Annotated in this window: 54 protein-coding genes, 1 tRNA gene and 2 pseudogenes (1 of these 57 only partly in view); 18 read left to right on the top strand and 39 right to left on the bottom strand. The window is 72.3% G+C overall.

The window, feature by feature from the left end; all coding sequences use genetic code 11:
* Positions 1-241 precede the first annotated feature (241 nt).
* Positions 242-2,569, top strand: coding sequence for a transglycosylase domain-containing protein (locus ACWC9T_RS08840; RefSeq protein WP_449820334.1), 2,328 nt, complete (start codon positions 242-244; stop codon positions 2,567-2,569).
* A 21-nt stretch (positions 2,570-2,590) separates the two neighbouring features.
* Here ACWC9T_RS08840 and ACWC9T_RS08835 read toward each other — a convergent pair whose 3' ends face one another.
* The 3 genes from ACWC9T_RS08835 to ACWC9T_RS08825 form a co-directional block, all read right to left on the bottom strand.
* On the bottom strand, positions 2,591-3,772 hold the full coding sequence (locus ACWC9T_RS08835) for a winged helix DNA-binding domain-containing protein (RefSeq protein WP_449820333.1): 1,182 nt from the start codon (positions 3,770-3,772) through the stop codon (positions 2,591-2,593).
* Positions 3,773-4,006: 234 nt separating this feature from the next.
* Positions 4,007-4,309 carry a GroES family chaperonin gene (locus ACWC9T_RS08830; protein WP_396242063.1) on the bottom strand — a complete coding sequence of 101 codons (303 nt, stop codon included), beginning with the start codon at positions 4,307-4,309 and terminating at the stop codon, positions 4,007-4,009.
* 185 nt (positions 4,310-4,494) lie between these two features.
* Positions 4,495-4,836 (bottom strand): DUF3618 domain-containing protein, encoded by a 342-nt coding sequence (locus ACWC9T_RS08825; RefSeq protein ID WP_449820332.1) that lies wholly within the window; start codon positions 4,834-4,836, stop codon positions 4,495-4,497.
* A gap of 165 nt (positions 4,837-5,001) precedes the next feature.
* On the opposite strand from ACWC9T_RS08825, the gene bcp reads away from it, so the two are divergent.
* Entirely contained in the window at positions 5,002-5,475 is a 474-nt protein-coding gene (gene bcp, locus ACWC9T_RS08820) for a thioredoxin-dependent thiol peroxidase (RefSeq protein WP_449820331.1), read from the top strand.
* Between the two features lie 362 nt (positions 5,476-5,837).
* Here bcp and ACWC9T_RS08815 read toward each other — a convergent pair.
* Positions 5,838-5,999, bottom strand: a pseudogene (locus tag ACWC9T_RS08815) (chitinase C-terminal domain-containing protein); the annotation flags it as partial.
* Between the two features lie 573 nt (positions 6,000-6,572).
* On the opposite strand from ACWC9T_RS08815, the gene ACWC9T_RS08810 reads away from it, so the two are divergent.
* On the top strand, positions 6,573-8,084 hold the full coding sequence (locus ACWC9T_RS08810) for an FAD-binding oxidoreductase (protein ID WP_449820330.1): 1,512 nt from the start codon (positions 6,573-6,575) through the stop codon (positions 8,082-8,084).
* Positions 8,085-8,191: 107 nt separating this feature from the next.
* On the opposite strand, the pseudogene ACWC9T_RS08805 reads toward ACWC9T_RS08810, so the two are convergent.
* Positions 8,192-8,509 (bottom strand): annotated as a pseudogene (locus ACWC9T_RS08805) (transcriptional regulator); the annotation flags it as partial.
* Between the two features lie 226 nt (positions 8,510-8,735).
* On the opposite strand from ACWC9T_RS08805, the gene ACWC9T_RS08800 reads away from it, so the two are divergent.
* Positions 8,736-8,818 (top strand) — tRNA-Leu (locus ACWC9T_RS08800).
* A 78-nt stretch (positions 8,819-8,896) separates the two neighbouring features.
* On the opposite strand, the gene rdgB is transcribed toward ACWC9T_RS08800, so the two are convergent.
* From rdgB to ACWC9T_RS08780, 4 genes are all read right to left on the bottom strand, one after another.
* Positions 8,897-9,502, bottom strand: a complete 606-nt coding sequence (rdgB, locus tag ACWC9T_RS08795; RefSeq protein ID WP_449820329.1) for an RdgB/HAM1 family non-canonical purine NTP pyrophosphatase — start codon at positions 9,500-9,502, stop codon at positions 8,897-8,899.
* A 30-nt stretch (positions 9,503-9,532) separates the two neighbouring features.
* Positions 9,533-9,922, bottom strand: a complete 390-nt coding sequence (locus tag ACWC9T_RS08790; RefSeq protein ID WP_449820328.1) for a hypothetical protein — start codon at positions 9,920-9,922, stop codon at positions 9,533-9,535.
* Between the two features lie 181 nt (positions 9,923-10,103).
* Positions 10,104-10,829, bottom strand: coding sequence for a ribonuclease PH (gene rph / locus ACWC9T_RS08785; RefSeq protein WP_449820327.1), 726 nt, complete (start codon positions 10,827-10,829; stop codon positions 10,104-10,106).
* Between the two features lie 105 nt (positions 10,830-10,934).
* The gene (locus ACWC9T_RS08780) at positions 10,935-11,225 is read right to left on the bottom strand and encodes a PTS glucose/sucrose transporter subunit IIB (protein ID WP_355671875.1); all 291 of its coding nucleotides are present in this window, start codon (positions 11,223-11,225) and stop codon (positions 10,935-10,937) included.
* A 340-nt stretch (positions 11,226-11,565) separates the two neighbouring features.
* Between ACWC9T_RS08780 and ACWC9T_RS08775 the strand changes: the two genes are divergently transcribed.
* Both ACWC9T_RS08775 and ACWC9T_RS08770 read left to right on the top strand, forming a co-directional pair.
* Positions 11,566-12,858 carry a PTS transporter subunit EIIC gene (locus tag ACWC9T_RS08775; protein WP_449820326.1) on the top strand — a complete coding sequence of 431 codons (1,293 nt, stop codon included), beginning with the start codon at positions 11,566-11,568 and terminating at the stop codon, positions 12,856-12,858.
* 533 nt (positions 12,859-13,391) lie between these two features.
* Positions 13,392-14,669: a PTS transporter subunit EIIC gene (locus tag ACWC9T_RS08770; protein ID WP_449820325.1), complete on the top strand. Its 1,278-nt coding sequence runs from the start codon at positions 13,392-13,394 to the stop codon at positions 14,667-14,669.
* A 147-nt stretch (positions 14,670-14,816) separates the two neighbouring features.
* Here the strand turns inward: ACWC9T_RS08770 and ACWC9T_RS08765 are convergent, their stop codons facing one another.
* The 3 genes from ACWC9T_RS08765 to ACWC9T_RS08755 form a co-directional block, all read right to left on the bottom strand.
* Positions 14,817-16,163, bottom strand: a complete 1,347-nt coding sequence (locus ACWC9T_RS08765; protein ID WP_449820324.1) for a hypothetical protein — start codon at positions 16,161-16,163, stop codon at positions 14,817-14,819.
* Between the two features lie 217 nt (positions 16,164-16,380).
* Positions 16,381-17,127 carry an MBL fold metallo-hydrolase gene (locus ACWC9T_RS08760; protein ID WP_449820323.1) on the bottom strand — a complete coding sequence of 249 codons (747 nt, stop codon included), beginning with the start codon at positions 17,125-17,127 and terminating at the stop codon, positions 16,381-16,383.
* 209 nt (positions 17,128-17,336) lie between these two features.
* On the bottom strand, positions 17,337-17,528 hold the full coding sequence (locus ACWC9T_RS08755) for a MarR family transcriptional regulator (protein ID WP_449820322.1): 192 nt from the start codon (positions 17,526-17,528) through the stop codon (positions 17,337-17,339).
* Between the two features lie 188 nt (positions 17,529-17,716).
* Between ACWC9T_RS08755 and ACWC9T_RS08750 the strand changes: the two genes are divergently transcribed.
* Positions 17,717-18,178 (top strand): type II toxin-antitoxin system PemK/MazF family toxin, encoded by a 462-nt coding sequence (locus ACWC9T_RS08750; RefSeq protein WP_449820321.1) that lies wholly within the window; start codon positions 17,717-17,719, stop codon positions 18,176-18,178.
* Here ACWC9T_RS08750 and ACWC9T_RS08745 read toward each other — a convergent pair.
* The 7 genes from ACWC9T_RS08745 to clpS all read right to left on the bottom strand — a co-directional run bounded on the left by ACWC9T_RS08745 (position 18,175) and on the right by clpS (position 23,079).
* Positions 18,175-19,143: a PLP-dependent cysteine synthase family protein gene (locus tag ACWC9T_RS08745; protein WP_449820320.1), complete on the bottom strand. Its 969-nt coding sequence runs from the start codon at positions 19,141-19,143 to the stop codon at positions 18,175-18,177. The genes ACWC9T_RS08750 and ACWC9T_RS08745 overlap by 4 nt on opposite strands.
* 72 nt (positions 19,144-19,215) lie before the next feature.
* Complete coding sequence (locus tag ACWC9T_RS08740; protein ID WP_355671868.1) at positions 19,216-19,494, bottom strand: MoaD/ThiS family protein; 279 nt, start codon at positions 19,492-19,494, stop codon at positions 19,216-19,218.
* 122 nt (positions 19,495-19,616) lie between these two features.
* Complete coding sequence (locus ACWC9T_RS08735; protein WP_317621128.1) at positions 19,617-19,736, bottom strand: putative leader peptide; 120 nt, start codon at positions 19,734-19,736, stop codon at positions 19,617-19,619.
* Positions 19,737-19,886: 150 nt separating this feature from the next.
* On the bottom strand, positions 19,887-20,318 hold the full coding sequence (locus ACWC9T_RS08730) for a M67 family metallopeptidase (protein WP_355671867.1): 432 nt from the start codon (positions 20,316-20,318) through the stop codon (positions 19,887-19,889).
* A 117-nt stretch (positions 20,319-20,435) separates the two neighbouring features.
* Positions 20,436-21,878, bottom strand: coding sequence for an amino acid permease (locus ACWC9T_RS08725; protein WP_449820319.1), 1,443 nt, complete (start codon positions 21,876-21,878; stop codon positions 20,436-20,438).
* A 220-nt stretch (positions 21,879-22,098) separates the two neighbouring features.
* Positions 22,099-22,671: a DUF2017 domain-containing protein gene (locus tag ACWC9T_RS08720; protein ID WP_449820318.1), complete on the bottom strand. Its 573-nt coding sequence runs from the start codon at positions 22,669-22,671 to the stop codon at positions 22,099-22,101.
* Between the two features lie 114 nt (positions 22,672-22,785).
* Positions 22,786-23,079 carry an ATP-dependent Clp protease adapter ClpS gene (gene clpS, locus ACWC9T_RS08715; protein ID WP_449820317.1) on the bottom strand — a complete coding sequence of 98 codons (294 nt, stop codon included), beginning with the start codon at positions 23,077-23,079 and terminating at the stop codon, positions 22,786-22,788.
* Positions 23,080-23,219: 140 nt separating this feature from the next.
* Between clpS and ACWC9T_RS08710 the strand changes: the two genes are divergently transcribed.
* Together ACWC9T_RS08710 and ACWC9T_RS08705 are read left to right on the top strand one after the other, a co-directional pair.
* Positions 23,220-24,536, top strand: coding sequence for a nicotinate phosphoribosyltransferase (locus ACWC9T_RS08710; RefSeq protein ID WP_449820316.1), 1,317 nt, complete (start codon positions 23,220-23,222; stop codon positions 24,534-24,536).
* Positions 24,537-24,718: 182 nt separating this feature from the next.
* Complete coding sequence (locus ACWC9T_RS08705; RefSeq protein WP_449820315.1) at positions 24,719-25,309, top strand: isochorismatase family protein; 591 nt, start codon at positions 24,719-24,721, stop codon at positions 25,307-25,309.
* 82 nt (positions 25,310-25,391) lie between these two features.
* On the opposite strand, the gene ACWC9T_RS08700 is transcribed toward ACWC9T_RS08705, so the two are convergent.
* The gene (locus ACWC9T_RS08700; RefSeq protein WP_449820314.1) at positions 25,392-26,396 is read right to left on the bottom strand and encodes a hypothetical protein; all 1,005 of its coding nucleotides are present in this window, start codon (positions 26,394-26,396) and stop codon (positions 25,392-25,394) included.
* 256 nt (positions 26,397-26,652) lie between these two features.
* Between ACWC9T_RS08700 and ACWC9T_RS08695 the strand changes: the two genes are divergently transcribed.
* Together ACWC9T_RS08695 and ACWC9T_RS08690 are read left to right on the top strand one after the other, a co-directional pair.
* Entirely contained in the window at positions 26,653-27,291 is a 639-nt protein-coding gene (locus ACWC9T_RS08695) for a hypothetical protein (RefSeq protein ID WP_449820313.1), read from the top strand.
* 486 nt (positions 27,292-27,777) lie between these two features.
* Positions 27,778-28,221, top strand: a complete 444-nt coding sequence (locus tag ACWC9T_RS08690; RefSeq protein ID WP_449820312.1) for a hypothetical protein — start codon at positions 27,778-27,780, stop codon at positions 28,219-28,221.
* A 21-nt stretch (positions 28,222-28,242) separates the two neighbouring features.
* On the opposite strand, the gene ACWC9T_RS08685 is transcribed toward ACWC9T_RS08690, so the two are convergent.
* Both ACWC9T_RS08685 and ACWC9T_RS08680 read right to left on the bottom strand, forming a co-directional pair.
* Positions 28,243-28,809 (bottom strand): DinB family protein, encoded by a 567-nt coding sequence (locus ACWC9T_RS08685; RefSeq protein ID WP_449820311.1) that lies wholly within the window; start codon positions 28,807-28,809, stop codon positions 28,243-28,245.
* An 83-nt stretch (positions 28,810-28,892) separates the two neighbouring features.
* Positions 28,893-29,288, bottom strand: a complete 396-nt coding sequence (locus tag ACWC9T_RS08680; RefSeq protein ID WP_449820310.1) for a winged helix-turn-helix transcriptional regulator — start codon at positions 29,286-29,288, stop codon at positions 28,893-28,895.
* A gap of 89 nt (positions 29,289-29,377) precedes the next feature.
* Between ACWC9T_RS08680 and ACWC9T_RS08675 the strand changes: the two genes are divergently transcribed.
* The gene (locus ACWC9T_RS08675; RefSeq protein ID WP_449820309.1) at positions 29,378-29,941 is read left to right on the top strand and encodes a GNAT family N-acetyltransferase; all 564 of its coding nucleotides are present in this window, start codon (positions 29,378-29,380) and stop codon (positions 29,939-29,941) included.
* Here the strand turns inward: ACWC9T_RS08675 and mycP are convergent.
* From mycP to ACWC9T_RS08655, 4 genes are all read right to left on the bottom strand, one after another.
* Entirely contained in the window at positions 29,935-31,167 is a 1,233-nt protein-coding gene (gene mycP / locus ACWC9T_RS08670) for a type VII secretion-associated serine protease mycosin (RefSeq protein ID WP_449820308.1), read from the bottom strand. The genes ACWC9T_RS08675 and mycP overlap by 7 nt on opposite strands.
* A 142-nt stretch (positions 31,168-31,309) precedes the next feature.
* Positions 31,310-32,746 (bottom strand): PPE domain-containing protein, encoded by a 1,437-nt coding sequence (locus tag ACWC9T_RS08665; protein WP_449820307.1) that lies wholly within the window; start codon positions 32,744-32,746, stop codon positions 31,310-31,312.
* Positions 32,747-32,778: 32 nt separating this feature from the next.
* Complete coding sequence (locus tag ACWC9T_RS08660; protein WP_449820306.1) at positions 32,779-33,225, bottom strand: hypothetical protein; 447 nt, start codon at positions 33,223-33,225, stop codon at positions 32,779-32,781.
* Between the two features lie 97 nt (positions 33,226-33,322).
* A complete protein-coding gene (locus ACWC9T_RS08655; RefSeq protein WP_449820305.1) occupies positions 33,323-34,027 on the bottom strand; it encodes an endonuclease V in 705 nt (234 codons plus the stop codon).
* Positions 34,028-34,227: 200 nt separating this feature from the next.
* Here ACWC9T_RS08655 and ACWC9T_RS08650 point away from each other — a divergent pair, with 200 nt between their 5' ends.
* Positions 34,228-34,470 (top strand): hypothetical protein, encoded by a 243-nt coding sequence (locus tag ACWC9T_RS08650; protein WP_449820304.1) that lies wholly within the window; start codon positions 34,228-34,230, stop codon positions 34,468-34,470.
* Positions 34,471-34,501: 31 nt separating this feature from the next.
* Here ACWC9T_RS08650 and ACWC9T_RS08645 read toward each other — a convergent pair whose 3' ends face one another.
* Positions 34,502-35,182 (bottom strand): RDD family protein, encoded by a 681-nt coding sequence (locus ACWC9T_RS08645; RefSeq protein WP_449820303.1) that lies wholly within the window; start codon positions 35,180-35,182, stop codon positions 34,502-34,504.
* Between the two features lie 114 nt (positions 35,183-35,296).
* The gene (locus ACWC9T_RS08640) at positions 35,297-36,631 is read right to left on the bottom strand and encodes an RDD family protein (protein ID WP_449820302.1); all 1,335 of its coding nucleotides are present in this window, start codon (positions 36,629-36,631) and stop codon (positions 35,297-35,299) included.
* A gap of 417 nt (positions 36,632-37,048) precedes the next feature.
* Between ACWC9T_RS08640 and ACWC9T_RS08635 the strand changes: the two genes are divergently transcribed.
* Complete coding sequence (locus ACWC9T_RS08635; RefSeq protein WP_449820301.1) at positions 37,049-37,465, top strand: SsgA family sporulation/cell division regulator; 417 nt, start codon at positions 37,049-37,051, stop codon at positions 37,463-37,465.
* 152 nt (positions 37,466-37,617) lie between these two features.
* Here ACWC9T_RS08635 and ACWC9T_RS08630 read toward each other — a convergent pair whose 3' ends face one another.
* The 4 genes from ACWC9T_RS08630 to ACWC9T_RS08615 all read right to left on the bottom strand — a co-directional run bounded on the left by ACWC9T_RS08630 (position 37,618) and on the right by ACWC9T_RS08615 (position 43,177).
* On the bottom strand, positions 37,618-39,021 hold the full coding sequence (locus tag ACWC9T_RS08630; RefSeq protein WP_449820300.1) for a glycosyltransferase 87 family protein: 1,404 nt from the start codon (positions 39,019-39,021) through the stop codon (positions 37,618-37,620).
* A 226-nt stretch (positions 39,022-39,247) separates the two neighbouring features.
* The gene (locus ACWC9T_RS08625; protein WP_449820299.1) at positions 39,248-40,849 is read right to left on the bottom strand and encodes a glycoside hydrolase family 18 protein; all 1,602 of its coding nucleotides are present in this window, start codon (positions 40,847-40,849) and stop codon (positions 39,248-39,250) included.
* A gap of 196 nt (positions 40,850-41,045) precedes the next feature.
* Positions 41,046-42,455, bottom strand: a complete 1,410-nt coding sequence (locus ACWC9T_RS08620; protein ID WP_449820354.1) for a sensor histidine kinase — start codon at positions 42,453-42,455, stop codon at positions 41,046-41,048.
* A gap of 17 nt (positions 42,456-42,472) precedes the next feature.
* Positions 42,473-43,177 carry a response regulator transcription factor gene (locus ACWC9T_RS08615; protein WP_449820298.1) on the bottom strand — a complete coding sequence of 235 codons (705 nt, stop codon included), beginning with the start codon at positions 43,175-43,177 and terminating at the stop codon, positions 42,473-42,475.
* 144 nt (positions 43,178-43,321) lie between these two features.
* Here ACWC9T_RS08615 and ACWC9T_RS08610 point away from each other — a divergent pair, with 144 nt between their 5' ends.
* The gene (locus ACWC9T_RS08610; protein ID WP_449820297.1) at positions 43,322-43,855 is read left to right on the top strand and encodes a hypothetical protein; all 534 of its coding nucleotides are present in this window, start codon (positions 43,322-43,324) and stop codon (positions 43,853-43,855) included.
* Positions 43,856-43,882: 27 nt separating this feature from the next.
* Here ACWC9T_RS08610 and ACWC9T_RS08605 read toward each other — a convergent pair whose 3' ends face one another.
* Positions 43,883-44,425 carry a VOC family protein gene (locus ACWC9T_RS08605; RefSeq protein ID WP_449820296.1) on the bottom strand — a complete coding sequence of 181 codons (543 nt, stop codon included), beginning with the start codon at positions 44,423-44,425 and terminating at the stop codon, positions 43,883-43,885.
* A 192-nt stretch (positions 44,426-44,617) separates the two neighbouring features.
* Between ACWC9T_RS08605 and ACWC9T_RS08600 the strand changes: the two genes are divergently transcribed.
* Positions 44,618-45,175, top strand: coding sequence for an Lrp/AsnC family transcriptional regulator (locus ACWC9T_RS08600; RefSeq protein WP_449820295.1), 558 nt, complete (start codon positions 44,618-44,620; stop codon positions 45,173-45,175).
* A gap of 37 nt (positions 45,176-45,212) precedes the next feature.
* Here ACWC9T_RS08600 and ACWC9T_RS08595 read toward each other — a convergent pair whose 3' ends face one another.
* The 3 genes from ACWC9T_RS08595 to ACWC9T_RS08585 all read right to left on the bottom strand — a co-directional run bounded on the left by ACWC9T_RS08595 (position 45,213) and on the right by ACWC9T_RS08585 (position 48,945).
* The gene (locus ACWC9T_RS08595; protein ID WP_449820294.1) at positions 45,213-46,019 is read right to left on the bottom strand and encodes a S16 family serine protease; all 807 of its coding nucleotides are present in this window, start codon (positions 46,017-46,019) and stop codon (positions 45,213-45,215) included.
* A gap of 70 nt (positions 46,020-46,089) precedes the next feature.
* Positions 46,090-46,740 carry an IclR family transcriptional regulator gene (locus tag ACWC9T_RS08590; protein ID WP_350739323.1) on the bottom strand — a complete coding sequence of 217 codons (651 nt, stop codon included), beginning with the start codon at positions 46,738-46,740 and terminating at the stop codon, positions 46,090-46,092.
* Between the two features lie 372 nt (positions 46,741-47,112).
* On the bottom strand, positions 47,113-48,945 hold the full coding sequence (locus ACWC9T_RS08585; RefSeq protein ID WP_449820353.1) for a DEAD/DEAH box helicase: 1,833 nt from the start codon (positions 48,943-48,945) through the stop codon (positions 47,113-47,115).
* Positions 48,946-49,233: 288 nt separating this feature from the next.
* Between ACWC9T_RS08585 and ACWC9T_RS08580 the strand changes: the two genes are divergently transcribed.
* Positions 49,234-49,665, top strand: a complete 432-nt coding sequence (locus ACWC9T_RS08580) for an SsgA family sporulation/cell division regulator (protein ID WP_449820293.1) — start codon at positions 49,234-49,236, stop codon at positions 49,663-49,665.
* A 102-nt stretch (positions 49,666-49,767) separates the two neighbouring features.
* Here ACWC9T_RS08580 and ACWC9T_RS08575 read toward each other — a convergent pair whose 3' ends face one another.
* Genes ACWC9T_RS08575 through ACWC9T_RS08565 form a run of 3 tightly spaced genes read right to left on the bottom strand, consistent with a single transcriptional unit; the run spans position 49,768 to position 54,298 of the window.
* On the bottom strand, positions 49,768-52,335 hold the full coding sequence (locus tag ACWC9T_RS08575) for a rhomboid family intramembrane serine protease (protein ID WP_449820292.1): 2,568 nt from the start codon (positions 52,333-52,335) through the stop codon (positions 49,768-49,770).
* On the bottom strand, positions 52,332-53,657 hold the full coding sequence (locus ACWC9T_RS08570; protein ID WP_449820291.1) for an alpha/beta hydrolase: 1,326 nt from the start codon (positions 53,655-53,657) through the stop codon (positions 52,332-52,334). Before ACWC9T_RS08570 ends, ACWC9T_RS08575 begins: the two co-directional genes overlap by 4 nt.
* Entirely contained in the window at positions 53,654-54,298 is a 645-nt protein-coding gene (locus ACWC9T_RS08565; RefSeq protein WP_449820290.1) for a class F sortase, read from the bottom strand. Before ACWC9T_RS08565 ends, ACWC9T_RS08570 begins: the two co-directional genes overlap by 4 nt.
* Before the next feature lie 416 nt (positions 54,299-54,714).
* On the opposite strand from ACWC9T_RS08565, the gene ACWC9T_RS08560 reads away from it, so the two are divergent.
* Positions 54,715-54,797 carry the 5' end (the start) of a hypothetical protein gene (locus tag ACWC9T_RS08560; RefSeq protein WP_449820289.1) on the top strand. The gene runs 1,216 nt beyond the window's last position, so 83 of the gene's 1,299 nt are visible here — the first part of the coding sequence; its start codon is at positions 54,715-54,717; the stop codon falls past the right edge of the window.

Raw genomic sequence — 54,797 nt, 5'->3', positions numbered from 1 at the left:
CGCGCGTCGGCGCACGCCCCAACGGCTCCGACCGGCCGTACCCGGGGGTGCCGGGCCAGGCGGGCGGAGCTGCCAGAAGTAGGTGCGCTATGTGGTTTGCACCTTTCACCGTACCGCCGGGCCCCCCGCCCCGCACCCGGATTTCCGACGTACCCCGGGGCGCACGACCCGACCAACGCAACCGCGCAGTTCAGAACCCCTGCCACCACTGATCGCACGTCAAATAGCAGATAATCTCGGCATGACCTTGAGCACCCGACGCCAGGCCAAACGGGCCGCCCGCCGCGAGGCCCGCCGCGCCCTCCCCCTCTGGCGCCGGCTCCTGCCCACCTGGCGGGTCACCCTCGGCACCCTCACCGCACTGCTCCTGCTCGCCGTCGGTGCCTTCGCCGTGCTCTACGTCATCGTCCCGGTGCCCGACCCCAACGCCCACGCCGTCGCCCAGAACAACATCTACCTCTACTCCGACGGCACCACCGAGATCGCCCGCACCGGCGCGGTCAACCGCACCGACGTCACCATCGACCAGATCCCGCTGCAGACCCAGCAGGCCGTCGTCTCCGCCGAGGACCGCACCTTCTACCAGAACCGCGGCATCGACCTGAAGGGCATGCTCCGGGCCGGCTGGAACACCTTGCTCGGCAAGGGCATGCAGGGCGGCTCCACCATCACCCAGCAGTACGTCAAGAACTACTACCTGACCCAGGACCAGACCTTCGAACGCAAGGGCCGCGAACTCTTCATCGCCCTCAAGGTCGACCAGCAGCGCGACAAGAAGGACATCCTCGCCGGATACCTCAACAGCAGCTACTTCGGCCGCGGCGCCTACGGCATCCAGAGCGCCGCCCACGCCTACTACGGCGTCGACGTCTCCGGGCTCACCCTCGGCCAGGGCGCCTACCTCGCCTCCCTGCTCCAGGCCCCCAGCCTCTACGACGTCAAGACCGCCACCCCCGCCAACCGCGAGAAGGCCATAGCCCGCTGGAACTACGCCCTCGACGGCATGGTCCAACTCGGCTTCCTCACCCAGGCCGACCGCGCCGCCACCACCTTCCCCGACCCGATCGACCCCCAGCCCGCCACCGGCCTCTCCGGCCAGGCCGGCTACCTGGTCGGCGTCGCCGACGACTACCTGATCTCCTCCGGCATCATCGACGCCCCCACCCTCAAGGCCGGCGGCTGGCGGATCACCACCACCTTCGAGAAGCCCAGGCAGGACGCCTTCGTCAAAGCCGTCCAGGACGAACTCACCGACGAACTCGACCCCAAGGCCCGCCCCATCACCGACACCGACGTCCGGGTCGCCGGCGCCTCCGTCGACCCCGCCACCGGCCGCGTCGTCGCCGTCTACGGCGGCCCCGACTACGCCAAACAGCCCTACAACGACGCACTGCGCCAGGACAACCAGATCGGCTCCACCTTCAAACCGGTCGACCTCGCCGCCGGCCTGATCGCCCAGCACACCCTGGACGGCCGCCCGATCACCACCGAGAGCCGCTACGACGGCAGCAGCGAACGCCCCGTCACCGGCGGCCCCACCCCCTACGCGCCGCCCAACGAGGACGGCGTCGACTACGGCAACATCACCCTGCGCTACGCCATGGTCAAGTCCGTCAACTCCGTGTACGCCCAGGAGGGCGTGGACGCCGGACTCGCCCGCGTCCGGGAGACCGCCGTCAAACTCGGCATCCCCGACAGCGTCCGCGGCATGGACCCGGCCAACACCTCGATGACCCTCGGCACCGCCACTCCCAGCGCCCTCGACCTGGCCGGCGCCTACGCCACCTTCGCCAACCACGGCGAGGCCCACACCCCGTGGTCCGTCCTCAAACTCGAACGCGTCAACCCCGGCGGCGCCGTCGACGTCCCCAAGATGCCCGACCACAAGGCCACCACCGCCATGGACCGCAGCATCGCCGACTCCGTCACCGACGTACTGCGCGACGTCGTCAGCCCCCGCGGAACCGGCGCCGCCGCCCTCGACCTGAACCGCCCCGCCGCCGGCAAGACCGGCACCACCGACTCCAACCTCTCCGCCTGGTTCGCCGGCTTCACCCCCGAACTCACCACCACCGTCGGGCTGTTCCGGGAGAACCCGAAGAGCCACGCCAAGGAGCCGCTGGCCGGCACCGCCGGCCTCACCCGGATCAACGGCGGCGCCTTCCCCACCAAGATCTGGACCAACTACATGACCGCCGCCCTGAACGGCACCACCACCCAGCAGTTCGACCTGCAGACCGGCCGCGCCAACCCCGACCCCGGCAACTGGACCCCCACCGGCGCCCCCAGCAGCACTCCCCCGAGCACCAGCCCCACCCCCGGCAACACCACCACCCCCACCGGCGCCCCCGCGCCGACCACCCACACCCACGCCCCCAGCGCGCCCGCCACCAGCGACGCCCCCGCACCCGGCCCGGCCGCCCCCAGCCCGCAGAACCCGCAGCCCACCCCCAGCCAGGAACAGCCCAGCCCCACCGCCCGGCCCACCCAGGCCCGGCCGACCAAGCCCACCAACCAGCCCACCGGCACCACCGGTCCCACCAACTCGGCCACGGCACCGGCGCAGTGAGCTACCAGCCGGCCCGGTGAGCTAGCTCTTCGCGAGCAACTCCCGTTCCAGCGGCGTACGGAACCGCGGCGTCACCCGCACCTCCCCCAGCCAGCCCGCCAACCGCTCCGCCTCCGCCGCCACCGCCCGCTCGGCCTCCACCCCGACGTCCCGGAACAACCGCCACACCAGCCCGCCGTCCGCCCGCTGCGCCCAGCCGCCGACCACCTCGCCGCACCACCACACCGTCGGCCCGGCGTTGCCGGCCCGGTCGAACAGCGCCGGCACGTCCTCCGGCCGCAGGTACCAGTCCCGTCCGCGCCAGCCCATCACCGCCGGGTCCAACGCGGGCAGCAGCGCCGCCCAGGGTTCCGGCGCCGCCACCGGCGCGTCATCCCCCGGCAGCACCAGCGCCGCCGAGCCGTCCGCCAGCGCCACGCCCCGCGCCCCGACGTCCGCCAGCGCCTTACGGACGTCCCCCAGCGTCCAGCCCGTCCACCACTTCACGTCCTCGACCGTCGCCGGACCGTACGCCGCCAGCCAGCGCCGCACCACCTCCGCCTTCGCCTCCCGCACCGGCACGTCCGGCCACTGCGGCACCAGCGCCCACGGATAGCTACTGCTCAGCCAGGAGCCGCGCGGCCGGCAGCGGCGCACATGCCCGTCCGAGGCCAACAGCCGCAGCAGCCGGCTGCCCACGCTCTGCCGGTTCTCGTACGGCTTCCCCGCCGACATCAGCATGCTCTCGCGCAACTGCGGCACATCATCGCCGAGTTGCCTGGTCGTCGCCTCGCCGCGCCGCGCCAGCGCGGCCAGCACCTCGCGCTCCGTCTCCGCCAGGCGCGCCTCGTCCCAGCCCTCGGCGTGGTCCCGCAGGTGCTTGAGCAGCGTCGCCCGCTCCTTCACCGCGATCGCCCGCGCCGCCGCCGAACTCACGTAGGGGGCGAAGCCCTCCGTCACCGCGAAGATCGTCCGCCGCATCGACAGCAGCTTCACCAGCGAGACGTCCCCGTACAGCGCCCGGTCCACCTCCGCCGCCGAGGGCGCGGCCAGCCGCGCACAGGCCGACAGGTACACCGTGGCCGCGTCCGTCGCATGCAGCCCGACCACCGCGTCGGCCACATCCTCCACCCGCGCCGCCCGCCCCGAGGGCGCCAACAGCTGCCGCTGCCCCAACCGGGTCCGCCGCTCCACATCACCGATCGCCGGCACCGCCTTGCTCATGCCTGGACCCTAGCGCCCACCACTGACACTGACAGTGCTGACCGGGTCCCCGGTGGTCGTGGCTCTGCCACTGACTGACGCCCTGCCGGGCTGTCCTCCGCTCGTCCTGTCCGGCTGCCGGGGCCCATCAGCGGCCCGGGGGCCGGAAGCGCCGGGCGACGACGGCGGGCGGCCCCGGAGCCCCCGGGCCGCCCGCCGTCGCACGACATCGCCCTCCGCCGCAGTCCTGCGGTCTCAGAGGTACAGCCCGGTCGAGCCCTCGGTGTCACCGAAGCGGGCCGCGGCCACCGCGTGCAGGTCGCGCTCGCGCAGCAGCACGTAGGTGGCGCCGCGGACCTCGACCTCCAGCTTGTCCTCCGGGTCGTACAGGACGCGGTCACCGGGCTCCACCGAGCGCACGCTCTGGCCGACAGCCACAGCTTCCGCCCATGTGCACCTTTTACTTAGCTCGGCGGTCGCCGGGATCAGGATGCCGCCGGTCGAGCGGCGCTCGCCCTCGCTGCCCTCGATGCGCACCAGCACGCGGTCGTGCAGCATCCGGATCGGCAGCTTCTCGCCCAGCCGGTCGTGCCGCGCGGGCTCGTACTCCTGGTCGGAGCGGGTCGGTTCGTCGTTCGTGCTCACGGTCCCGAAGGTACCGCTCCCCGGCGCGGAGCGTGACGTCAGCCCGGCATACGGAAAGCCGGGTGCCCGCGGGCGCCCGGCCGTTCCACCGCTGCCGCTCAGCCCTTGCGGCGCCGGCGGGCGGAGGCGATCAGCAGCACCAGGCCCACGCCGACCAGCGCGGCCGGGACGACCCGCTCCTTGCGCGGCTGGCCCTTCTCGTCCACGAACTGCGCCCGGACCTTCTCCACCAGGCCGTTCGCGGCCACGTACGCCCGGCCCGCCTTCTCCTCGACGGAGGCCATCGCCTTGGCCTTGACCTGGGCGGAGATGGTGCTCGGGTGGATCCGCACGGCCAGCTCGTCCAGGGTCTCCGCCAGCCGGCCGCGGGTACGCTCGATGTCCGCCTCGATCTGGACGGCCGTCCGCTGCGGCTTGTCCTGCGTGCTCGCCTCGCCCACTCGGGCCACCCCATTCACTTTCCGATGTAGTCCTGGTCGTCCAGTGCGACCGACCCAGTTTGTCAGCTGGCGAGCACGGCCGCGCGGCCCCACCCACCAACGGAGGTAAGTTTGCCCGTGGTACGACCGCACGTCCCAGCCGCACGCACCAGGAGAGTCCACCCCATGACTGAGCGTCTCCAGCCCGGCGACACCGCGCCCGCCTTCAGCCTGTCCGACGCCGACGGCAACCAGGTCTCCCTCGCCGACCACCTGGGCCGCAAGGTCATCGTCTACTTCTACCCCAAGGCCCTCACCCCCGGGTGCACCAAGCAGGCCTGCGACTTCACCGACAACCTGGACGTCCTCGCGGGCGCCGGCTACGACGTCATCGGCATCTCCCCGGACCAGCCGGAGAAGCTCGGCACGTTCCGCGAGGCCGAGAACCTCAAGGTCACCCTGCTCTCCGACCCGGACCACGCGGTCCTGGAGGCGTACGGCGCCTACGGCGAGAAGCAGAACTACGGCCGCACCTACCTGGGCGTCATCCGCTCCACGGTGATCGTCGACGAGCAGGGCAAGGTCGAGCGCGCGCTGTACAACGTCAAGGCCACCGGGCACGTCGCCAAGCTGCTGCGCGACCTCAAGGTCGAGGCCTAGAAGCCGAGCAGCGGTGGCGGCACACCCCCCGACCGGGTGCGCTGCCACCGCCGTCCCTCACCTCAACGGGGCCGCTTCGGATCAGCAGGCCCCGAGGTCGCTCCAGACGCCCCAGGCACCGCTGGCGGTGTGGTCGTCGCCCTTGCTCCACCACTTGTTCCGGTAGTGGCGGCCCTTCCAGGGCACCTTGGTCGACGTCGCGTAGGTGGTGCATGCGTCCCAGCCCGGGGCGGCCGTGCAGGCGCCCGAGGTCGGGTCGCGGTCGGCGTGGCCGTCTGGGGCGGGGTCGGCGTACCGCCGTCCACCGCACCCCGGGTCAGGTCACCCTTGATCCCGTGCAGCGTGCCGCCCATGCTGACCGTCCAGTTCGACGGCGTGGAGACCGTCAGGTAGTAGACGAAGTCCATGTCGACCGAGGCGCCCGGCGCCAGCGAGTGCCAGCCCGGCGGCTTGACCGATACCCAGCTGTAAGTGCCCTTCAGGCCGCCCGCGTTGCCCGGGCCCGGGTTGTCCCGCCGGATCACCTGCGGCCCGAAGCCGGAGTGGTCCTTGGCGCTACGCGGGGCCGAGCTGCTGTAGTCGCAACACAATCATGGATGTAACCCCTGCGGCATCGACGTACTCTCCTAAGGACTCCCAGCAAACGAGGTCTTCAGGCGGCGCCAGTAGATGATGCTGCAGCCGAGGCTGAGGAAGGCTCGTGGAGGTCGTCGCGGATCTCCCAGCGGGGTGCGGCGCTCGACCACCGGCAGCAGCGGAACGATCCGCTCTCACAGTCCGTCATCGACCTCCCACGGCCTCGGCTGCCCCATGCCCACCCCGATCCGTCGGATGCGGGCACAACGCTGACTGGCGGGCTGCCATTCCAATGAAACAATTGTCGGCGCGGCGGTCATTCTGTCGCGACTTCGGCGACCGCGGCGCGCGCATTGGCCGCATATATCACTTATCGTCGCCGCCTTTCCCAATGAGCGTGTCGAGCAAACCGTCACGGGCATCCTCGTTACTCTGCGGACCCTAGGAGTCGTCCACGAAGGACTGAACTGCCAGCTGGTGGAAGAGATTTGCCTCGCATCCCGGTCGGGAGGACACGGACCATGCACGATTTTTCTCGTCGCGGCTTGCTCAAGGCGACAGCAGCCGCTGGTGTCGGCGCGGTCGTTGTTCCGGGTATTACGGCCGTAGGCGCCCCGGGCGCGAGCGCCGCGACCAAAGGGCCGGAGGGCGGGAAGTGCCCGCCGGCGGAGCTGACCGGCCGCATCGTCCGCCCCGGCGACCCCGGTTTCACGGATGCGAGGCTCGGCTGGGACCAGCTCTTCGCTCACTATCCGCTGGTCATCGTCTTCGCCCAAAACACCCAGGACGTGGTCAACGCCCTCACGTGGGCGCGGCAGAATGACGTCGCGGTGCGGGTGCGGAGTGGCCGCCACGCCCTTGAGGGCTGGTCGAACGTGGACAACGGCATCGTGATCGACATCAGCGAGTTGAAGTCAGTCCAGATCGACACCGCCTCTCGTATCGCGACGGTCGGCGCCGGGCTCAACCAGTTGGAAGCGGTGACCGCACTCGCGAAGCAGGACCTCGCGGTGACGACGGGAACGGAGGGCAGCGTAGGCCTGTCCGGTGCGACGCTCGGCGGCGGCTTCGGATTCCTCACCCGCTGGCTTGGCATGGCCTGCGACAGCCTTGTGGGAGCTGAGATTGTCGTCGCGTCGGGTGCCGAGTGCGCCCGGGTGATCAAGGCATCCTTGAGCGACAACTCAGACCTGCTCTGGGCGCTCCGCGGGGCGGGAAACGGCAACTTCGGGATCGTCACGTCGCTTACCTACCAAACGGCTCCGCTGAAGTTCGTCACTTATGTGCAGGCAACGTGGGACGGCCTCGGCGATCTGCAGGGAGTCTTCGACGCATGGCAGAGTACGGCACCGTGCGCCGACGACCGCCTCGGAACCCAGCTTGAGGTCCACAGAAACCAGATCCTGCTGTTCGCGGTTCTCGCTGAAGGAACGCCGGAAGAGGCGAAGAAGTTGCTGGCCCCGATCCTGTCGGTCGGCAACCCGAAGGTCTCGGCGCAGGTGGGCAACTGGGGCGACGTATATGCGGGATTCCAGATCCCCACCGCGGCCGAGCCCGCGAACTGGAAGTTCTTCTCACAGTTCACCAGAAAGCCGTTCCCGAAGGAAGCGATCAGCGTGATCGGTTCGTTCATGCAGAACGCCCCGACGGATGACAGCAACTACTTCACCCAGGCCTTCGGCGGAGTGGTCAGGAGGCCCCCCCGCGGCGGCACTGCGTTCCCGCATCGCGACGCGCTTTTCTACGGCGAGATCGGTGCCGGCTGGGGGACTCGTGGAACACAGCCAGGGGTCTGCGACCCGCTCACCCCGCAGGCCCAGGCATGGACTGCCGAGTTCAGCCAGGCGATGCGGCCCTACGTGAACGGCGCCTACGTCAACGTGCCGAATGTCGGAATGCAGAATTGGGAAACCGCCTACTGGGGACCCAACTTCGACCAGTTGCGCGAGATCAAGGCGGAGTACGACCCCCACAACGTCTTCCAGTACGAGCAGAGCATCCCGCCCGCGTCACGCGGGCACGAGCACTCGTGACCTACGCCAGCGTGAGGTCGTCGCGGATCTCCGAGTCCTGAGACGCTTGGAAGCAGTCGGCCCTCTCCCGGGTGTGGGAGAGGGCCTGGAGCGTCTTCCGGCGTCGATCAGGCTGCGAGCAGTTCCCGCGCTCGGTCGTCGAAGTCGGCCCCGAGAGCGTGGCGACCGAACGGCACCATCTGCTGCTTGAGGTTCTGTACGGCCTCGACGGCGCGGGACGACTTGACCTGACTGGTCAGGGTGAGGGTCCGAAGGCCGGCCGCATGTGCGGCTTCGAGGTCCCGACGCTGGAGGTGGGACACGGCGAGGGCCGCTTGCGACATCGCTCCGCGACGGGCCCGCATCTGGACCCTGGCGTGCTCGATCGACAGGCGGGCATACCGCTCGGACTCGGCGGCGTCGATGTCCTGGAACGTCTGGGCGTACGAAGGCTGCGGTACCGGCCCCGAGCGGCACGGACGGCCAATGACCCTTGAGGTCGACCACACCAACCGCGACCGGTCGGACAATCGGCCGCACAACGTCCGGCTGCTCCGTCCGTACTGCCACTCCGTCACCGACCCCTACTGCGGTCGCAACAGGACGAGGCGCAAAGCGTCACACGGAATCGCGGTGTTTTCACCGGGAGCAAAGCCCTAAACTAGAGGGCATGCGGCCTTGGCGTAACGGCAGCCGCGCCGGACTTAGGATCCGGTGGGGGAAACCCCGTGAGGGTTCGAATCCCTCAGGCCGCACGAGCATTACATCTAAGATTCGAAGGCCCGCCCCCGGATGATCCCGGGGCGGGCCTTCGGTCTTCAGCGAACAGCCCGTCAGCCCAGCAGCTCCTTCACCACCGGCGCCAGGGCCCGGAAGGCCTGGCCGCGGTGGCTGATGGCGTTCTTCTCGTCCGCCGTCAGCTCCGCGCAGGTGCGGGTGTCGCCGAGGGGCTGGAGGATCGGGTCGTAGCCGAAGCCGTTGGTGCCGGACGGGGCGGTGCGCAGGGTACCGAGGAGGCGGCCCTCGACGACGCGCTCGGTGCCGTCGGGCAGGGCGAGGGCGGCGGCGCAGAAGAAGTGGGCGCCGCGGTGAGCGGCGTCGATGTCGGAGAGCTGGGCGAGCAGCAGGTCGAGGTTGGCGCGGTCGTCGCCGTGCTCGCCGGACCAGCGGGCGGAGAAGATGCCGGGTGCGCCGTTGAGCACGTCCACGCAGAGGCCGGAGTCGTCGGCGACCGCGGGCAGGCCGGTGGCGCGGGCCAGGGCGTGGGCCTTGAGCAGGGCGTTCTCGGCGAAGGTGACGCCGGTTTCGGGGACGTCCGGGATCTCGGGGTAGGCGTCGGCGCCGACGAGTTCGACGTCCAGGCCGGCGTCGGTGAGGATGGCGCGCAGCTCGGCGACCTTGTGCTGGTTGCGGGTGGCGAGGATCAGGCGGGTGGACATATCGCCACCTTATCCAGAGGGCGAAACGGATCAGCCGGTGCAGACCGAGGTGAGGTTGCCCGCCGCGTCGCCGAGCGGCCTGAGGTCGGGGGCCTCCTTCTTGTCGACGGCCTGCTGGACCTTGTCGGCCTGCTTCTGCAGGTCGGTCACGGCCTTGACGACGTCGGTGTTCTTGGAGTTCTTCCCGATCTGGTCGAGGTCGCCCTTGAGCTTCTGCACAGCCTTCCCGGCGGCGGCCGAGTCGTTGCTGGCGTTGTCGTAGGCCTTGGTGAGGTCGGCGATGTCGCCGGTGACCTTCACGGCGGTGTTGCCGCAGTCGATCGCCTTCTGGGCGGCGGAGCAGCTCACCATGCTGAGCGGGAGGATCGCGATCAGTCCGGCCACGGCGAGGGCGGCGGGGCGGGCGATGCTGGACGGCATCCGGTCCTCCTGGGGGCGCGGGTTCCGTAGGGAAGGACGCGCGCCACGGGGTGCGCGGTTCCCGCAGCGGGGGTGCTGCGGGAACCGTACGGTCTGCGGGCCCGGCCTGTACAGCAGGCCGTCCGACGGAGCGTCGGACGGCACGTCCGAAAACGTCGACGGCCGCGCACCCCGCGGGGGTTCAGCCCTCCAGGGCCTTGCGCTGGATCCCGTCCAGTTCGGAGCAGCCGAGGGTGCCGAGGTCGAGCAGCCGGTTGAGCAGGTCGCGGTCGAAGGGGGCGCCCTCGGCGGTGCCCTGGACCTCGACGAAGCGTCCGTCGGAGGTGCAGACGATGTTCATGTCGGTCTCGGCGCGCACGTCCTCCTCGTACTGGAGGTCGAGCATCGGGACGCCGTCGATGATGCCGACGCTGACGGCGCTGACGCCGCCGGTGATCGGCTGGCCCTTGGCGCGCAGCAGCTTGCGCTCGCGGGCCCAGGAGACGGCGTCGACCAGGGCGACGTAGGCGCCGGTGATGGCGGCGGTGCGGGTGCCGCCGTCGGCCTGGAGGACGTCGCAGTCGAGCACGATGGTGTTCTCGGCGAGGGCGCGGTGGTCGACCACGGCGCGCAGCGAGCGGCCGATGAGCCGGCTGATCTCGTGGGTGCGGCCGCCGATGCGGCCCTTGACGGCCTCGCGGTCGCCGCGGGTGTTGGTGGCGCGCGGGAGCATGGAGTATTCGGCGGTGACCCAGCCCTCGCCACTGCCCTTGCGCCAGCGCGGGACGCCCTCGGTGACGCTGGCGGTGCACAGCACCTTGGTGTCGCCGTAGGAGATGAGGACGGAGCCTTCGGCGTGCTTGCTCCAGCCCCGCTCGATGGTGATGGGGCGGAGCTGTTCGGGGGTGCGGCCGTCGATGCGTGACATAGGCACTGAGCGTAGTCGCTCCGGACGCCGGTTCCGGATGCGCCTCGGCCCGCCGTCCCCTGAGCGGGTCGGCGGGCCGGGACTGGTGAGCCCGGGTGGCTCAGCTCACATCATGTCCTCGATGTCGGCGGCGATCGGGTCGGCGTCGGTGCCGATGACGACCTGGATCGCGGTGCCCATCTTCACGACGCCGTGGGCGCCGGCGGCCTTGAGTGCGGCCTCGTCGACCAGGGCGGCGTCCTTGACCTCGGTGCGCAGGCGGGTGATGCAGCCCTCGACCTCTTCGATGTTCTCGATGCCGCCCAGACCGGCGACGATCTTCTCAGCCTTGCTGGCCATCTGGTTCTCTCCCTCTGTCTCGGCCCGTCGGCGGCTCTGCCGGGTGCCGTCCTGCACTGTGCTGGGGTGGCCCTCGACCGTCGGGTGGTGAGGTCCGTGCCGGAGGCTGACGCGGGTTCAGCTGCGGTCGTGCTGCCGGGCAGCGCGACAAGCATGACCCGAGCCGGTCCGGTATGCCACGTTAGACCACTTTTGGCCTATTCCAGCGCGCAGGCTTCCGCCCGCCGCCCGAGGATGACGGTCAGCGGGGCCCGCGTCCGGCGTTCGGCCCGCGTCCCAAAGTGGTCTACACCAATATATGTGCACTCCGGTGAACGCAGGAAGGACCCCGGGTGTTCCGGGCCTCGCCCGAGGGTCCGCAGCGGGCCTTGGGACGGCAACTGCTCCCGGAGGGCGGATGACGAGTTCGACAGGAGCCACGGCCCCGCAGACCACGCGGTGGCACACCTTCTACGGCGGACTCCAGAAGATGGGCCGCTCGCTGCAGTTGCCGGTCGCGGTGCTCCCCGCGGCGGGCGTCCTCAACCGGCTCGGCCAGCCGGACGTCTTCGGCAAGGACGGCCTGGGCTGGAACAACGTCGCCAAGGTCTTCGCGGCGGCCGGCGGCGCCCTGCTCGACTCCTCGCTCGGCCTGCCGATGCTGTTCTGCATCGGTGTGGCGATCGGCATGGCCAAGAAGGCGGACGGTTCGACAGCCCTGGCCGCCGTGGTCGGCTTCCTCGTCTACTACCGGGTCCTGCACGCCTTTCCGGAGAACTGCAAGCCGCCGACGGTACTGGTCAGCGACCAGTGCGTGGACTACTCCTCGGCGAAGGCCGCCGCCGCGACCTACCAGAACCCGGGGGTGCTCGGCGGCATCCTGATCGGCCTGATGTCGGCCTGGCTGTGGGTGCGCTTCCACCGCACCAGGCTGGTCGACTGGCTGGGCTTCTTCAACGGCCGCCGGCTGGTGCCGATGATCACCGCCCTGGTCGGCACGCTGACCGCCGTGCTCGCGCTGTGGGTCTGGCCACCGATCGGCCGCGGCCTGAACGACTTCTCACAGTACCTCGCCGATCTCGGCGCGGGCGGCGCCGGCATCTTCGGCCTGTTCAACCGCGCACTGCTGCTGATCGGTATGCACCAGTTGCTGAACACCTTCGTCTGGTTCCAGTTCGGGGAGTTCACCAAGGCCGACGGCACCATCGTGCACGGCGACATCCCGCGATTCCTGGCGGGCGACCCGACGGCCGGACAGTTCCAGTCCGGTTTCTTCCCCATCATGATGTTCGCGCTGCCCGCCGCCGCACTCGCGATCGCGCACTCGGCCAAGCCGCACCGCCGCAAGGAGATCTACGGCCTGATGCTCTCGGTCGGCCTGACCTCCTTCGTCACCGGTGTCACCGAGCCGATCGAGTACTCCTTCGCCTACCTCGCCCCGGCCCTGTACGGCGTGCACGCGCTGCTGACCGGCGCCTCGATGGCGATCACCTGGGGGCTCGGAGTGCACGACGGCTTCAGCTTCTCGGCCGGCCTGATCGACTACGTGATCAACTGGGGGCTCGCCACCAAACCGTGGATGATCACCATCATCGGGCTCTGCTTCGCCGCGGTGTACTACGCGCTCTTCCGGTTCATCATCGTCAAATTCGACCTGAAAACACCGGGCCGCGAGGAGGAGAGCGAAGTCGAGGACGTCACCAAGGCCTGATTCCCACCGCCCGGAACATCGCCCGCAAAGGCCCTCGGACCCACCGGTCCGAGGGCCTTCGACATTTCGGGAAAGGATCTAATTCCGTGCCCGACAGCCGGCAAGGAGATGATTCGGTCGCGATCCGGCCGTACCGGCGACGCCCCGGACCGCGACCGAGCATGAATGGGGGGCGCCACATCGGGCACGCCCGCGAGGCCCCGTCACTCTCAGCAGCCACCGCGCACGCCCCGGAGCGGCGGGATCGTCCCGCACCACCCCAGGCACCCGCCCCGGCCCAGCGGCCGCAGGGCGACGCCGCTTTTTGTTGCGCAAATAGCCAAAATCCCAATCGCGACTGAAATCATGATCGTCGTTCCGCGGCCAGGTTTCGATTTCATAGCGCTTCCCGGCGGCGGTGCTTTCCGGGGTTCCCCCGCCTTCTCCACCCGTGCTACAAAACTGGTCTACACCACACGTGGTGTAGACCAGTTCGCGGTTCGGCCCCTGTGCCTTCCCCCGACCGACCGCCATGCCGTTAGGAACCCACCCCCATGAGTCAGTCTGCGCAGGCACCGGCGCCCGCCACGGCTCCGGCCACACCAAGCCCCGCCAAGAAGTTCGGCCAGAACCTCCTCCAGGGTCTGCAGAAGATCGGACGCAGCCTCCAGCTGCCGATCGCCGTGCTCCCCGCCGCCGGTCTGCTGCTGCGTCTCGGCCAGGACGACGTGTTCGGCAAGGACGGTCTCGGCTGGAACAAGGTCGCCTCGGTCTTCGCCACCGCCGGTGACGGCGTGTTCTCCAACCTGCCGCTGCTCTTCGCGGTGGGCATCGCGATCGGCTTCGCCAAGAAGGCGGACGGCTCCACCGCCCTCGCCGCGCTGGTCGGCTTCCTGGTGTACAAGAACGTGCTCACCGCGTTCCCGGTCACCGAGGGCCACATCGACGGCGACAAGTGGGTCGCGCCGACGTACCAGAACCCGGGCGTGCTCGGCGGCATCGTGATCGGTCTGCTGGCCGCGGTGCTGTGGCAGAAGTACCACCGCACCAAGCTGGTCGACTGGCTGGGCTTCTTCAACGGCCGCCGCCTGGTGCCGATCCTGATGGCCTTCGTCGGCACCGGCGTCGGCGTGCTCTTCGCCCTGACCTGGGGCCCGGTCGGCGACGCCATCAAGAGCCTGAACGACACCCTGATCGGTGCCGGCGCGCTCGGTGCGGGTGCCTTCGGCCTGGTCAACCGCGGTCTGCTGCCGGTCGGCATGCACCAGTTCGTGAACTCCTACGCCTGGTTCCAGACCGGTGACTTCACCAAGGCCGACGGCACCGTCGTGCACGGCGACATCCCGCGCTTCTTCGCCGGTGACCCGACCGCCGGCCAGTTCATGTCCGGCTTCTTCCCGATCATGATGTTCGCGCTGCCCGCCGCCGCGCTGGCCATCGCCCACGCCGCCAAGCCGCACCGCCGCAAGGCCGTCCTCGGCATGATGATGTCGCTGGCCCTGACCTCCTTCGTCACCGGTGTCACCGAACCGATCGAGTTCGCCTTCGTCTTCATCGCCCCGGCCCTGTACGTCATCCACGCGCTGCTCACCGCCGCCTCGATGACCGTCACCTGGGCCCTCGGCGTGCACGACGGCTTCACCTTCTCCGGCGGTCTGATCGACTACGCGCTGGCCTGGAGCAAGGCCACCAACCCGTGGATGATCATCCCGATCGGCCTGGTCTTCGCCGCGCTGTACTACTTCCTCTTCCGCTTCGCGATCACCAAGTTCAACCTCAAGACCCCGGGTCGCGAGGACGACGACGAGATCGAGGACGTGACCAAGGCCTGAGGCCCGTCCGTCCCCACCGTCGAGGCCCCGCCCGGCCGCTGCTCCCCCAGCGGCCGGGCGGGGCCTCGCGCATGCCCGGGGGTTCCACCCTCGGGCTGCCGGTGCCTGGAACGGGTAGGCCTGGTCGGGACGGGCGGACCGCGGCCGTCAGCCGACGCGACGACGGCGCCGGCCCACCGCGAGGGCGGCGCCACCGGCGCCGAGCAGCACGGCCGCGGCGCCCGCGATCAGGCCGGCCCGGTCGCCGTCGGCGCCGGTGGCGGCCAGGTGGGCGTCCGCCGCCTTGGCGGCGGTCACCTCGGCGTTCACCCCGCCGTCGGCTGCCGGAACGGGCGCGTCGGCCGACGGCGTGGGCGCCGGCGTGGGCGTCGCGGCCGGGGCCTTGGTGACGTCACCCGCCGCGCGGGCCGCGGGGGCGGGCACGCCGGCACCCGGCTTCTGCTCGGCCGGGGCTGCCGGGGTGTCGGCCGAGCTGTCCGCGGGGGCCTGGTCCTGGGTAGACGGCTTCGGGGCGGTGGGGGCGACGACCTGCACGGTGGCGCCGGGCGAGCACATGGTGGTGCCCCGGAAGGGCAGGTTCGCGCCCTCGTTGACGAACACGCAGGGGTTCAGCCGGGTCTTGCCGAGCGGGGCGCCCGCGGGGTAGCTGACCCGGACCCGCTTGGTCTCCAGACTGTCAGGCGAGGCCGAGGAGCCACGTCCGTCCAGGTAGAAGCCCGCCTGCTCGTCCGCCTGGGTCGTGACCGCCGGCAGGACGGTCCAGGCGCCGTCGGCACCGCGGACCTCGACCTTGGCGCCCCGGTCCGCGAACAGCACGTTGCCGAGGTTGGTGTAGGCGGACGGCGTCGGGTTCCGGAGCAGCGCGTCGAATTCGATCGGTGCACCGCCGGCGACGACCGTGGCCGGCACCTTGGTGAGGTGGCTGGAGATCGCGTCCACCTTGATCCGGTGGGTGTCGCTGACCGGCGGCTCGACCGGGTGGTCCTGTCCCCAACCCCTGACGCTGGTACGGAAGGTGAGGACCGGGCCGACGCCGCCGTTGGTGGCCCCGTCGTGCGGCTTGCCCATCGGGGCGCCGAGGCGCAGCCGGACGTCCGTCCCGCCCGGCGGGACGATGATCTTGCCTGCGACGCCCGAGTACACCACTCGGTCCGCCTCGTTGCCGACCTTCAGGTCGACGTTCTCCCAGTTGCCCGTCGAGTTGACGTATTCGAGGCTGAGGGCGTTCGGCGGTGCCCCGGCGGGGGTCTCCACCGAGAGCTCCAGCACGGCACCGAAGCCCTGGTCCCCCTTGTTGCCGATGCTCTCGGTGAACTCCACCGGTCCGCCGGCGGCACCGATCACGGCCGGGGCGTGGACGGTGAGGTTGAGCGGCCCGGCGGCGGCGGAGGCCGGGGCGGCGGTCACGGCGCCGCCGGCGACCAGCGCGGCGGTGAGCGCGACCGTCGGCACGAGGCCGCGGACCTGACGCAGGGCACGGTTGATCTTGCGCATGGGAATCCCCCCTGGATTTCCGCTCCGGAGCGGTACGGCCGCGTCCGGGCAGCACGAAGCAGGCCCGGTTGATGAGTGCGATCGCGGTCGGACCCGACGGGCCGACCGGTGCGAGCGGCTTTCCCCCCGCTCACGTATCCAGACGTGCGGGGGACAGGGGGGTTGCAGGTGGGATCCGATGTTTTTTCCGGAACTTCGGAGAGCCCCGCCGAGCTGGTCAGATCTCGTAGACCGCGCCGGCCCGGGCCAGCTCGACCGGGCCGGCGTAAGCGGCGGCGGCGTCGCGGCGGTTGCGCTCGGCGTCGGTCCACGGCGGGATGTGGGTGAGGACGAGTCGGCGCGCCCCGGCGGCGGCGGCGTGCTCGCCGGCCTCCCGGCCGTTGAGGTGGACGGCCCGGTAGGTGTCGCGCCCGTCCTGGTAGGCGGCCTCGCACAGGAACAGGTCGGTGTCGCGGGCGAGTTCCACGAGTTCCGGGCTCTCGCCGGTGTCGCCGGAGTAGACCAGGGAGCGACCCCCGTGCTCCAGCCGGAAGGCGAAGGCGTCGACCGGGTGGTTGACCTGGGCGACGGAGACCCGGAAGGGGCCGAGCTCGAAGCTGCCGGGGGTGATGGTGCGGAACTCGAACACCTCCTTCATCCCGGGGCTCTCCGGCATGTCGTACGCCCGGGCGAGGCGCTCGGCGGTGCCCGCCGGGCCGTACACCGGCAGCAGGTCGGGGCAGCCCTCGGCGCGGTAGTTGCGGGCGACCCAGTAGGCGCACAGGTCGACGCAGTGGTCCGCGTGCAGGTGGCTGAGCAGGACGGCGTCGACCTCGTAGAGGCCGGTGTACCTCTGCAGCGCGCCGAGCGCCCCGTTGCCGAGGTCGATCACCACGCGGTAGCCGTCGGCCTCGACCAGGTAGCTGGAGCAGGGCGAGTCGACGGACGGGAAGCTCCCCGAGCACCCCACCACGGTCAGTTTCATCCGAGCCCCTCCGCCCTGACACGTCCTGGCTGCTGCTGAAGAACGGCATGGAAAACAGCATGGAAAACGGCAGGCCGGGCCGGTCGGTCGGCCGGTAGCACTGCGTTGGTGTGTCGAGGGTAAGGGCGGAGCGGCACTTTGCTCCCGTCCCCGTGCCGGGCTGTGGCTGGAATCACCCAGACCGCCGGGGCGGCGACGGGGGCCTCGGATCAGCGGTGCCGGGGGCGGTTGCGGGCCCAGGCGCGGATGGTGTCGGGGTACCAGCGGGGGTGGCCGTTGCCGTCGGTCACGTCCGGGTCGGGCAGCAGGCCGTGCCGACGGTAGTTGCGGACGGTCTCGGGCCGGACGTTGATGTGCAGGGCGATCTCGGCGTACGACCAGAGTTCGGATGATCCGTCCACGAGGGCACCTCCGGGGGGACGGGGGCGGACGTTCGTGAGGCAGCTTTTCGGGTGGCGCCGGGGCGTTCACGGCAGAACGGGCACTGTGGCGGTTCCGTGACGAAACAGGAGCAATACGCGGACAAATACTCAACTGTCACAGTCACCACGGTGGTGGCGTTCACCGCCGGGCCGGTACGGTTCGCCGCATGAATGTGACGGGAATCTGGCCGGTCCTGGCCGTGGCGGGCTTCGCCGTACTGGCGGCCGTCGCGGCGGCGCTGGTGAAGCGCACCCGCCCGGCGCCGCGCCCGGCCGGGCCGACCGGTCCGCGGCCGCGCCCGAGCACCAGGTCCCGCCCGGAGCCGCAGGAGATCTGGTGGGCGGAGGTGCCGTTCGAGGACGGCCCCGGTTCCAAGGACCGCCCCTGCCTGGTGCTGCGGGTGCACGGCCGGACCGCCACCGTCGCGAAGATCACCAGCAAGCACCACGCCGAGCGCCCGGGCGTGCTGCCGCTGCCGCCCGGTTCGGTGGGCGACCGGCAGGGCCGGACCAGCTGGCTGGAGACCGACGAGCTGCGCGAGGTGCCGCTGTCGGCCTTCCGCCGCCGCGCTGGCACGGTGGACCGGCAGGTCTGGGCCCGGGCCCAGCGGGCCCTTCAGAACACCTAGGCCCAGAGCTGGCCCTGCAGTGCCTCGACCGCCGCCTCGGTGGACTCGGCGGTGTAGATGCCGGTGGACAGGTACTTCCAGCCGCCGTCGGCGACCACGAAGACGATGTCCGCGCGCTCCCCGGCGGCCGCCGCCTTGCGGCCGACGCCGATCGCGGCGTGCAGGATGGCGCCGGTGGAGACGCCCGCGAAGATGCCCTCCTGCTGGAGGAGTTCGCGGGTGCGGCGGACGGCGTCCGCGGAGCCGACCGAGAAGCGGGTGGTGAGCACCTCGGCGTCGTACAGCTCGGGGACGAAGCCCTCGTCGAGGTTGCGCAGCCCGTACACCAGGTCGTCGTAGCGGGGCTCGGCGGCGACGATCCTGACGCCGGGGACCTTCTCGCGCAGGAAGCGGCCGACGCCCATCAGGGTGCCGGTGGTGCCGAGGCCGGCCACGAAGTGGGTGACGGTCGGCAGGTCGGCGAGGATCTCGGGGCCGGTGGTGGCGTAGTGGGCGCCCGCGTTGTCGGGGTTGCCGTACTGGTAGAGCATGACCCAGTCGGGGTGCTCGGCGGCGATCTCCTTGGCGATCCGGACGGCGGTGTTGGAGCCGCCGGCGGCCGGGGAGGAGATGATCTCGGCGCCCCACATCCGCAGCAGTTCGCGCCGTTCCTCGCTGGTGTTCTCGGGCATCACGCAGACCATCCGGTAGCCCTTGAGCTTGGCGGCCATGGCGAGCGAGATGCCGGTGTTGCCGCTGGTGGGTTCCAGGATGGTGCAGCCCGGGGTGAGCCGGCCGGCGGCCTCGGCGCGCTCGATCATGTGCAGCGCCGGGCGGTCCTTGACCGAACCGGTGGGGTTGCGGTCCTCCAGCTTGGCCCAGAGGTTCACCAGGCCCTCGGCGTTGCCGGGGATGGTGGCGGACAGCCTCGGCAGGCGGACCAGCGGGGTGTTACCGACGGCTTCGAGCGGACTGTCGTAACGCAAGGGAGGCCTCCGGCCACGGCGGTGAGGGTGAAGAGGGGCGGCTCCCCCACCACCGGGCGGGGGAGCCGGGAGTCAGCGGGCGCCGCCGGCCACGGCGGGCAGGATGGTGACGCTGTCGCCGTCGGCGACGGCGGTGGAGATGCCCTCCAGGAACCGGACGTCCTCGTCGTTCAGGTAGACGTTGACGAAGCGGCGCAGCTCGCCGCCCTCCAGCAGGCGGGCGGCGATGCCGGGGTGGCGGGCGTCGAGGTCGGTGAAGAGTTCCCCGAGGTTGCTGCCGTTGCCCTCGACGGCCTTGGCGCCGTCGGTGTAGGTGCGGAGGATGGTCGGGATGCGGACCTCGATGGCCATGGGTGCGCTCCTGTGCGAGTCGTGTGGGGTGGGTGGGCCGCAGCGGGCGCGGCAGGGCGGAGGGGGCCCGGGGCGCGGAACCGCCGGTTCGGCGGCGGGCCCGGGATGGGGCGAGGCGGCTCTCAGCGCGAGCGCGCGGGCGTGCCGGGACAGATCGCGCCGGCGTGCCGGCACAGGTCGATGTGCAGGCGCGCCACGAGGCGGGTGCCCGGGGCCTGGTTGCTCACATCGACGGAACGCATGGACTCATCGTATAGATTCCCGGGCCCGCTCCGACATGCCCGTCTCGTGATCCGGATGTTCTGGTATCCGATGCTGAGACTCCGTGGGGACGGCACGGGCCCGCCGACCGCTCGCGCAGGGTCGGCGGGCCTCGCCCAGGTGGGTGCCGGTCAGGCCTCGTAGACCTCGACGACCTGAACGTCTTCCTCTGTGATCTCGCCGTCCACGATGCGGAACGAACGGAACTGGTAGGGGTCGTCCTCGCCGTTGCCGTCGGCGGTGGAGACCAGGACGTAGTGGGCGAACGGCTCGGAGGCGTAGCTCACGTCGGTGCGCGAGGGGTAGGCCTCGGTGGCGGTGTGCGAGTGGTAGACGACGACGGGCTCCTCGTCCCGGTCGTCCATCTCGCGGTAGAGCTTGAGCAGGTCGCCCGAGTCGAACTCGTAGAAGGTGGGCGAGCGGGCGGCGTTGAGCATCGGGACGAACCGCTCGGGCCGGCCGCTGCCGGCCGGTCCGGCGACCACGCCGCAGGCCTCGTCCGGGTGGTCGGCGCGGGCGTGGGCCACGATCCGGTCGCGGAGTTCTCGGGTGATGGTCAGCATGCGGTCAGGATGCCATGCCCCGGCGGGCCCCAGAACAGACGGTGGGGCGCCGGGGCGTCCGAGGCCCGGTCACCGGGTGTCCGCCACCCGGTCGCGGGGTGCCGACCGCACCCGGGATCAGCCGCCGTTGCGGGCGTGCAGGTGGTCGTGGGCCAGGCCGTGGACGGCCTGCGGGTTGCGGCGCTTGAGCACCTGGTAGCCGATCACCAGCACCGCGGCCCAGCCGGGGAAGACGTACAGCGAGATCCGGTTGTCCTCGTCCAGCGCGATCAGCACCACGACCAGGGCCAGGAAGGCGAGCGCGGCCCAGCTGGCCCAGACACCGCCGGGGGCCTTGAAGGTGGGCGGCGGCAGGTGGCCGCCCTTCCAGGCCTTGCGGTAGCGGATCTGGGAGATCAGGATCACCGCCCAGGTCCACAGGCCGCAGACCGTGGCGACCGAGGTGATGTACTCGAACGCCCGCGCCGGGACGAGGTAGTTGAGCACCACGCCGGCACCCATCAGCAGGCAGGAGACGGTGATCGCGAAGGCCGGGGTGCGGCGGGTGTTGAGCTTGGTGAGCTGCCCGGGGGCCTGGCCGCGCAGGGCGAGGTCGCGCAGCATGCGGCCGGTGGAGTACATCCCGGAGTTGCAGGAGGAGAGCGCGGCGGTGAGCACCACGAAGTTGATGATGCCGGCCGCGGCCGGGATGCCGATCTTGCCGAAGGCGGCGACGAACGGGCTGACGCCGGGCTGGAATTCGGTCCACGGCACGAGCGAGAGGATGACCACCAGGGCACCGATGTAGAACAGCGCGATGCGCCAGGGCAGGGTGTTGATGGCGCGCGGCAGGGTCTTCTCGGGGTTCTCGCTCTCGCCCGCGGTGACGCCCACGAGTTCGACGCCCAGGTAGGCGAACATGACGATCTGCAGGGTCATCACGGTGGCGCCGATGCCCTTGGGGAAGAAGCCGCCGTTGTGCCACAGGTGGGCGATCGACGCGGTGTCACCGGCCTTGCTGAAGCCCAGGGTCAGCACGCCGATGCCGATCAGGATCATGCCGATGATGGCGGTGACCTTGACCATGGAGAACCAGAACTCGATCTCGCCGAACAGCTTCACCGAGATCAGGTTGGCCGCGTAGAGGATGACCAGGAAGGTCAACGCGCTGGCCCACTGCGGGATGCCGGGCGCCCAGAACTTGACGTAGACCGCGGCGGCGGTGGTCTCCGCCATGCCGGTGACGACCCAGAACAGCCAGTACGTCCAGCCGGTGACGTAGCCGGCGAAGGGGCCGAGGAACTCCCGGGCGTACTCGGCGAAGCTGCCGGAGACCGGGCGGTAGGTGAGCAGCTCACCGAGGGCGCGCATGATCACGAAGATCACCAGGCCGGCCACCGCGTAGGACAGGATCAGGCTCGGTCCGGACTTGGAGATCGCGGTGCCGGCGCCGAGGAAGAGGCCGGTGCCGATCGCGCCACCGATCGCGATCATCTGGATCTGGCGGCTGCCGAGGCCCCGCTCGTAGCCCTCCTCATCCGGGGTGGTGTCGACCACTTGGTCGTACAACTGCTCGGCCATGGCGCACCGTCCTGGGTGGGTCTCGTGGGGTGGAGAAGTCGTACCACGCAGGATCCGGACAGCGGTGTTCATCTGAGCGATATTTGAGCATGACCTGTCACATTTTGCCCGTTTTGAAGATAAATGCCCCGGCGGATCGTCCACATGCTGGACGAATCGGCCGGGGCTTGCCCGAAAGCGGGCAGGATTGCGCCGGAGAGCGGATGAAACAGGTCCACTCTCAGTCGGCGATCGCCTCCAACAGCGACTCCTGGAGCGCCCCCAGCCACAGGTAGGCCATCACCAGCGGCTTGCGCTCGTCGCCGTCCGGCAGCTCATAGAGGCCCTGCGCGTCCTCCTCGGTGACCTCCAACCGGACCCCGAGGGTCAGCCGCAGGTCGTTGAGTGCGCCCAGCCAACGCAGGCACTCGGAGGCGGCCAGCTCGAGCACCTCGGCACCGCCGAGGCCGTCCAGCGCCCGGACCACCTGGAGCGCGTCGTCCCGCTTGCGGGCCCGCAGGTCGAGCTCGGTGTAGCGGCGGAACTCGCCGGAGGCGGCGACCGCCTCGGCGTCGTCCGGCTTCGCCGGGTCGCCGTAGGCGTCCGGGAACAGCCGGGCCAGCGCCGGATCGGCGGGGGCCTCGGTCGGACCCTCGGCGAACAGCGCGGCCAGCGGGTCACCGCCGTCGCCGCCGGGGCCGGGGCCGATCAGTTCCAGCATCTGCACTTCCAGCGAGCGCAGGATGGAGGCCTCCACCTCGTCCAGCGCGATCGCCGCGCCGCCATCGCCGGTGCTCTCGAACAACCCAGCCATCTGTATCGGTCAGCCCGTCTTCGTCGTCTTCGGTCTTCGGCCGCGCCGCCGGCCGGCGGCGGGTCGGTCGCGGGCGGGTCGGCGTGCGCCCGGTGCGGTCGGTGCCCGACGCGCTCAGTCGTGCTGCAGCGTGGCCCACAGGCCGTAGCCGTGCATCGCCTGGACGTCGCGCTCCATCTCCTCGCGGGAACCGCTGGAGACCACCGCCCGACCCTTGCTGTGCACGTCCATCATCAGCTTCCGGGCCTTGTCCTTCGGGTAGCCGAAGTAGGCCTGGAAGACGTACTGGACGTAGCTCATGAGGTTGACCGGGTCGTTGTGCACGATGGTCACCCATGGCGTGTCCGGCTCCGTCACCGGCAGTCCTTCGACCTCCGGGCGCTCGATCTCCACGGGCGCGACACTCACCGCCGGGCCTCCTCGCTGCACACTCGTCCGTTGTCCCTCACGCCCCATGCTGCCATCCGGGGGACACCCGGGCGATTCCGGCCCCGGCCCCGTCGTGAGAAATCGTCAAACTGACGCTAAGTGGTAGTAGCATCATCCTCATGGACGCCACTTCAGTGCGCGCGGCCGGGTCGACCGCGCTGCTCACCGACCGCTACGAGCTCACCATGCTGCAGGCCGCCCTGCGCAGCGGGGCCGCGCACCGCCGCTCCGTGTTCGAGGTGTTCACCCGGCGCCTGCCCGGCGGCCGCCGCTACGGCGTCCTGGCCGGCACCGGGCGGGTGCTGGACGCCGTCGAGAACTTCCGCTTCAGCACCGCCCAGCTGGACTGGCTGGCCGACCAGGGCGTGGTCGAGGACGACACCCTGCGCTTCCTCGCCGACTACCGCTTCCGCGGCGACATCCACGGCTACCCCGAGGGTGAGGTCTACTTCCCCGGCTCGCCGGTGCTCACCGTCGAGGGCAGCTTCGCCGAGGCGGTGATCCTGGAGACGCTGATCCTGTCGATCCTCAACTACGACTCGGCGATCGCGGCCGCCGCCTCCCGGATGACCGCCGCCGCCGGCGGCCGTCCGGTGATCGAGATGGGCGCCCGCCGGGCGCACGAGCAGGCCGCCGTCGCCGCCGCCCGGGCCGCCTACGTGGCCGGCTTCGCCGCCACCTCCGACCTGGAGGCCGGCTTCACCCACGGCATCCCGACCACCGGCACCTCCGCACACGCCTTCACCCTGGTACACGACAGCGAGCGGGACGCCTTCAAGGCCCAGATCGCCTCGATGGGCAAGGGCACCACCCTGCTGGTCGACACCTTCGACCTGCACGAAGCGGTCCGGACGGCCGTCGAGGTGGCCGGCCCCCAGCTGGGCGCGGTCCGGATCGACTCCGGCGACCTCACCCTGCTGGCCCACCGGGTCCGCCGCCAGCTGGACGAGCTGGGCGCCGACAGGACCCGGATCATCGTCACCTCGGACCTGGACGAGTACGCGATCGCCGCACTGGCCGCCGCTCCGGTGGACGGCTACGGCGTCGGCACCAGCCTGGTCACCGGCAGCGGCCACCCGACCTGCGCGATGGTCTACAAGCTGGTCGCCCGCGCCGGGACCGAGGACGGCCCGCTGGTGCCGGTGGCCAAGCGCGCCGCCGGCGGCAAGACCAGCATCGGCGGCCGCAAGTGGGCCGCCCGCCGGCCCGACTCCGAGGGGGTCGCCGAGGCCGAGGTGGTCGGCACCGGCCCGGTCCCGGACGAGCTCCGGCCGCACCTGGTCCAGGTGCCGCTGGTGCTGGGCGGCGAGACGGTCGGCCGCGAGCCGCTGACCGCCGCCCGCGAGCGGCACGTCCGGGCCCGGGCGGCGCTGCCGCTGTCGGCCACTCAGCTCTCCAAGGGCGACCCGGTCATCCCCACCGAGCTGATCGACTGACCCCGGCCGGGCCGGATCCGCGCGGACCGGCGGTGGGTCAAAGGCCTTCCGCCCCCGCGCGCCACTCCCTAGAGTCAGCCGTAGAGTTCCCCTGGAATCCCCCGAAGTCCTCCGGAGTCCTCCCAGAGGCCCGAGGGCCCCACCACCGGGGCACACCGCCCCCACATCCGAGGATGCGAGCCATGCACCGGGCACTGATCGTCGTCGACGTGCAGAACGACTTCTGCGAGGGCGGCAGCCTGGCCGTCGCCGGCGGCGCCGAGGTGGCCGCCGCCATCACCGACCTGATCGCCGAGTCCTCCCCCGGCTACCAGCACATCCTCGCCACCCGGGACCACCACATCGACCCGGGCGAACACTTCTCCGCCGAGCCGGACTACGTCTCCAGCTGGCCGGTGCACTGCGTGGCCGGCACCGAGGGCGTGGGCTTCCACCCCAACTTCGCGCCCGCCGTGATCTCCGGCGCGGTCGAGGCGGTGTTCGACAAGGGCGCCTACTCGGCGGCCTACAGCGGCTTCGAAGGGCTGGACGAGAACAACCGCGGCCCGGTGGAATGGCTGCGCGAGCGGCAGGTCGACGAGATCGACGTGGTCGGCATCGCCACCGACCACTGCGTCCGGGCCACCGCCCTGGACGCCGCACGGGCCGGCTTCACCACCCGGGTGCTGCTCGACCTCACCGCCGGGGTGGCGCCGGAGACCACCGCCGCCGCGCTGGACGAGCTGCGGGCGGCCGGGGTCGAGCTGGTCGGCACGCCGGTGGTCCGCTCCTGACGCCGACCGACGACGGCGACCCGCACCGGCCGACGCCGACTGGCACCGACTGGCACTTGCCGACACCGGCTGACGCCGGGGTTCAGACGACCAGCAGCTCCACCACGTCCGTCCCCCCGGCCCGGTAGGCCTCGCGCAGTTCACCCCCGACCCTCTCCGGGTCGGCGGCCAGCCGGGCCCCGGAGACGTACACCACCCGGATGCCGAGGTACTCCATCCGGTGCTGGCCGCCGCGCACCCAGGCGGCCTCGCCCTCGCTGACGCAGCGCAGGTCGGAGTCCACCTCCACCGCGACGCCGCGCTCCGGCCAGTAGAGGTCCGGGACGCCGATGTAGGTGCCGCCGCGCATCCGCAGCTCGGGGGCGGCCAGCGGGGCGGGCAGCAACCACTCGTCCACCAGCCGGCCGACCTGCTCCAGCACGAAGTCCCGCTCGGCGGCGAGAAGTTCGTCCAGCACGGCGCGCACCCGGGGCTCGGCGGTCAGCCCGGCGTCGACCAGCTCGGCGGCCAACTCCCCGACCGTGCACCGGTTCTCCGGCCGGGAGACGGCCTCCCGCAGCACCTCGCGCACCGGCGCCGGGGCGCCCTGGTCGACCGTCCACTCGCACAGCGCGTCCGCGACCGCCCGGGCGACCGGCGCGCAGGCCAGGCCGTGCACCGAGCGGGCCACCAACTCCCGTTCGGTGCGCCGGATCCGCACCTCGCCGGCGTCCTTGAGCCGACGCTGGCGGGGCACCAGGACGTCCACCCCGGTCACCGCGGGCAGCCGGGGCACGGCGGCGAAGCCGTACAGGGCCAGGGCGGCCGCACCGGTGATCACCGCACCCGCGCGGCAGCCCTCCTCGCGGCCGTTCTGCGCCGCGTACAGCAGCGCGGCCCACAGCCGCTGCTCCGGGGTGGGCTCGCCGGACTGCAGCAGGTAGACCCGGGGCAGCAGCCGCTGCCAGGGCCCGCCCCGGCGGCAGTGCCCGGTGACGACCCGGGCCGGCACGCCCCGGGCGCGCAGCTGGCTCGCGGTGACGACGTTCTGCTGACGCTTCGCCAGCTCGTCCAAGGACGGTGGCGGCGACGGAATCCGGTAGTTCATGCCGACACCATCCCCAACCAGCGCGGCCCGCGAGCGGCAGCCTGACGCACTGTTACGCAACCGTCGCGAAACCGGGATCAGCCTGCACTAAAGTCCCCATACCCTCACCCATTTGGAGTAAATGACGTTCATATGGCTATCGGGCCCGATCGGAAACGATCGCCGACCTGGTCGCCTGACCCAGAGTGATCAAGGGCATACGGCGAGGGACCCCCAGTGCGTCAATCCCGCCCCGTGGATTGCCTAGGCTTACGTCATGTCACGTGACGAGACCGCCGGCCTCCGCGCGGCCCAGCTCCGCCTCGGCCGTCTGCCCGGATACGTCCGCCGCCCGGACCCGGCCCGCCGCAGCGGTGAGAAGGGCCATACGTACAAGAAGGGCTGGGAGGTCCGCTTCACCGCCCGCAGCGAGGCGGAGATAGCCGAGATCCGCGAGCTGGTGGTCGCCGCCGGGTTCGCGCCGGCCAGGCCCTTCTTCAAGGGGCACCAGCTCATCCAGCCGGTCTACGGCATGGCGGCCGTGCAGGCCTATCTGGCCGCTAGACAGGCAGCCGAGGAACACGCCGAGCGGGTCGCGCTCGGCCGGCGCAGGCGGGCGGCGGGGGCGCACGCGGGGGCTGCGCACGCCGGTACGGCGCACACGGGTGGCGGGCGCACCTCCAGTGGGCACGTGACCGGCCCGTCCGGCGCCCACGGCACCCCCGGCACTCCCGGGACCCACCGGTGCGAACGCGAGGAGGCCGCCGCGGTGGCCGCTGCGGCGGCTGCGGCCGCAGCGGCCGCGCCCGCCCAACTGGCCCGGCGGCGAGCCGTCGAGGCCTTCCCCGCCCAGGTCGAACGCGGCAACTCCGCCGACGACCGGATCTCCTCCTCGGAGGCCCGCACGAACTCCTGACCGGGCCGCGCCGCCCCGCCCCGCGCCCCGGTTGCCGCAGGCCGCCGGGGCGCGATCGCCGCACCCGTTCCCGCCCGCCGACACCCGCCCCGAGGCAAGACCCGCCGTGAATACGGTTGCGCGGGTGGTTGTGCGGCCACAGCTTCGCGCCGTGGGCGTGGACGCGAGACCCGGCAGGCCCTACGGTGGCACCTCAACTGCCGTACAGCACCTGCATTCCCACACCCTCTGACCAGCTGCGACACGCTCACACCTGCGTCCCCCGCACCACTGCGCAGCACTCCACGGACCGGCTCCGACCGGCCCTGGCCCGCCCCGCCCGGCAGTACCACCGCCGCGCCGCACCGGCTGTCGCCGGAACCGGCCGAGCGGCGGCGGGTTCCGGGCATTCCATCAGATTGGTCACCCAGCGCACCGAGGGCCTACCGTAGAGTGAGCACAGATGATCGACCGTCAGACACCCATCTCCCTTTCCGAGAAGACGAGATGACCAACAGTCACACGAGCGCCGCCGAGCCTCCCTCCGAGCCCGGCGAACCGGAGGGCGTACCACTGGAATTCGCGGCCTTCTGCGAACTCCACCGCCCCCGGTACCTCAGCTACGCCCGGGTGTGGCTGACCGGGCACGGCGACGCGGCCACCGCCGTGCAACAGGCCTTCTCCGAAATCGCCGTCCACTGGCGGGAACTGCTCACCAGCCCCAACCCGACCGCGCTCGCCTGGCAGATCCTGCGCACCACCGTCGCCGAACACACCCGGCAGACGACCGCCGTCGACCAGGACCGCCACCCCGCCGACGACGACCTGGCGATCCTGCACTACGTCGTCGGCCTCGCCGCACCCGAGATCGCCGACGTCATCGGCACCGACACCGCCAGCGTGGCCGGGCGGCTGCGGCGCACCATGCTGCGCGAGGCCTCCGGGTGGTGACCCCTCCCGCCCCCGGGCACCTCAGAGCCGCTCGCCCGTCACGTCGAACAGGTGGTGCACCGGGTCGTGGATCAGGTAGCGGGCGAAGGACTCGACCGTGAACCGCGCCCCGTCGCTGCGCTTCCCGGTCCGCCGCCACTGCTCGCCCGCCACCGCCTCGAACGCCGCCGCCAGCGCCTCGGCGGCCTCCGCCAGTTCCCCGGCCACCGTCTGCGGCCGCTGCTCCCAGTAGCGCTCGGCGACCGCCGTCTCGTCCTGGTTCCAGTTGGGGAACAGCGGGCCGTCCTGGTCCAGCATCAGGTTCAGCCGGACCAGGAACAGCCGGAAGACGTCCCGGACGTGGCAGGCGTACTCCAGGTCCGACCAGATCTCCGGGGCCGGGCGGCGGCGCAGCTCCTCCTCGTCGCCGGCCAGCACCGTCAGCCAGCTGTGCGCGTTCGCCCGGACCATCGCGGCGACGTCCGTGGGCACCACCTCCGGGGTGTCCAACCCGCAGTCGGCGCACGGGCGTTCCAGCACCCAGGTCCAGTCCTTGGTGTCGGGGACGATCGCGTCGGCGGGGCTCAGGGCGTGCTCTGAAGTGCTCATGGGCCCAGCATGGCGGCCGCGCCGACCTCCCACCAGCGGCAAGGGCGCCAGCGACCGCCGAAATGCTGCCAGGCGTTCCCGGGTCAGCGGTCGTCGCGCTCGTACTCCAGCCGGGCCGCCAGCAGGCTGTCCAGGTGCTCACGGCTCCACGCGCACACCGCGTCCATCGGACCGAGCAGCGTGCGGCCCAGCGGCGTCAACGCGTACTCGACCCGCGGCGGGTTCTCGGCGTACTCGGTCCGGGCCACCACACCGTCCTGCTCCATCGAACGCAGCCTTGGCCACTCAGCCGCCCTCGACCTGCTGCACGGCTCCCCCGCCACCCTCGACTGGGTCGTCGTCACCCCGCCGATGACCTCGACCGCACCGCCCCCGGCACCGGCCACTACCGGGTCGGCGGCCCCCAGGTCCTCGGCCCCCGCATCGCCCAGGCCGACCTCGCCGTCGCCGTCGTCGACGAACTCACCGCCCCGGCCCACCACCGGCAGCAGATCGCCGTCGCCGAACAGCCCCTCGACGCGCGGTAATTCCCTGTACGAACCGGGCGCCGCCGGGCATCCTGGGCGCCATGCCGAGCGATCTCTCCGCCCTCTCCGTGAAGCCCGTGCTCCACGGCCCCAGCGTCCGCCTCGTCCCTCTGGACGCCCGGCACACCGACCCGATGTGGGAGCTCTGCGTCGACCCGGAGACCAACCGCCTCACCGGCACCCGCACCGCCTTCACCCGCGACCAGATCGAAAACTGGTGCACCACCCGCCCCGACCAGCCCGACCGGCTCGACCTCGCCGTCGAAGACCCCGCCACCGGACGCTTCCTCGGCGAAACCGCCCTCACCGACGTCGACCCCGACAACTCCTCCGCCGACTTCCGGATCGCCCTCACCCCCGACAGCACCGGCCGCGGCATCGGCACCCAAACCACCCTCCTGGTCCTGCGCCACGCCTTCGAGACCGTCCGCCTCCACCGCGTCCACCTGGAGGTCTACGAGTACAACGAACGCGCGGCCCGCGCCTACCGGAAGGCCGGCTTCACCCTCGAAGGCCGCGCCCGCCAGGCCCACCACTGGGACGGCCGCTACTGGGACGTCCTCCACATGGCCGCCCTACGCGACGACTGGCTCGCCACTCAGTGACCGGGCCCGCCGTAGGGCGGTTGCTGGTAGGGCGGCGGCTGCGACCACACCCCGGCTGCGGCCGCCGCGGCCTCAGCCGCCGCCCGCTTCCGTCGCCGGGCCATCAGCACGGCGGCCACCGACGCGCCCAGCACCACGGCACCGGCGGCGGCTGCGGCGATCACCAGGCCGGTGCTGTCGCTGCTCCCGCTGCCGGCATCCCCTTCGGGGACCACGGGCTCCACGGAGGGCTCGTCTGTCGCGTCGTCGTCGTAGCCCGGCGGGGTGCCTTTCGACTCGGGCCGCTTCACGAGCGGGTTCTCCTTCGGCCCGTTGTCCACGGCGGGGTTCGCCTCCAGCGCCTTCGCGGGCGCGACGGTTCCGTAGCCGTAGTGATTGTTGGGCACCACAGTCCCGTTGGCGGGAGGGGTGGCCGTCTTGATCATCCGGTTGATCACCTGCCCGGCGGACAAGTTGGGGTACTTGGAACGGATGAGCGCGGCGGTGGCGGAGACGTAGGCAGTGGCGTCGGAAGTACCGTCCCCAACCGCATAGCTCGTCGGGGACTTCGCCGAGGCGTGATAAATCCCCACACCGGGTGCGATGAGCGTGGTCTCGGAACCTGACGTGGAGTCCTCCCAGACAACTCCCTTGGAGTCCGCTGCCCCCACGGCCACCACCCCTGGGAAGCCTGCCGGATACCCAACACCGTCGGTCTTACCGTCGTTGCCCGTACCCGCTACAAGCACGACATCCTTGGAGACCGCGTATGCGACAGCCTTTCGCGACTGCGAGTCGAACCGCGACCCCCCGGCGATGGAGAGATTGATGACCTTCGCCCCGTTGTCCGCCGCGAAGCGGATCGCCGCCGCGAGATCGTTCTGCTCAGGAATGGGGCCACCGTCGCTCGTCCGCACCTTCACCGGAAGGATCTTCGCCTTGGGGGCCAGACCCATGACTCCGTCCTGCGAACCGTGGCCGTGCCCCGCGATCAGGCTCGCCATGCCGGTGCCGTGGCCATCAGTGTCGATGCGCCCGTCCGATTTGGTACCTGAGAAGTCGGCCCCTGGAAGGACCTGCCCGCTCAGGTCCTGATGCTCCGAGTTCACGCCGCTGTCGACCACCGCGACGACGACACCGTCGCCCTGGCTGACCGGCCAGACCTTGGCATCAGCCTCGAAGGTCTTCAGAGCCCACTGCTTGTCCCTGATCTGGTCAGCGGATGCCGCCGGTGCGGCGACGGCCAAGACCAGTGCCCCAGCGGCAAGGACCGCCGTACCACGCGCCAACAGGCGGCTCGTCAAACCCGGTCACCCCACTCAACGAGGCATCCCGCAGATCACCGACCTGCGGGATGCGATCAGATCACCCGTCCGTTTACGGACGGCCTCATTCCACCACGTTCGGGTTCGCCGGCTTCTCCGACGCCCAGGTCTCCTCGTCCTCGACAAGGTAGTCGGGCCGCTTGCCGTCCTTCCCCCGGCCCTTCTTGCGACTCTGTGCCTCGCTCATCGGCATGCCGGGCGCCATGACGCCTGTGCCACGGGCTCCGAGTTCGGCGCCCATCCGGCTCCGAGCCCCCAGCCCGGATCCGCCTTCCGTGAAGGCTTGCTTGCCGCGTGCTCCGGTACCGGGCGGCGTCGTCTCGCGGACAGCTCCACCAGGCCGGGCCACAGAGCCGCCTCCCTGCTTGCCACCGGGCGCCGGACGGCCCCCGGCTCCGATTCCCGGATAGACCTCGCCACCGCCGGCGCTGACGGCTCGGCCCCCGCGTGGGCCCGAACCCTCCACCGGCACCGCGCCGCCGCCGGGGAACTCCTTGCCGCCGAATCCGGCCTTGCCCTGCCCGAAGCCGGGCCCGACCGGGGTGCTCTGCATGGTCGGTCCCGAAGGACTGGCAGTCGTCTGCCCACCGCCGCCGGCGATCAGTCCGCTCGTCGGCGCCGTCGACGGTAGGCCGTTCACGCCGGACGTCTGGGTCCCGGAGGTGACGGGGCCCGGCACGCTTCCGCTCGGACGGGGCACTGGGTTGCCTGAGACGCCCGCATCGGGGCCACGACCGGCTGCGGCCGACTTCGGCGGGGCCTGCGCCGTCCCTCCCTTGATCCCCGAGTCGGTCGGGACGGCCGAGTTCCTGGACGTGGAGCTTGCCGTCATCGGAGGCTGCGAGGCCTTGGGCCGCTGCGGAGCGCTGACAGCCGCCGACCGCGCCGACGTTCCCCCGGCTCCGAAAGAGGCTCCCGAGAACACCGCGGCCGTCACGGCCGCCGCGGCGTTGCTCGGGTCGTCCTGCGATCCCGGATCAGTGGGATTCTTCTCGATGCCCTTGTAGGAAGGCACCGGCGGAGCCTTCAGCGCCGGCGTCGCGATGCGGTAGTGCATCGCCAGGGTCTGCATGACGGCCGCCGCCTCGGCCTTCTTGCGGTCGGCGATCTGGATGTGCTCGTCGTCGGTGCTGAGGAAGTCGTCGACCTTGTCCTTGAGTTTGTCCCAGTTGCCGGGTTCCTCGGGCATGTCGCGCTTGGCCTTGGCCATGGCCTCGGACATGTTGTGGAGGGTGTTGGCCGCGTCGTTGGCGTAGGCGGCGGCCTCGTTGATGCTGGAGGCGAGGCTGAGCATGCTGGCGTGGAAGGCGTTGCTGGTGGGGCCTTCCCAGGAGGTGGCGGCCTCGGTGCTGACGTTGGTGAGGGTCTTGCGGATGTCCTTGAGGGCGGTCGCGGCCTTGCGCCAGGGATCGCCGGCGGCCATGACCGCGCCGGGGTCGAGGGCCTGCGCCATCTTGCGGAGCTGGGCGTGGCTGTATTTGGTGAAGTCGGTGTAGACCACGGGTGGTTCCCCTCCGTTCGGGTCGCGGGCGGCTAAAGGGTGGCGTTGCCGCGGTTGGACGGGACGAGGCTCTGCTTCTGCTCGTACGCGACCTCGCTGGTGGCGGAGGGGTCGGCGACCGACCAGCCGTCGTCGGCGAGCTTGAGCTTCTTGGCCACGTGCTGCTCGTGTTCCTCGTAGTTGGTCGCGGTGAGTTCGGCGCTCTTCTGGGCCTCGTCGATGGCGCCCTGGAGCTGGTTGAGCACGTCGCGCAGCGCGTCCCGCATGCTGCTGTAGCGGCCGTGGATCTCGGTGGCCTCGGCGAAGGTGCCGAAGGCGTCCTTGCCGATGCCGCTGAGCCCGTGGGTGTTCGTACCGTTCGCGTCCTTCTCGAAGGTCTTGAGCAGCAGCCGCACTTGGCCTGCGAAGGTGCGGAGTTGTTCGACCTCGACCCGGTAGCCCTGTCCGTTTCCCCCGGTCGAACCGGTCCCTGCTCCCACTTCGGCGCCTCCCCCGTGCGTCCGTCCCCTGCGGCCGGAGCCGGGCCCCGGTGTCTCATGTCTAACACACCGGGTCCGAATTCCGCCCGGGGCGGGGTCAGTTCGGGGACGTCCGGGCGCGCAGGGCCTCGGCCAGGGCGCGGCGGCAGAGGGAGTCGGCGTGCCGGGTGGTCTCCGGCAGCCGGTAGCGGCGGGCGAGGTCGAGGGTGGTGCGGACGGCGGTGTCGAGGCCGATGCGGTGGCCGACCGAGACGTAGACGGGTTTCACGCCGGGGCGGGTGCGGACGGTTCGGCCGACCTCCTCGCCGGTGGCGGGGTCGGTGAGCGGGGTCGAGGAGCCGCGTTCCGTGTCGGGTTCGCGGTGGGCGAAGGTGAAGGGGGTCTTGGCGACACCGAGGGTACGCAGCCCGGTGAGGACGCCGAGGTGGCTGGCGAGGCCGAGGCGGCGCGGGTGGGCGAGGCCGTAGCCGTCGCAGACGACGGTGTCGGGGGTGCGGGTGAGGGCGGCCAAAGCGTCGAGGACGGCGGGGAGTTCGCGGAATGCGAGCAGTCCGGGGACGTAGGGGAAGGCGATCCGCCCGATGGCGGTGGCCTCCTCGACGACGTCGAGGGTGTCCCGGTCGAGCAGGACGGCCGCGGCGACGACGAGGTCGTGGTCGTCGTCGTACGCGACGTCGACCCCGGCGATCAGCCGCTCCTCGGACCTGTCGTCGTCGTCGACGGCCTGCACGAGCGGCCGCAGTCGTTCCTGTTCGGCGAGCGCCTGGGCCTCGGTGGTGGGCCAGTCGGCGGGGATGGGCACGGTCGGTTCCCCCGGTCTGCGCGGTGTGGACGGGCTCCACCGTACCGAGGGGCTCGGACGACCCCGGGGTGAGCCCGTGCGCCCCCCGTGCCCCCGATCCTGCAGGTTAGCCTGGACTTACCGAACTCCCCTGCCGGGTAGGACCTTTGGAACCGGCACAACTCCCGCCCGTTTCCCCCGACGTGCGAAGGGCCCCCGCCATGCCGCGTCCGTCCGCTGCCCAGTTCTGCCTCGGCTCGTTCACCGTCGTCGCCACCACGGTGGCACTGCTGGCCGTCTCGGGCGCCTCGGGCGTCCTGGAGGTCGCGGTGCTGGTGGCCTTCGCGTTGGCGCTCGGCACCGTGGTGACGGTCTCGTTGTCCGTGTCCTCCCGCCCGGCCGGCCCTGCGGAGGGCCCCGGCTCCCCGGCCACTGCCGGACGCGAGTACGCCCGGCAGCGCTGATCCGCCGCCGGGCGTCGTCCCGCCGTCGCGTTCAGACCTCGGCGGTGACCACCACGGTCTTCGCGGCCTTGTCGTGGATGCACTGGCGGAAGGGCCTGTCGAAGACGCCGAACATCCCGTCGATGAGCCACCACAGGGCGGCGCAGCAGAGCACGGCCGGGAGGATGAAGACGGCTGCCCGGGTCCAGGCGGCGGACTGGGTGGGCGGGTTCCCGTCGACCAGCATGGCGACGCGGACCTTCGTCGCCTTCTTGCCGAGGGTCTGGCCGTCCCGGCTGAGCATCAGGCCCTCGTAGATGAGGTAGATGGCGCAGCCGAGCCAGAAAGCGCTGGTGGAGCCATTGCGCGTGCCGAGGTCGGCGAAGGGTCCGACGATGACCACGCCGATGGCCTCGACGAGGATGAGGTCGATGAGCCGGGCGAGGATCCGCTTGGGCCAGGTGCCGATCGGCGGCATCCCGGGGACGGGGGTGCCGTACATGCCGGGGCCGGTGCCGTAGCCGGACGGGGGCTGGTCGTACGGCTTCTGACCGTGGTCCGATCCGCCGTAGGTGCCCCGGTAGGCGCCGGGGCCCTCGGCCGGGGCGCCGGGCGGGGTCGGGCGCGGCGGTTCGCCTTCCGGCGTGCCGCCACCGGGGTACGGGGGCCGCTTGCCGAAGGAGGGCTTACCGCCCCCCTCCGGCTGGGGGCCTGAGGGGTCGTGGGTGCTCATTCCCCGAGTAGAACATCACGCATTCTCGACACTTAGGACATTTTGTCCGTTTTGCCGCCCGGGCCGGAGCGGCCTCGTCGCAACGTCCCCCCGGCGACGACCCGCGCTGCGGCCTCAGCCGCGGACCACCCGGGTCCGGGCCGCCCGGTCCTGCCAGCCGCGCCGCGCCGGACGGTCGAACACCGGCCACACCAGGCCGAGCAGCAGCACCAGCCCGAGCTGTCCGACCGTCCAGCGCAGCAGCGAGCGGCCGAGGCCCAACCGGGATTCACCGGGCTGGGCGGCGTCCACCACTCGGATCCGGGCCAGCCGCTTGCCGAAGGTCTGGCCGGTCCGGGCGATCGGCAGCACCTCGTAGAGCAGGCTGACGAACACCAGGATGCCGAGCAGCACGGCCAGCTTGCCCACCACCACGCCGTCCACCAGCCAGACCTGGACATGGCGACGGGTGAGGAAGCTGGCCATCTTGGCCCGGTCGAGCTTCTGCTGGAGGTGGTCGGCCACCGAGCGGCCGAGCGGGATCCCCGCGGCGACGGCGACCACCAACAGCACCCCGGTGTCCACCGCCCGAGCCGCCAGCCGCCGCCCCAGCCCGGCCGGCACGGCGGGGGCGGCGGACCGACGGCGGACGGCGGCCTCCCGGGCCGGCCGAGCGTCGGGCAGCGGAGCAGCGGGTACGGGAACCAAAACCCGGGTGGGCGCCGGAGCGGGTACGGACCGTACGGGATCGGGCGCGGCCTCCGTCGCGGCTTCCGCCGCGACCTCCCCCTCGGCCGCCGACTCGCCCTCCGCCCCGACCGCCGGCACCGGCACTGCGGCAGCCACCGGCGTCGGCAGCTCCCGCACCGTCACCGCGATGGCGGGCGCGACTGCGGCGGCCACCTCCACGGCAACGGGAGCGCGCTCAGCCTCCGCGCGCCCCTCCTCCGCCTCGGGCGCCCCCGGAAGCACCCCCCAGGAGACCCAGCGCGGCGCCCCGCCGGTCTCCATCAGGCCCTGCTGCGTCCGCGGATCGGCCTGCCAGCCGGACGCCCCGGGGGCCTCCTCCGCGGCGGGCTCGACGGTGCGGAACACCGGCCCGCCGATCACCTCCGCGGCCCGCGGCCCGACCACGAACGACGCCCCGCCGGCGGTCTGGTCGAGGTAGACCGGCCCGGTGTCGGCGGAGGTCTCGGCCGGGCGCGACGGCGACAGGGGCGAGTGCGAGCGCGCCTGCGGCACCGGCGGCGGCACCACCCGCGCCGCGGCCACGTCGGGGGCGGGCCGCCGGGCGGCGAACCGGGGCGGCTGCAGGACCTCGCCCTCGGCGGGCGCGGGGCGGCTGGTGCCCGGCACCCAGGCCGAGCCGCCCCAGTACCGGACGAAGCCGGGGATGGAGGGGTCGGGGTAGTAGCCCGGCTCGGGTGCGACGGCCGGGTCGCCGTCGGCGGCGAAGGGGCGGTCCGTCATGGCGGTCTTCTCTCCTGCCAGGTCCCGACGAGGGCCGATGGGGGGTCGGGACGGTCGGGACGGGTCGGAACAGGTCTCAACGCAAGCCACGGCGGCGCGCCCGGCACACCCGGGGCGCTCGGCGCGCGCGTGGGGGCGCCGGCGACGGGCGGACAGTCGCCGAACAGTCACAAAGGGTAGTACCTCGCTGGAGTGGCGACGGGAAGTTGGCGAATCCTCGGACAGCGGAGGGCCACCCGGGGTAAGGGAACCGGCGCGCGGCAGGTGCCCGCGCGCCGCGCCCCCGGCCGTCACCACCCCTCAGGAAACTTCCCGAAGAAAACCCGGAAACGTGTGTAAGAGCCGGTGTGCACCGCCCTCTCAAAGGTCACAGGGCCCGGAACCGGGCACGAACCGAAGGCAGAGAGGAAGACGATCATGGACCGCCCCGTCAGCGTCGTGGAGCACGAGCTGGAGCTCAACCTGGTGCTCTCCCCCGAGCAGAGCGTCCCCGTCCCGGCCCGACTGACCTACGGCAACCACGACCCGTACGCGGTGTACATCACCTTCCACCTGGACACCGGCTCCCCGGTCACCTGGGTGTTCGCCCGCGAGCTGCTGGTCGAGGGCACCTTCCGCCCGTGCGGCCAGGGCGACGTGCGGATCTGGCCGACCCGCTCGGGCCGGCGCAGCATCCTCTGCCTGGCGCTCAGCTCGCCCGCCGGGGACGCGCTGCTGGAGGCGCCGCTGCCGGCCGTCGCGGCCTGGCTGGAGCGGGCGCACCGGCTGGTCCCGCCGGGCAGCGAGCTGGCCGCGCTGGACATGGACGGCTCGCTCGCCGAGCTGCTCGCGTAGGCGTGCGCCGCAGCGTGCACTGGCGCGTGCGGGAACAACGCACCCGGGAACAACGCGTCCAGGCAGACCACCCGGAGGAACAACACGTGCCGCAACAACACGTGCAGGAACAGGCCCGGGAACCGGGCAACAGCAACGGCGCCCCCGCCGGCTCAGCGGGCCGCGGGGGCCTGCTGACGACCGCGGGTGGCGTCCGGGCCGCTGTCGCCGCTGCGCTGTCCGGGCAGCCGGACCAGGGGCGCGCCGGCGGACCGCCGCCGGGCCCTTGTCCGGATCGCGGCGGCGAGCAGGAAGCAGAGTCCGACCCACGGATAGATCGAGGTGGGCAGCTGGCGCAGGGGTGACATGTGGAGGACGGCCGGGCCGAGCGGCTTGGCGGCCCACATCGCGAAGGACAGGAAGGCGACCAGCGTGGCCCAGAACGCGGCCCGCCAGCGCAGCCTGCGCACGCCCGCCGGGCGAGCGTGCTCGACGGAGGCCTCGGCGGCGAGCAGGACGAGCACCGGCACGCACCAGACCCAGTGGTGGGTCCAGCTGATCGGTGAGATCAGCACGGCCGTGACGGCGGCGCAGCAGACGCCCCAGGCCTCGGCCCGGGGCAGCCAGCGGCCGCTGCGGGCGGCCCAGGCGGCGACGGCGAGGCCGGCCAGCGCGACCAGGCCGGCCCCGAGGGTGGCGAGGATTCCGGGGTCGGCGGTGTGCAGCAGGCGGGCGAAGGCGCCGCGCAGCGACTGGTTGTCGACGATCTCGGTCTTGCCGACCCGGGAGGAGTCGTAGAGGTACTTGGTCCAGAAGCCCCAGGTGGCGTCGGGCAGGAAGAGCGCCCCGATCAGGAAGGTGCCGAGGAAGGTGAGGCCGGCCGTGAAGGCGGCCCGGACCCGGCCGGTGATCAGCAGGTAGACGGCGAACAGGCCGGGGGTGAGCTTGAGGCCGGCCGCGATGCCGATCGCCATGCCCTTGCTGCGGTGCGCGTCCGAACGGGTGAGGTCCCAGAGGATCAGGCAGGCGAGGGCGAGGTTGATCTGGCCGTACCGGAGCGTGGTGAAGACGGGTTCGAGCCAGACGCCGAGGCCGGTCACCAGGACCACGCCGATCGGTCGCAGCTCGCGGCGGGGCCAGCCGACCAGCTTGAAGGACAGGTGGGTCAGCAGTGCGAGCAGCCCGAGGTTGCCGAGAGTGATCGCCACCCGGAGGAAGGGGACCGGGAACCAGGTGGTCGGGACGAACAGCATCGCCGCGAACGGCGGGTACGTCGCGGGCAGGTTCCACTCGGTGACGCGCAGCGCGTACAGGTCGGTGCCGTTGGCGACGGCGGCGCCCTCGGCCCGATAGACGATCATGTCCACCATCGAGGTGTGGACGAAGTGGCGGACCACTGCGTACACGACCAGGGACAGCAGGGCCAGGGCCGAGGCGGCCAGCAGCGGGCGGCGGGGCGCCTCGCGCAGCGCGCGCGGGGGGGCGCCGAGCGCGAGCCGCAGCCGGTCGGACAGTGGGGCGGACGAGGGATCGGGTACGGTCCGCACCGGGCTGCGCTCGTCTTGCACCGCTGTCACTGTCCACTCCGTCCACCGCTCGGCCAACCAGCGACGATACCGGATGGCGCCGGACCCGGCCTGGGCACGATCAACTACGCAGCGTCATAACGCGGGCCGAGCTGCGGAACAGTGACGCCCCGGCCGCCCGTGCCCGGCTGCGGGCTGAGCACGGACGTCCGGGGCCGACCAGGGGGCCTGTGGGACGAACAGGGGCAGGGTGAACAGGGGCCCGGGGGCGGGGGCCTCAGCCGGTGTAGCCGCCGAGGGTCCGGGTGAAGTCCAGCGGCTGCTGGACGATGCTGCTGCAGGTGGCGTCGGCGTAGCCCTTGGCGCCGCCGTCGCAGGCCTTGTCCCGGGTGCCGGACCACATCGCCAGCCAGGCCAGGTGCTTGGTCGCGGCGAAGTCGGCGAGCTGCTTGGCGTCGGCCACCGTGAAGACCTCGCTGGCGACGTCGTTGACGCCGATCATCGGGGTGACCGCGACCTTGCGCCAGGCGGCCGCGTCGTCCAGCCCCAGCACGCTCTTGACCTGGGCCTGGGTGGCGGTGGCCGCGGCGATCGCGTAGGTGCCCATCCGGCCCTGCGGGTTGGGGGCGACGCCGTCGCCGAAGTCCATCGCCATGATGTTGACGGCGCCGATCGCGACGCCGTTGGCCTTGGCGTCGGCGACCAGGTTGACGCCCTCCTGGGTCAGGCCGGAGGGCAGCGCGGGCAGGGTGAAGGAGACGTCGAGGGCCTTTCCCCTGGCGGCGGCGTTCTTCTGCAGCTGGGCGACGGCCTGGGCGCGCCGGGTGTTGGCGGCGGCGTTGGCGATCGCACCGCCCTCGACGTCGAAGTCGAGCTTGGTCACCCCGTAGGCGTCGACGGCCTTCTGGTACGCGGCGGCCAGGTCGGCGGTGGAGTCGCAGGCTAGGGCCAGCTCGCTGCCGTTGGCGCCGCCGAAGGAGACCCGGACGTCGCCGCCCGCCGCCCGCAGGGCGCCGATCTGGGCGGCCACCGCGTCGGCGGACAGGTCGCTCACGCCGCCCCACTTGGGCGCGCAGCCGCCGCCGGAGACCACGAAGGCCAGGTTGAAGTTCTTCACGCCGGTGGCCTTGGCGGTGGCGGCCAGGTCGTAGGGCGGGTAGAGGGAGGTGTCCACGTACGGGGCGAAGCCGGCCCCGGCACCGGCCGGGGGTACGGGCACACCGGTCGCCGTGGGGGTGGCGGGCTGGCCGGGGCCGGTGGTCACGGGGACCGGCGCCGGGGTGGTGGGCTTCGCGGTGGCGGTCGGGGTGGGCTTGACGGTGGCGGTGGCGCTCGCACTGGCCGAAGCCGAGACCGTAGCCGTAGCGCTGGGAACCGCGGTGGCGGTGGCCGTCGGCCGCCCGGAGGGCGTGGGCACGGTGCCGTCGCCCGCCTTGCAGGAGACGTTGTTGATCAGACAGTTGCCCGGTTCGGCCTGCGCCGCGCCCGCGCCGCGGGCGACGAAGCCGACCACCACGCTCTTGCCGGGCTCCAGCCGCTTGCTCCAGGACTCCGGCTTGACGATGATGTGCTGCCCGTCGGCGGTGAAGGTGGCGTTCCAGAGCGAGTCGATCTTCGCCCCGGCCGGCAGGTCGAAGCTGAGCGTCCAGTCCTCGATCGCGCCGCTGTCCGGGTTGGTGACCAGGTACTGCCCGGTGTAGCCGGAGTCCCAGTTGCTGGTCCGGCTGTAGACGGCGCCGAGCGAGGCGGCGCTGGCCGAGGAGGCGAGCACCACGACCCCGCCCGCGACCACGGCGGCGGCGACCGCGGAGGCCCCGATGATCGCGCCCTTGCGGCTGCGCCTGCGGCGGCCGGAACGGCGGGTGGGCTGGCTGGTCATGGCGCGCTACCTCCGTGTGCCTTCGCCGGTCGGGCGACCGGCGCGACCGACGCTAGCGGCGCGGAAGAGGCCGAAGCGGCGGGCTGAGCATGCGGTAGAACTCCCTTAGGCCAAAGTTAAGGAACGGCCCCGCCACCGCCCCGAGCCGCCCCGCCACCGCCCCGGGCCGAAGGCGAGCGGGCGGGATGACACCGGGTCACTTCGCGAACAGCGCGCCCCGCGAGCGCCGCCGGCCGGCCCGCGCGGGGGACGCCCCCTCCGCCCGGGTGCGCAGCCGCAGCCTGGTCTCCGCGCCGCCGAGGACGGCGGAGCGGCCGAGCGCCAGGTCGCCGCCGGTGGACTCGGCGAGCTTGCGGACGATGTCCAGGCCGAGGCCGGTGGAGCCCTCGCCGCCGTGGCCCTCGCCGCGCGTGAGGGCGGCGGCCGGGTCGCTGTAGCCCGGCCCGCCGTCGCCGACCAGCACGATCACGGAGCAGTCGGTGGCCAGTACGTCCACCGAGAAGGCGGTGCCGACGGGGGTGTGGCGGAAGACGTTGCCGAGCAGCGCGTCGACGGCGGCGGCCAGGTCCGCGCGCTGGACGGGTACCGGCGCGGCCTGTTCGGCGCCGGCCAGCTGCCAGCGACGGCCCTCGTCCTCGGCCAGCGCGGACCAGAAGCCGACCCGTTCGCGGATCACCTCGGCGGCGTCGCAGCCGACCACGACGGCGGGCGCGTCCTCGGGTGCGCGGCGGGCGGAGCGGATGATCTGGTCGACCTCGCGCTCCAGTTGGGCCACCGCGTGCCGGGTGGCGTCGGCCGCGTCGCCGTCGCCGAGCGAGGCGGCGTTGAGCCGCAGCACGGTCAGCGGGGTGCGCAGCCGGTGCGACAGGTCGGCAGCCAACTCGCGTTCGGCGGCGACGAGTTGGATCACCCGGTCGGCCATGGTGTTGAACGCCTGGGCGGCCTCGCGCAGTTCCTCGGGGCTGCCGTCGACCTGCTTTCCCGCCACCGGGACCCGGACCGCGAGGTTGCCGGCGCCGAGCGAACGGGCGGCGGTGGCGAGCCGGCGGGCGGAGGCGACGATCCGGCTGCCCATCCGGTCGGCGACCAGCACCGAGATGGCGACCAGGCCGAGCGCGACCGCGGAGAGCACCAGCCAGGCGGTGGAGACGCCCCGGGTGAGGTCGCTCTCGGCCACGAACACCTCGACCACGGCGGTCCGGCCGGTGTCCACCGCGACCGGCTGGAGCAGCGCGTAGCCGCCGGGCACCGCGACGGTGAAGGAGCGGCCCTGCCCGCCGGCGGTGGCCACGTCGCCGAGGGTCGCGCGCCCCTCGCCGATGGTGGGCCCGTCCGGCCCGCCGCCGGTCGGCACCCCGGTGGGCACCGGCAGGTGCACCGCCATCCGGCCCTGCGCGCCCGCGTCGGTGCTGGCCAGCGCCCGGTTGACGGCGTCCTGGTCGGTGGTGATGGCCAGCGCCGGGCCGAGCGCGGCGGCCTGTCGCTCGGCGGCGGTGAACGCCCGGTCCCGGGCGGTCTGTTGGACCATCAGGCCGAGCGGGATGAGGAAGGCCAGGGCGACCATGGTGGTCCCGGCCACGGCGGCCTTGATCAGGGCCCAGCGCAGCGAGTGCGCGAACCGCTTCATGTCCGGTGCTCCCCGGGGTCCCCGACGGCCTCCAGCCGGACCCCGACGCCGCGGACGGTGTGCAGGTAGCGGGGGTTGGAGGCGGTCTCGCCGAGTTTGCGGCGCAGCCAGGAGAGGTGGACGTCGATGGTCTGATCGCCGCCGTAGGTCTGCTGCCAGACCTCGGCGAGGATCTCCTTGCGCGGCACCACCACGCCGGGCCGGCCCGCCAGGAAGGCCAGCAGGTCGAACTCACGCCGGGTCAGGTCGAGCAGGCGCCCGTCCAGGACGGCCTCGCGCCGCTGCAGGTCGATGGCCAGTCCGCCGACCCGAAGCACCTGGGCGACGGGCGCGGCGCCGCTGCCGATCCGGCGCAGCACGGCGGCCATCCGGGCGCTCAGGTGCTCCCCGGAGAAAGGTTTCACCAGATAGTCGTCGGCCCCGTCGTTGAGCAGTCGGACGATCTCCGCCTCGTCGTCCCGGGCGGTGGAGATGATCACCGGGACGTTGGTCAGCCCACGGATCATCTTGAGCGCCTCGCCGCCGTCCAGATCGGGCAGCCCCAGGTCCAGGATCACGAGGTCACAGCCGACCTGGGCGACCTCCCGCAGCGCCTCCAGAGCCGTGCCCACACTGCGGACCGCGTGACCGGTGTCGGTCAGGTGGCGGATGAGGGCGGAACGTACGAAGGGGTCGTCCTCGACCACGAGCACTGTTGCCATGGGCCTGCACGGTACGCCATCGACGGGCAGTGGTCTGTACCTCGGGGGTGGGCCCGGGCCGGGTCCGGACATCGTGCGACTGCCCTGCCGAACAGCGAGGGTGCCGCCCTCGACGGCCCGGGAATACGGCAGGATGTGCGGACGATGCGGAACGGACTGGTACAGCTCGGCGCCTGGGCGGCGGCCACCGGGGCGGCGGTGGCGCTGTCCTGGCTCGGCGTGCACGCGGTGCTCACCGACGCCGCGTTCGAGCAGCCCGCGGCGCTGCCGCTGCCCTCCCCGAGGGTCGGCGGCACGCCGTACACCGCGACCGTCACCCCCGACCAGCCGCGCACCGCCGCCCAGGACCGGCTCACGCCCGCACCGGCCTCCCCGACCGCCACCGCAACCCGCCCGCCGACCGTCGCCGCCGCCACCCCGACCGCCCGGCGGCCCACGCCGACCGACACCGCGACGTCCACGGTGAAGAGCTACCCGATCCCCGGCGGCCGGGTCGCCCTGGACATCCGCGCCGACCGGGCCTCGCTGGTCTCCGCCTCCCCGGACCCGGGCTGGCAGATGCAGGTGTGGAACGGCGACCAGTGGATGCGGGTGGACTTCACCAAGGGCGAGCAGGCCAACTCGGTGTTCGTCTACTGGAACGGCCACCCGCCGATCGTGGAGACGGCGATCCGCTGACGCCGCGTCACCGGTGTCACCCCGGCGTCACCAGCTCTCGAAGCGCACGTATCCCGGCAGGTACGGCCCGGCGTACCCGGCCCGGTCCACCAGCGTGTGTCTGGTGCCGCCCGGCACCCCGATGGTGGCCAGCACCACCGAGCCGAACCGGTCCCGCACCTCGTACGGCTCGGCCAGCGACAGCGCGCCCCGGTCCACCGCGTAGTCGTACGCGTAGTAGACGTCCGGCACGCTCACCGCGAGGTCCAGCACCCCGTCCCCGTGCCGGGCCAGGTGCGCGGCCAGCTCCCGGCCGCGCGGGCCGGTCACCCGCACCGGCGAGGTGAGCACGATCCGCGTCCCCGGCGCGGAGAGCACGTACGACACCGTCTCCGGCTCGCCGCTCTCCGGCCCGGCGTACGCGGTGCAGCGCAGCCCGAGTGCGGCGCAGTAGTGGCGGGCCGCCCGCTGCGCGTCGGCGACCGCGAGGACCACCGCGTCGGCGCGGCCCATCGCCAGCGGATCCGGCTCCCCCGGCCCCTCGGCCAGGCCCGCGGCGAACAGGACGGGTTCGGCGGCGGTGTCGGTCATGACGGCCCTCCCGGTAGGCGTACGGACCCGCCCCGCGTCCGGGGTGGGGCCCGTGGCACGGGGTCGTGGCTGGAGGGTGGCGCCGAGCCGACCTACGCGCAACCGTTCCGTTTCCTCCTGGTCAAGCTGTGCCCCGGAGCGGGAGAATCGGCGGCACCGCTGTACAGAATGCCCACCGGAGGAGGAGCCGCGATGCCCCCCGCCCACTCCCCGAGCTCCCCCGGCTCGCCCAACTCCCCTACCCCGCAGGGCGTTTCCACTCCCCCGTCGGGCGGCGGGAACGACGCCATCGACGCCCTGGACGGTCGGCTGATCCGGCTGCTGGCAGAGGAGCCCCGGATCGGTGTGCTGGAGTGCTCGCGTCGGCTGCAGGTCGCCCGCGGCACCGTGCAGGCCCGGCTGGACCGGCTGCAGGCCAAGGGGGTGATCAGCGGGTTCGGCCCGGAGGTGGACCCGGCGGCGATCGGCTACCCGGTGACGGCCTTCGCCACCCTGGAGATCTCCCAGGGCCAGGGCGCGGACGTGCGGGCGCACCTGGCGGGTGTGCCGGAGGTGCTGGAGCTGCACACGATCACCGGCATCGGGGACATGCTGGTGCGGATCGTGGCCCGCTCCAACGCCGATCTGCAGCGGGTGATCGACCGGGTGGTGGGCTTCGACGGGATCGTCCGCTCCTCCACCGCGATCGTGCTGGAGAACCCGGTGCCGTACCGGATCCTGCCGTTGGTGGACCAGGCAGCCGCCGAGTAGGACGGTCCGCCCACGGAGAATCGACGACGGCAACCGGTCAGCAGCTGGGGACGCTGCCCCCGCTCCTGAGCGCCTCCAGTGCCGAGACCGACTCGGCGAGTGTGCCGACCGGCACCAGCCGCAGCGTCTTGGGGGTGTTCACCTTGGCGTCCGTGCACTCCTCCTTGGGCAGCAGGAACACCGTGGCGCCGTCCCGGGCGGCCGCCTGGGTCTTCAGCGGGACGCCGCCGACCGGGCCGACGGTGCCGTCGTTGTCGATGGTGCCGGTGCCGGCGATCTTCAGTCCGCCGGTGAGGTCGCCTCCCTTGCCGTCGCCGGCCAGCTTGTCCACGATGCCCAGCGCCAGCATCTGGCCGGCACTCGGGCCGCCCACGTCGCCCAGGTCGACCTTCACCTTCACCTGGTCCGGCGAGAGGTGGAGGTAGCTGAGCGCGGCCGCGGTGGCGCTGTCCTGCGACTCGGCCATCTGCTGGGCCGTCACCTCCTCGGCCTTGGCCGGGTTGCCCTGCGGGTACACCGTGTCGGTCGGGCGGACCGCCTCCTCGGGGTCGAACCAGGCCTGCAGGGCGCGCCAGAGCCTGGTCTTCTGCCCCGGGTTGGTGGCCGAGATGGTGACCATCCGCAGCTCGCCCTCGGTGGTGCGCAGCGGCGCCCCGGTGATGGTGAGCACCGGGTGGTCCTGGTAGGAGCCCAGGGTGTCCGCGGTCAGGCCCGGCCAGGTCAGGGTGTACGGCAACGGGACGAAGGCGGCCACGCCGAACAGCGCGGCGGCCAGCACCCCGCAGAGCGTGAGTGCGCGGGTCCGCGGGGCGGAGAGGGCCTTGGGCAGCTTGGTGTCGGACACAAGGGGAATCCAAACACACCCGGCGCCGCTCCGTGGTTCGCCCGCTCGCCGCCGGCTCGGGGCGGAGGCGCTACCTCAGGGCGTCGGCCACCTCGGTGGCCGCCTCCACCACTCGGGGGCCGACCCGTTCGGGCACCAGCCCGTTCAGCATCACCACGCCGACGCTGCCCTCGATGCCGCTCAGCCCCAGCAGCGCGGCGGCTGCCCCGCTGGCGCCGGACTGCTCCTCCGCACGGGTGATGACGAAGCCCTGCTCGGGTCGGCGCTGGCTGGGGAAGCCGCGGGCCTCCAGGATCGCCCGACCGGCCGCGCTCTCGGTGAGCGGATGGCGCAGTCCGGTCCGGTAGGCGACGTGGAAGTCGGTCCAGCTCGGCTCGACCACGGCGACGGCCAGCGCCTCGTTGCCGTCCACCAGGGTCAGGTGGGCGGTGGCGCCGAGGTCCTCGGCCAGGCTGCGCAGGGCGGGCAGCGCGGCCTCGCGCAGCAGCGGGTGCACCCGGTGCGCCAGCCGCAGCACGCCCAGGCCCACCCGGGCGCGGCCGCCGATGTCGCGGCGGACCAGGCCGTGCTGTTCCAGGGTGGCGAGCAGCCGGTAGACCACGGTGCGGTTGACGGCCAGCCGGGCGGCCAGCTCGGTGACGGTGAGCCCGCGCTCGGAGTCGGCGAGGAGCTTGAGGACGCGGACGCCGCGGTCCAGCGTCTGGGAGGTCTCGGCAGTCACGACGGACATTCCTTTCCGCGGCGCTCGCGGGGCGGGCGGCGCCGGGCCAAAAGGTCGGTGTCGCGCGCAGATGGGGGTGGCCGCGCTCGGGCCGCGCGGTGTCGTCGTTGACGGCCGCGCGGTCCTGCGGAGCCCGTCCCGCGGGGGTTGCCCGGCGGAAGAGCGTGGGGGAAAGGTAGTGAAGGAAATGTCGCGGCGGAAGTGGTTGTCCAAAATTCGGGCGTGATCGTCACCAACGCCAGCCGGAACTCCGGACAAACACCCCCAAGTCGCCAGGTGCAACAGGGCACGAGTTCGACCTCGGTCCGATGTCCGGACACACCGGGGCAGACGGGCCCGGGGCGGACAGGCCCGCCCCCGCCCGCCGGACCGTTACTTCGCCCACTCCCGAATGCGGGCGATCCGCGCCTTCAGCTGGTTGGCGGTGGCCTGCGCGGTGAGCGGCCCGCCGCACTGGCGGCGCAGCTCGTTGTGGATGGTGCCGTGCGGCTGGCTAGTGCGGTGGTGCCAGGCGGCCACCAGCGCGTTCAGCTCCTTGCGCAGCTCGCGCAGCTCCTGGTGGGTGACGACCGGCCGCTGCTCGGCCGGCAGCTCCAGCAGGTCGGCCTCCTCGGCGGGCTTGGTCTTGCTGCGCTGGATCTGGCGGTGCTGGCGCTTCTGCAGCAGCATCTGCACCTGGTCCGGCTCCAGCAGGCCCGGGATGCCGAGGTAGTCGTCCTCCTCCTCGCTGCCCGGGTGGGCCTGCATGCCGAATTCCATGGCGTTGTACAGCACCCGGTCGAAGACCGCGTCGGAGCCGAGCGCCTCGTAGGAGAACTCCTCGCCGCCCGCGCCGTCCGGCCCGTCGTTGGCCCGCTCGGCCTCGGCGAGCAGCCGGTCCTCCTCGTCGAAGAGGCCGTCGCCCTCCTTCTTCGGCCGGTCCAGCACGTGGTCGCGCTGGAGCTCCATCTCGTTGGCGAAGCCCAGCAGCATCGGGATGGTCGGCAGGAACACCGAGGCCGTCTCGCCGCGCTTGCGGGCGCGCACGAAGCGGCCGACGGCCTGGGCGAAGAACAGCGGGGTGGAGATCGAGGTGGCGTACACCCCGACGCACAGCCGCGGCACGTCGACGCCCTCGGACACCATGCGGACCGCGACCATCCAGCGCGAGGTCCCGGCCGAGTAGTCGGAGATCCGCTGCGAGGCCTCGGTCTCGTCGGAGAGGACCAGGGTGACCTTCTCGCCGCTGATCTCGCGCAGCATCTTGGCGTAGGCGCGGGCCACCGTCTGGTCGGTGGCAATCACCAGTCCGCCGGCGTCCGGGATCGCCTTGCGGACCTCGGACAGCCGCCGGTCGGCGGCCTGCAGCACGGCCGGGATCCACTCGCCCTGCGGGGACAGCGCGGTGCGCCAGGCCTGGGCGATCAGGTCCTTGGTCATCGGCTCGCCGAGCCTGGCCTCCAGCTCGTCGCCGGACTTGGTGCGCCAGCGCATGTTGCCGCTGTAGCTGAGGAAGATCACCGGGCGGACGACGTGGTCGGCGAGCGCGTGCCCGTAGCCGTAGGTGTAGTCGGCGACGGACTTGCGGATGCCGTCGCCGCCCGCCTCGTACGAGACGAACGGGATCGGGTTGGTGTCCGAGCGGAACGGCGTCCCGGTCAGCGCCAGCCGACGGGTGGCCGGCTCGAAGGCCTCGAAGCAGGCCTCGCCCCAGGACTTGGAGTCACCGGCGTGGTGGATCTCGTCCATGATCACGAGGGTCTTGCGGGCCTCGGTCCGGTTGCGGTGCAGCATCGGGTTGACCCCGACGCCCGCGTAGGTGACCACGATGCCGTGGTACTCCCGGGACAGCGGTCCGGAGGAGTACGCCGGGTCCAGCTTGATGCCTATCCGGGCGGCGGCCTCGGCCCACTGCTTCTTCAGGTGCTCGGTCGGCGCGACCACCGTCACCTGCTGCACCAGGTGGTTGTGCAGCAGGTACGAGGCCAGGGTGAGCGCGAAGGTGGTCTTGCCTGCGCCCGGGGTGGCGACCGCGAGGAAGTCGCGCGGCTGGGTCTCGATGTACTTGTCCAGCGCACCCTGCTGCCAGGCCCGCAGCTTGCCCGCGGTGCCCCAGGGGGCGCGGCCGGGGAAGGCCGGGGAGAGGTGGTGCGAGCCGACGGGCGCGGCGTGGCCGACGGCCCGGACGGGCTCCAGCGTCTCCGGTACGTCGGAGAACAGCGGCATCGAGGAGGCGGCGGCAGTACTCACGGTCTCCGAGGGGGATCATCGCAGGTCAGAGGCGGTTTTGCGGCCCCGTCCCGCGGTCGGGCGGCGATCGGACAACCCGCCCAGCCTACCGGCCCCGCCGCCGTTCGGCCGCTTCGACCCGAGTTGGCGCACGGCCGGGGCGGCCGGAAATCGACGTGACGCAGGTCACGTCGAAGCCCCGTCGAAAGCGCGTAATGGCAGGCCGCCCCACCGCTCTCACCGGTGTAAGGCCGCCCCACCCCCGACAGCCGGAGGAACCCCGCCATGCAGCACACCGCCGTCGAAGAGACCGTCCAGGCCCGCCTGATCCTCTCCCCGCAGCGCTCCGCCCGGATGCGCGTGGTGCTGTCCTACCTGCCGGAGGACCCGTTCGCGGTGCGGATGGCCTTCCCCGCCGAGTTCTCGCTGGACGAGGTCACGGACGGCCAGGGCGCCGAGGCCATCGTCTGGGTCTTCGCCCGCCAGCTGCTCTCGGCCGGCCTGGAGCTGGCGGCCGGCGTCGGCGACGTCCACGTCCGGCCCGCGATCGGGCGGCGCACCATGGTGGAGCTGCGGGCCCCGGAGGGCACCGCGCTGCTCCGGTTCGACACCACCGACCTGCGGCGCTTCCTGTGGCGCAGCCGGCTGCTCGTCGCCGAGGGCGAGGAGCACCTGCACCTGGACGCCGACCGCGCGCTCGCCCAGCTGCTCGGCTGACTGCCGGACGGCGTCCGGGAGCGCCTCCGCGCTTCCGGCCGTCAGAACCGGTCACCACAGCGGCCGACACGGCAGGTCCCGGGTCCGGGGCCCGGGAAGGGCCTAGCCCGACAGCTTGCGCATCAGCCGCACGCCCTGCCCCGCCGTCAGGTGCGGCAGGTAGGCCTTGCCGATCGCCCTGGTGATGCCGGGCAGCGCGGCCGGGTCGGGGTAGGCCATGTACATCGGCCGGTACTCCGGCTGGAACTTCGCCTTGAACGCGAGCAGCGAGCGGAAGCCGTACACCGGTTCCAGCACCTTGCCCATCCAGTCCAGCATCCGCTGCAGCCCGGTGGGCTCCTCGTCCTGCCCGGTGCGGGCCAGCGGCGCGCCCGAGAGCGACAGGAAGCGCGCGCCCTCACCCTTGAAGCCGAGCGCGGCCGAGGCGATCAGGAACTCGTTGACGCCGCGGAAGCCGTCCGAGCGCCGCCGCATGAAGTCCAGCGTCCAGCCGACCGGCACGCCGTTCTCGTACACCGGCATCCAGCTGGTCAGCCCGTGCACCGTGCGCTGCTCGTCCACCGCGATCAGCACCCGTACGTCCGGGTCGTCCAGTTCCTCCAGCCCGCCGAGGGTGAAGCCCATCTCGGGCAGGCCCTTCTCGGAGACCCACTCCTCGGAGATCGCCCGGATCTGCTCGCGCAGCGCGATCGGCGCCTCGCGGTACGCCCACCACTCCGCGGTGATGCCCTGCTTGCCGGCCTTGTTGAGGGCGGTGCGGATGTCCTGCCACTTGCGGCCGGTGAAGGCCAGCTCGGGCAGCGGCACCACGGTGTCCTCGGCGACCTGCACCGAGCGCCAGCCCAGCTGGGCGGCGGCGGCCCTGGTCTCGGCGGAGACGCTGTAGAAGCACGGCGTCCAGCCGCGGGCGTCGCAGTACCGGGCGAAGCCGGCCACCGCCCGCGCCCGCGCGTCCGGCGCGCCGAACGGGTCGCCGGTGGTCAGCGCCACGGTGCCCACCAGCCGGTAGGCGACGGCGGCGCGGCCCTGCTCGTCGAACCAGTAGTGGTTGCCGTCCCAGGTGGTGATGAAGGACAGCGTCCCGCCGCCGTGCGCGCTGAGCAGCGCCCGGGCCCGGGCGGCCGCCGCCGCGTCGGCGTGCAGCACCGGACGGCGGAAGACGGACAGCAGCGCGCACAGCGTGACCACCCAGAACGCCAGCCCGCAGTACGTCTCCAGGAACAGCGCCACCGGGCCGACCGCGATCGGGTAGTCCGGCGTCAGGTCGTTGTACGCGGGCGGCAGGAACTGGGCCGGCAGTCCGTGCATCAGCCGGCGGACGGTCGCCCCCGGCTCGAACTGGTGGACCACCAGGCGTCCGAGCCCCACGTAGGCGGCCGAGGAGACCAGCGCGGCCCCGCCGACCACCACGGCCAGCCGGCGCACCGCCCGGCCGGACAGCCGCACCCGGAACCGCTGCCTGGTGGCCAGCAGCAGACCGGTGGTCAGCAGCGGCAGCAGCATCGCCTCGACGAAGTACTGCGCCACGTCCCCGCTGACCGGCCCGGTGTCCAGGTACAGCCAGGCCAGCAGCGCCACCCAGAGCAGCTCGGCGGCGACGGTGATCCGCCAGGCGAACCGCAGCCCCCGGCGCAGCCCCTCGGCGAGCACCAGCAGCAGCGCCGGGAACAGTGCGGCCATCAACCGCCCCGGGGTGTCGAAGATCCGCTCGACGGCGTGTGCCCGGGCGCAGTCGTGGGCCGACATCGCGCAGAAGTCGGCCACCTCCTCCAGGCTGAGCCGGTGCGAGAAGTACAGCTCGGAGAAGGTGTTGAACGGCCCGCTGGCGTTGTCGTACAGCGAGGCGATCAGCGGCCCGAAGGCGGCGGCGACCAGGCAGAGCGCGACCAGCACCCGGGTCTCGGTGTGCGAGGAGCGGGGGGTGCGCAGGTACGGCCGGCCCCGGCCGAGCAGGGCGCCGACGCCCAGTCCGACCAGCGCGGCGGCGCAGCGCTGGACGCTCTGGAGGTGGCCGACGTACAGCGTCATGACCAGCGGGACGAGCAGCACCAGCAGGTGCAGCCGACGGCGCCAGAGCACGGTGAGCTGGTAGCCGAGCACCCCGGCCAGGGCGAACAGGCCGACGCCGGGCCCGACCGAGATCTGGTCGGCCACCGAGCCGGTCCACTGCTCCCCCGCCGAGGAGCCGAACTCGACCAGCCCGGCGCCCAGCAGGGTGCCGGCCACCTGCCCGCCGACCAGCACCGCGAGGGTGCGCCGCCGGCCGAGCAGCCGCTCGGCGGCCGGGCCGACCAGGAGCAGCAGCAGGCTGGTGAAGACGTACGCGCCGATGCCCGAGCACCACAGCATCGAGGTGACCGGCGTCCACCAGCGGCCCTCGGCGAGCGTGGACAGGCCGACGCCGACACGGCCGAGCAGCCGCGCGGACGGCCCGGCGGCCAGGCTCCCGGTGGCCGCGCCGAGCGCCCAGAGCCCGGCGAGCAACGCCAGGGTCAGCGGTGCCGCGCGCAGCCGGTCGCGGAGCACCCGGGCCGCCCGCCGCGCCCGCTGCGGGCGCGGCTCCACCGTCCGGGTGACCGGGCCGAGGTCGGCGCCGCGGTCGGCCGCGTGCCCCGTGCTCGGCCCCGCTCCCCGCTCGCGCTCGACGGGCGCGAGCCCGACCCCGATCACCTGGTCAGTCCGGTCTGTTGGGCCAGCCACGGGATCTGCCGGACGATGCCGGGGCGGAACACGACCCAGCCGTGGCCGCCCGGCATGAGCTCGAACCTGGCCTTCATCCCGGCTTTCTGCACGGCCTGGTAGACCTTCTCCATCTGCGGCCGGAACTCCCCGTCGGTCTCGCCGACCACCAGGGCGACAGTGGTGTCCGGGAACTTCCTGCGGGTCATCACCTGGAGCGGATCGACCGCGTCGAAACTCCCCTCGTCACCGCCGAAGGCGGCCTCGACCGTCTCCTCCCGGGTGCCCAGGGTCGGTTCCTCCTGCCCTGACATGTCGAGGACGGTGCCGTACACGTCCGGCGCGTTGACGCCGAGCTGGAGCGCGCAGGTGCCACCCATCGAGGCGCCACCGATCGCCCAGGCCTTGCGGCCGGTGGCGGTCTGCAGGTTCTGGTGGATCCAGTCAGGGACGTCCACGGCCAGGTAGGTCTGCACCTTGGCGATCTTCGAGTCCAGGCAGAGCGTGTTGGCCCAGGTCGAGCCGAGCTGGTCGGGCATCACCACGATCGGCGCGAGGCCGCCGTGCTCGGCCGCGAACGCGTCCAGCGCCTCGTTGATCTGCCCGGAGAGCACCCAGTCCCCCGGGATCCCTGGCTGACCACTGATCATGACGACCACCGGCAGCAGCGGCCGCGGGGTCGCCTGGTAGGCGGGCGGGAGGTAGACGTACGCTCCGCGGGCCTTGAAGCCCGACCGGGTGCCCGGGATCGGCACCACCGAGACGGTGCCCTTCTCCGGCAGGTTCGCCGGGGCGTGCCAGACCTCGTCGAGCACCTTGTCCGGTGGGGCTGCCACGGTCTGGCCGGCCTTGTCGGCGACCAGCGACTCGGTCCTGGTCAGCCATGGCGCGAGCATCACCCGGCCACTCGGGAACTGGCCGAAGCCGATGTTGACCTGGGAGGCGGCCATCAGCAGCACCAGCAGGCCGAGGCCGAACGTGAGCGCCCGCCGCCGCCAGGGCAGCCGGCGCATCCGGTAGCCCGCCAGGCAGAAGCCCAGCAGGGCGACGGCTATCCACCAGGTGACGTACCGGGGCGTGCCCTCGGGGAAGGGGTGCCACCAGCCGTCCACCAGGACGTCGAGCAGCAGGCTGAGCGCGGCCGCGGTGACCAGCGCGGCCGGCAGACGGAACCGCCACCAGTTCCGGCCGCGGCGGACGGCGAGCACGGCCAGCGCCGCCCAGCCCACGGCGAGCACGGCGTACGGGATCGGGCCGTGGGTGAGCGGCCAGTCGATCGGGTTCCAGCGGGAGGCGAGGGTGAGCGTGGTCATGCGGCTTCGCCCGGAGAAGCGGTGTCGGCCAGGAATCCGTAGGCCACGACGTTGCCCTCGTAGCCGTGTTCCTCGCTGTACGCGCCGCCGCAGGTGATCACCCGCAGCTGCGCGTCGGCGGCCTGGCGATAGACCCGGTCGTCCGGGAAGTCCTTTCGGTCGTGCACTTCGATGGCGTACAGCTGGTAGACGGCGGTGGCTCCGTCCACCCGGGCGATCTCGACCCGGTCGCCCCGACGGAGCGCTCCGAGATGGTAGAAGACGGCCGGCCCGGCCTTGTTGTCGACGTGCCCCGCCAGGATGGCGGTGCCGCGCTGGCCCGGGGCGGCGCCGCCGCGGTACCAGCCCGCGAGGTTGCGGTCCGCCTCGGGCGGGGCCTGCAGGTGGCCGTCGGAGTCCAGGCCGAGTTCGGTGACGGGGGCGTCCAGGCGGACTGCCGGGATGCGGACCCGGGTCGGGGCGGACGGGCCGAGCGGCGGGACGACGGAGACCGGCGCGAGGCCGGACAGCGCCTGCCCGGCCTGCGGGGCGGGCGGCGGCACGGGCGCGCCGCCGCCGTGCAGCAGCCAGGCGCCGAGCACCAGCGCGGCGCCCGCCGCCAGGGTGCCCGGCCAGGGGCTCCTGCTCTGCTGGACGCCCATGGGCGCTCCCCTCTGCCGACCGGAATCCCGCTTCCTGGGAGTTTCCTGGGAAATCATTCAATCGGATCGGACCCTAAGGCACGTCCCCACGATGGTCGTATCCGCACCCGCCGATCGGCAGGGTCGCAGCCCTCATCCGTGCGCCGAGTGATGATTCGGGGGCCGAGAGTGACGGGCCCGGTCCGCGAGCGAGCACGGTGGAACGACCTACCGAACAGCACCGACGCCCCGGCCCTCCGGTTCGGTTGCGTCAATCGGGCGATCGATTACGACCGATCGCTGCGCCTCTGAGACCGTTCCGGCCCGCGTGCCATGCTGACCCGATCACGGGTTCTATCGCTCCTCCGGTCCGACCGGACTTCCGCGCGCCGTACGCCTGCCGAACGCCTGCCGAACGCCTCATGAACGGAGTGACCATGGACGCTCTCTCCCGCCGCACCCTGCTGGCCGCCGGAGCGGCCACCGCCGCAGCCCTGGCAGCCGGCTGCGGCAGCGACCG

The sequence above is a fragment of the Kitasatospora sp. NPDC001159 genome, assembly GCF_053598235.1.
This window is presented reverse-complemented; position numbering and strand designations above follow the sequence as displayed.

Bases quoted from the DNA above. Each gene is read 5' to 3' on its own strand.
- ACWC9T_RS08840 (WP_449820334.1), top strand. From the start codon at position 242: ATGACCTTGAGCACCCGACGCCAGGCCAAACGGGCCGCCCGCCGCGAG.
- ACWC9T_RS08835 (WP_449820333.1), bottom strand. From the start codon at position 3,772: ATGAGCAAGGCGGTGCCGGCGATCGGTGATGTGGAGCGGCGGACCCGG.
- ACWC9T_RS08830 (WP_396242063.1), bottom strand. From the start codon at position 4,309: ATGCTGCACGACCGCGTGCTGGTGCGCATCGAGGGCAGCGAGGGCGAG.
- bcp (WP_449820331.1), top strand. From the start codon at position 5,002: ATGACTGAGCGTCTCCAGCCCGGCGACACCGCGCCCGCCTTCAGCCTG.
- ACWC9T_RS08810 (WP_449820330.1), top strand. From the start codon at position 6,573: ATGCACGATTTTTCTCGTCGCGGCTTGCTCAAGGCGACAGCAGCCGCT.
- rdgB (WP_449820329.1), bottom strand. From the start codon at position 9,502: ATGTCCACCCGCCTGATCCTCGCCACCCGCAACCAGCACAAGGTCGCC.
- ACWC9T_RS08790 (WP_449820328.1), bottom strand. From the start codon at position 9,922: ATGCCGTCCAGCATCGCCCGCCCCGCCGCCCTCGCCGTGGCCGGACTG.
- rph (WP_449820327.1), bottom strand. From the start codon at position 10,829: ATGTCACGCATCGACGGCCGCACCCCCGAACAGCTCCGCCCCATCACC.
- ACWC9T_RS08775 (WP_449820326.1), top strand. From the start codon at position 11,566: ATGACGAGTTCGACAGGAGCCACGGCCCCGCAGACCACGCGGTGGCAC.
- ACWC9T_RS08770 (WP_449820325.1), top strand. From the start codon at position 13,392: ATGAGTCAGTCTGCGCAGGCACCGGCGCCCGCCACGGCTCCGGCCACA.
- ACWC9T_RS08765 (WP_449820324.1), bottom strand. From the start codon at position 16,163: ATGCGCAAGATCAACCGTGCCCTGCGTCAGGTCCGCGGCCTCGTGCCG.
- ACWC9T_RS08760 (WP_449820323.1), bottom strand. From the start codon at position 17,127: ATGAAACTGACCGTGGTGGGGTGCTCGGGGAGCTTCCCGTCCGTCGAC.
- ACWC9T_RS08750 (WP_449820321.1), top strand. From the start codon at position 17,717: ATGAATGTGACGGGAATCTGGCCGGTCCTGGCCGTGGCGGGCTTCGCC.
- ACWC9T_RS08740 (WP_355671868.1), bottom strand. From the start codon at position 19,494: ATGGCCATCGAGGTCCGCATCCCGACCATCCTCCGCACCTACACCGAC.
- ACWC9T_RS08735 (WP_317621128.1), bottom strand. From the start codon at position 19,736: ATGCGTTCCGTCGATGTGAGCAACCAGGCCCCGGGCACCCGCCTCGTG.
- ACWC9T_RS08730 (WP_355671867.1), bottom strand. From the start codon at position 20,318: ATGCTGACCATCACCCGAGAACTCCGCGACCGGATCGTGGCCCACGCC.
- ACWC9T_RS08725 (WP_449820319.1), bottom strand. From the start codon at position 21,878: ATGGCCGAGCAGTTGTACGACCAAGTGGTCGACACCACCCCGGATGAG.
- ACWC9T_RS08720 (WP_449820318.1), bottom strand. From the start codon at position 22,671: ATGGCTGGGTTGTTCGAGAGCACCGGCGATGGCGGCGCGGCGATCGCG.
- ACWC9T_RS08710 (WP_449820316.1), top strand. From the start codon at position 23,220: ATGGACGCCACTTCAGTGCGCGCGGCCGGGTCGACCGCGCTGCTCACC.
- ACWC9T_RS08705 (WP_449820315.1), top strand. From the start codon at position 24,719: ATGCACCGGGCACTGATCGTCGTCGACGTGCAGAACGACTTCTGCGAG.
- ACWC9T_RS08700 (WP_449820314.1), bottom strand. From the start codon at position 26,396: ATGAACTACCGGATTCCGTCGCCGCCACCGTCCTTGGACGAGCTGGCG.
- ACWC9T_RS08695 (WP_449820313.1), top strand. From the start codon at position 26,653: ATGTCACGTGACGAGACCGCCGGCCTCCGCGCGGCCCAGCTCCGCCTC.
- ACWC9T_RS08690 (WP_449820312.1), top strand. From the start codon at position 27,778: ATGACCAACAGTCACACGAGCGCCGCCGAGCCTCCCTCCGAGCCCGGC.
- ACWC9T_RS08685 (WP_449820311.1), bottom strand. From the start codon at position 28,809: ATGAGCACTTCAGAGCACGCCCTGAGCCCCGCCGACGCGATCGTCCCC.
- ACWC9T_RS08675 (WP_449820309.1), top strand. From the start codon at position 29,378: ATGCCGAGCGATCTCTCCGCCCTCTCCGTGAAGCCCGTGCTCCACGGC.
- ACWC9T_RS08650 (WP_449820304.1), top strand. From the start codon at position 34,228: ATGCCGCGTCCGTCCGCTGCCCAGTTCTGCCTCGGCTCGTTCACCGTC.
- ACWC9T_RS08645 (WP_449820303.1), bottom strand. From the start codon at position 35,182: ATGAGCACCCACGACCCCTCAGGCCCCCAGCCGGAGGGGGGCGGTAAG.
- ACWC9T_RS08640 (WP_449820302.1), bottom strand. From the start codon at position 36,631: ATGACGGACCGCCCCTTCGCCGCCGACGGCGACCCGGCCGTCGCACCC.
- ACWC9T_RS08635 (WP_449820301.1), top strand. From the start codon at position 37,049: ATGGACCGCCCCGTCAGCGTCGTGGAGCACGAGCTGGAGCTCAACCTG.
- ACWC9T_RS08625 (WP_449820299.1), bottom strand. From the start codon at position 40,849: ATGACCAGCCAGCCCACCCGCCGTTCCGGCCGCCGCAGGCGCAGCCGC.
- ACWC9T_RS08615 (WP_449820298.1), bottom strand. From the start codon at position 43,177: ATGGCAACAGTGCTCGTGGTCGAGGACGACCCCTTCGTACGTTCCGCC.
- ACWC9T_RS08610 (WP_449820297.1), top strand. From the start codon at position 43,322: ATGCGGAACGGACTGGTACAGCTCGGCGCCTGGGCGGCGGCCACCGGG.
- ACWC9T_RS08605 (WP_449820296.1), bottom strand. From the start codon at position 44,425: ATGACCGACACCGCCGCCGAACCCGTCCTGTTCGCCGCGGGCCTGGCC.
- ACWC9T_RS08600 (WP_449820295.1), top strand. From the start codon at position 44,618: ATGCCCCCCGCCCACTCCCCGAGCTCCCCCGGCTCGCCCAACTCCCCT.
- ACWC9T_RS08585 (WP_449820353.1), bottom strand. From the start codon at position 48,945: ATGCCGCTGTTCTCCGACGTACCGGAGACGCTGGAGCCCGTCCGGGCC.
- ACWC9T_RS08580 (WP_449820293.1), top strand. From the start codon at position 49,234: ATGCAGCACACCGCCGTCGAAGAGACCGTCCAGGCCCGCCTGATCCTC.
- ACWC9T_RS08570 (WP_449820291.1), bottom strand. From the start codon at position 53,657: ATGACCACGCTCACCCTCGCCTCCCGCTGGAACCCGATCGACTGGCCG.
- ACWC9T_RS08565 (WP_449820290.1), bottom strand. From the start codon at position 54,298: ATGGGCGTCCAGCAGAGCAGGAGCCCCTGGCCGGGCACCCTGGCGGCG.